Below are 55,056 nucleotides of genomic sequence, written 5' to 3'. Positions count from 1 at the left end.
CCCTACCACTTCCCCGAGAAGCTCATCCCCTTGGTCATCCTCAATGCGCTGGAGGGCCGGCCATTGCCGGTCTACGGGCGCGGTGAGAATGTCCGCGACTGGCTGTACGTCGACGACCATGCCGCAGCGCTGGAAGTGGTGCTGACCCGCGGAGCCGTGGGCGAGAGCTACAACGTCGGGGGCAGGGCCGAACGGACCAACCTGCAGGTGGTGGAGGCGATCTGCGCCCTGCTGGACGAGCGCGTGCCGCTTACGTCGGGACGATCGCGTCGCTCGTTGATCCAGTTCGTGGACGACCGGCCCGGCCATGACCGCCGTTACGCCATCGACCCGGCCAAGATCGAACGGGAGCTGGGCTGGCGCGCCGAGCAGAGCTTCGAGAGCGGGCTCGCCCGGACGGTCGACTGGTACCTGGGGAGCGATTGGTGGTGGAAGCCGATCCGGGACGGCAAGTACGGCGGCGAGCGGCTGGGCACCGCTGGATGAGACTGTTGGTGACCGGCAGCGCGGGCCAGCTTGCGCTGAGTCTAGCGCATCGAGCCGGCGGCAGGGACGACCTTGAAGTCCGGTTTGCCGCGCGTCCTGCAGTCGACCTCACCCAGCCCGGTAGCGTCGCCGCGGCGATCCTTAGCGAACGGCCGGGCGTCGTGATCAACGCCGCGGCTTACACGGCGGTGGATGACGCGGAAAATCAGCCGGGACTTGCGCACCGCCTCAACGCCGAGGCGGCAGGCGAAGCGGCAGGCGCCGCGGCGGAGGTCGATGCGGTGATAGTTCAGATCTCCACCGACTATGTCTTTGGCGGCGGCCGCAATGACAGGCCTTACCGCGAGGACGATCCGGTGCAGCCGCTGGGCATCTATGGGCGCAGCAAGCTCGCGGGCGAGGAACTCGTGCGCGCGGCCAACCCGCGGCATGCGATCTTGCGCACGGCCTGGCTCTACAGCCCGTTTGGGCGAAACTTCGTCAAATCGATGATCGCTGCGGCGCAAGCTCGACCGGTGTTGACGGTTGTCGACGACCAGCACGGCAGCCCGACCTCCGCTCTTGACCTGGCCGATGCGGTGCTGACGCTGGTTGATGCGTGGCGCGGTGGTGCGGAGCCGGCAGGCGGGGCGACCTACCATGTAGCCAGTTCCGGGGTAACCAGCTGGTGCGGACTGGCCGAGGCGGTCATGGCGGAGTGCCGCCAGTTCGGCCTGCCCGCGGCGGAGGTGAGGCCGATCCGATCGGAGGATTGGCCTACCCGGGCCGAGCGGCCGCGCTATTCCGCGCTGGACAGCAGCAAGTTCGCTGCTGAGACCGGCTTCAGGATGCCGGATTGGCGCGCTTCGGTCGGATCGGTCGTCCGGCAGTTGGCTGGTGAAGCCGCGGCGTGAGCAGCGACCAGCGGCCGACGGTCGTGATCGTCGACTCCTCGGTAGCCGTCACCGGAGGTCTGCGCTGCGCCCAGCGCATGGCCAGGCTGCTCGCGCCGTGGCTGCGGTTCGTGCTGGTCCTGCCCTCCATGGCGCAGATCGATGCTAGCGAGTTGCGGCCCTTCGCCGAAGTCGAGCGGCTCCCGTTGGTGCAGCTGCGCAAATCGCCGGGCGCGATAGCGGCGTACGGCCCGGCCTTGCTGGCCAGTGGTGCTGGATTGCTGAGGCTTGTGCGCAAGCACCAGGCGCAAGTGTTGGTGATCAACGACTTCTTCCAGCTGCAGGGCTGGGTCGTTCGCCGCCTCGGCTGGCGCGGGCGCTTGATCACCTGGGTCCGCTTCGATCCCTCGCGCTTTCCCCGGCCGATCGCTAGGCTGTGGCTGGCGGCCGGACGCCAGGCTTCGGACGAGGTAGTCGCGGTGTCGCGTTTCATCCTGCAGCGACTGCCTGCCGATATGAAGGCCGCATGCGTTTACGACTGCGTCGACCCGGAGCTTGGTCCCGGCTCAGACCCGGGCGGGCGTCGGGACGACATCGTTCTTTTGGGCAATTACATCCCCGGCAAGGGTCAGAACGACGCGATCGAGGCCTTTCAGGAGGTTGCGGCGCGTTTCCCGACGGCTCGGCTGATCTTCCATGGCGGCGATATGGGCCTGGCCAAGAACCGCATGTACCGCGCCGGTCTCCAGCGTCGAGCCCACGAACTTGGCCTGGGCGAGCGCGTGCTGTTTCATCCGTTCTCAGACAACGTTCCGGCGGCTCTGTCGACTGCGCGGGTGGCCCTCAATCTATCCCGATCCGAGTCATTCTCGCTGACGTGCCTTGAGGCGCAGCAGCTGGGGGTGCCCGTAATCTCCTATCGCTCGGGCGGCCCCGAGGAGATCATAGTGGATGGCGAGACCGGTCACCTGATCGAGTTGTGCGACATCGCGGGAGTAGCAGCGGCGACCATAAGATTGCTCGAACAGCCGGGCCTGGCCGAGCGGATGGGTGCGGCAGCCGCACAATCGACACGCGAGCGCTTCGGGCCGGAGCAGTTCATCCGGGCGGTGCTCCCGCTGCTGCGCGGCCACGCGGCTTGAACTGGGCACGGCTTTATGCTGGACCGCCGCGGGGCAGACGGAAAGCAGGGCCTTGTCTCGTTATCTGGTAACCGGAGGCGCCGGCTTCATCGGCTCCCACCTTTGCGACCGTCTGGTGCAGGAAGGGCATGACCTCGTCATCCTGGAAGATTTCTCGTCGGGCAAGCAAGCCAACCTTGCCGGGCCGGCTTCGGCGGCGAAGCTGGTGCAGGCCGATGTCCGGAGTGGCCTCAGTGCTCAGGCGATCGGTCCCTGCGACGGCATCATCCACCTGGCGGCGCTGATCAGCGGCTTTGACAGCCTCCGCTCACCAGACGACTACCTCCAAGCCAATCTGCAGGGATTGCTGCGGGTCATCGACTATGCGGCCGAAGCGTCCGTTCCGAGAGTCCTATTCGCCTCCAGCTCAACCGTTTATGGCTCCGCCGCAGCGCCGCGTCTGGCCGAGCAAACGCTGCCTCAGCCGATGAGCGTCTATGCGGCCACCAAGCTGATGGGCGAGCAGCTGCTGGCCATGTACGGGCGCTTGCACGGCTTCACTCATTGCTCGCTCCGCCTGTTCAACGTCTATGGCCCGCGGCAGGCGACCGATCATCCGTACGCCAACGTCACCTGCAAGTTCTCGCATGCCGCCGCCAATGGCCTGCCAATCGATCTCTACGGCGATGGCGCGCAGAGCCGCGACTTCATTTACGTCGAGGATGTGGTGGACGCGTTCTTTGCCGTCTTAGATGCCAGTCCTTCGTCCGTGTACAACATAGGAACCGGACGCGAGACCAGCATCCGGGAGCTCATCGGCACGCTGGAGAGCATCGCAGGGCGTCCTTTCCAGATCAGCCAGCAGCCCGAATGGCCCAACGACATCCGCAGCATCTCTGCGGATTGCAGCCGTGCGACGGCCGAGATCGGCTTCATGCCCCGGGTGAGCGTCGAGCAGGGACTTGCGAACACTGTCGATTTCTTCCGTCCGCGGGGCTGACCGATGGAGGCGGGAGCGCTTGGAAGCACGGTGGTCGCCGTTTCCGCTTTCCGGTCGGACGCGGCGGTCCTGGCATTGCTCGAGCGCATCTTCGCGGAGGGGGGCGTTCAACCTGCCGCGGTGGTCGTGGTGGACTCGCTTGGGAACGGCGAATTGGCACGGGCGATCGCCGACCGCGGATGGCCGGTCCGTTACGAGAACGCGGCGGTGAACCTCGGGTCGGCCGGCAACCTCGCTCGCCGCCTGCAACTCGCGAGTGAGGTGCCCAAAGCCCGGTGGTGCTTCGCCCTTAACCACGATGGCACGTTTGACCGGGCGATGGTCGAGACGCTGGTGCGACGAGGCGAACAGGCGGAGCAGGTCGGTGCAGTGTTTCCTCGCCGGATCATGGTGGACCGCGGGAACTGCGTCCTGCGACCGCACCGTCATGTGTTCGCCACGCCTCGCTTCGATGGAAGTGATCGGCCGCCGCAGGAGGTCGCCTGGGACAGCTCCAACGGCGCGCTTTATGGCCTTTGGCCGATCCGGCAGGGGCTGTTGCCATGGACCGACCTGTGGATGGGGTGGGAAGACCTGGCATTCGGCTGGCTCTTGCAGCGGCACGGGTGGAAGCAGTTGTACAGCCCTGATGCCGACTACCATGACAATTATGAGTATGCCCGCGTAAGGCTATTGGGGCGGCAGCTTTTTATTACCCGCAAGCCAGCCTGGTACGCGTACTACGTCACCCGCAACCTCCTGCTGATCATTCGCCGGACGGGCGGAGGCTTCGCTCCCTGGCGCTTCTTCGCCACGCGGCTGGCACGCGAGTTGCTGTTCACACTGCTGTTCCGATCCGAGAAGCGCCGGCGCTTGCGACTGCTGTGGCGGGGGCTGGCCGACGGTCTGCGCGGGGTCACGGGGCAGGGTAGGAGATTGTAGTGGCCACGCGCGTGCTCATGCTGGTGACCGAGCTGGCGATGGGCGGCGCCGCCAAGGTCGTGCGCGAACTCTCGGCCATGCTCGCGACGCGGTTCGAGGTGCATGAAGCGGTGTTCAACGTTGCGGACGGCGTCGATTTCGACGGCATTGCCACACCGTACAGCCTAAACGTGAGCGGCGGCGGGAGCGTGCTCAACAAGCTCGCGAACCTCCGGCGACGCATTCGCCGGACCCGCGCCCTCAAGCGGAAGTTGCGCATCGATGTCAGCATCAGCCATCTGGAGGGCGCGCACTGGGTCGACGTGCTCAGCCGCCGCGGCGAGAAGGTCGTGCTGTGCGTTCACGGGTCTACCCTCAACAATGGCGAGATCCGTGGGCTGTCGGGCTGGCTGCGCGCCCAGGTGGTGCTGCCCCTCATCTACAACCGGGCCGACCGGATCGTCACCGTTAGCCACGGCATCAGGTCCGAGCTGATCTCCCTCGGCGTGCGGGCGGAACGCATCAGCACCATCCACAACAGCTTCGACCTCCCAGGCATCGCCGAGCGCAGCCGCGAGCCGCTGAGCCGAGCGGAGGACGGACTGTTTGGTAGTGCGCCGGTGCTTGTGACCGTTGGGCGGCTAGCTCCCCCGAAGAACCAGGCGGCGTTGCTGGATATCTTCGCGGAGGTGCTGGCGCAGCGACCCGCCAAGCTGCTCATCCTGGGCGACGGCGAGCTCCGAGCGACGCTGATCGAGCGTGCCGTGACCCTGGGCCTGAGGGTCTGTTCGGGCTGGAACGGGCGCGCTCCCACGCCTGACGCCGACGTCTACTTCCTTGGTGTCCGCAGCAATCCGTTTAACTTGGTCAGCCGCTCAGACCTCTTCCTGATGACGTCGAGCTGGGAAGGTTTCCCCTTGGCATTGTGTGAGGCGATGGCCTGTGGAACGCCCGTCCTGTGCACCGATTGCTTCACCGGCCCGCGTGAGATCCTGAGCCCCGACACGCCGATGCCGGCTGAAGCGATCACGGCAGCGGAGTGGACCAACCGTGGTGTCCTGCTGCCGGTGCTGAACGATCCCGGGAGCTACGTGCAGGCCCGTTCGGTATGGGCGCAGACCATTCTCCGCTTGCTCGCCGAGCCGGCAGCGCGGGAACGGCTAACCATGGGCGCGCAGGCCAGGGTGCAGGATTTCGGCCGCGAGGAGAAGGCTGGCGAATGGGCCGACTTGATCGATCAGCTGGCGACCGGCCGCAGGTGATGCTCTCCAGTGGAAGTCGTAACGGAGGCGAACGCTAGCTCGCCTCAGCCGACCGCGCTAAAGCCGGCCACATGGGACGCAGATTCTTCGGGACGGATGGCATTCGCGGGCTGACCAACAGCGCGCCGATGACGGCCGAGACGGCACTCAAGGTCGGACAGGCAGCCGGGGCGCATTATCTTCGCGGCCAGCACCGGCATCGGGTGGTGATCGGCAAAGACACGCGGTTGTCCGGCTACATGATGGAGTCGGCGCTGGTCGCGGGCTTCTGCAGCGTGGGCATGGACGTTGTGCTGCTCGGCCCGATGCCGACGCCGGCCGTGGCCATGCTGACCCGCTCCATGCGGGCCGACCTCGGCGTGATGATCTCCGCCAGCCACAACCCGTTCGCGGACAATGGAATCAAGCTGTTCGGACCCGATGGATACAAGCTCAGTGACGAAGACGAGCTGGCGATCGAAGCGCGAATTGACGCCGAGCCGGCGCTGGCCAGCCCCGAGCTGATCGGCCGGGCCAAGCGGATCGAGGACGCGCGCGGCCGCTACGTCCACTTCGCCAAGTCGACCTTTCCCGAGCGGCTCAGCCTCGACGGGCTCAAGATCGTGGTCGATTGCGCCAACGGGGCCGCCTACCATGTCGCGCCCGACGCGCTATGGGAGCTTGGCGCCGAAGTTGTTGCGCTGGGCACCTCGCCCAACGGGACCAACATCAACGATGGTTGCGGGTCGACCCACCCTCAACTGCTGCAGGAACGGGTTGTCGCCGAGGGCGCCGACCTCGGCCTGGCGCTGGACGGTGATGCTGACCGGCTGATCGTGGTGGACGAAACCGGCAAGGTGGTGGACGGCGACCAGCTGATGGCGCTGATCGCCTTGGACCAGGCCCGCCAGGGACTGCTCCGCGGCGGCGGTGTGGTCGCCACCGTCATGTCCAACCTCGGGCTTGAGCGGAAGCTGCGGAGCGAGGGCCTGCGGCTCGAGCGGACCAAGGTCGGCGACCGCTACGTGCTTGAAGCCATGCGGGAGAAGGGCTGCAATGTCGGCGGGGAGCAGTCGGGCCATATCATCCTGACCGATCATGCGACCACCGGAGACGGGTTGGTCGCAGGGCTGCAGATTCTCGCGGCACTGGTCGACCAGCGCCGGCCGGCCAGCGAACTGCTACGCCAGTTCGAGCCGGTACCGCAATTGCTCAAGAATGTCCGTTTCGCCGGCGGCGCTCCGCTTGAGAAGGACGGCGTGAAAAGCTGCATCGCCGACGCGGAAGCGGAGTTGAACGGCAAGGGGAGGCTGGTGATCCGCAAGTCCGGCACCGAACCGTTGATCCGGGTGATGGCGGAAGGCGACGACGAGGCGCAGGTCCAGGCCGTGGTTGAGCGCATCTGCGAGGCGGTCGCGCGGGCTTAAGGAAGTTTTGGGCTTTTACCGCCATTGCGGGACGGCGCGGCGTTGTAACTCCGCCGGTACAAGGGCGTCGACAACGGAGATGGCCTCCCGCCTATGCGGGGGAACGAGGGGTGAAAGGCTCGAATGACCGCACTATCCACCCCCCGCATCCTGATCGTCGCTGGCTCTGATAGCGGCGGCGGCGCTGGCATCCAGGCGGACATCCGCACGGTCACCATGCTCGGCGGCCACCCCACCACAGCCATTACCGCGATCACCGCGCAGAACACTTTGGGTGTGACCGCGGTGCACCCGGTTCCGGCCGAGATCGTGCTGGCGCAGATGGACGCGGTGCTCGACGACATCGGCACGGACGTCGTCAAGATCGGGATGATCGGCAGTGCGTTCACCGCGCATGTTGTCGCGGACCGGCTGGAGCAGCTGGACGGAGTGCCGATTGTCTTCGATCCGGTGATGGTCGCGACCAGCGGGGCCGACCTGGCCGACGAGGCGACGATTGCTGCCTTCAGCCGCTTGATGGACGTCGCCACCATCGCCACGCCCAATCTGCCCGAACTGCAGCGGCTGACCGGCAAGGACGATCCGGTTGATGCAGCGCTGAGCCTTGTCGGCGCGCACCGGTGCGCGGTGATGATCAAGGGCGGGCACGACGAGGGCGACGCGCTCGCCGACGCCCTGATCGAAGAAGATAATATGACCAGCTGGCAGGGCCAGCGCATCCACACGCCGCATACCCACGGCACCGGCTGCACCCTGGCGAGCGCGATTGCGGTGGGGCTGGCCGAGGGCAAGAGCCTGGCCGACGCGGTCGCGACTGCGCGGGAGTTCGTCCGCATGGGGCTGCACGAAGCGCCGGGGCTGGGGCAGCAACATGGACCGCTAGGGCATCACCGAGTGCGGTTGGACGTCGGCGGGGGTCCGCGGCTCAATCAGGTCACGATCACCGGCAAGGATTACGGCAAGTCGGTCCAGTTCTACCGGCGGCTCGGTCTCCGACAAATCGTCGACAGCCCCGATAACGGCTACGCGCGGTTCGAGACGTGGGGCGGGGTGACCCTGTCCGTGCAGATCGACCCCGAAGCGGAGATCGCGCCGACGGCCGCCATCTACCTTGAATGCAACGACCTGGACGCGCGGGTCGAGCAGCTGGCCAAGGCCGGACTGCCGTTCGAGCACGGGCCGCGCAACCAGCCCTGGATGTGGCGCGAAGCGCGGCTGCGCGATCCATCAGGCAACATCGTGTTCCTCTACAAGGCCGGGGAGGCGCGGCGCTTCCCGCCATGGCGGCTGGCGGATGCGCTTCCGGCGGAAAGCGACGAGCCGAGCGCGCAAGCGCTCGAACCCTCTTCCGAGGTGCTGCGCGCCGCCTTACCCTAGGGGGCGTGGGACGGCCCTGTTTCAAGCTTGAGCGCAATCATCCGCTGCCGCTGGCCGGCGTCGACGAGGCCGGCTGCGCGCCGCTCGCCGGTCCGGTGGTCGCCGCTGCCGTGGTGCTCGACCGCAACAAGTTCCCGCGCGGGATCGACGACAGCAAGAAGCTGGACCTTGCAATGCGCGAGGCGATCTTCGCCAAGCTGCAGCAGCAGGCGCGCTTCGGCGTCGGCATCTGCACGGTCGAGGAGATCGACACCCTCAATATCTATTGGGCTCGCATGCTCGCGATGATTCGCGCGGTGGAAGCGCTCGGCTTCGAGCCGGCGATGGTGCTGGTCGACGGGAATCGCTGTCCCAAGTGGGAGCGGCCGAGTGTGCCGATCATTGCAGGCGACGCCAAGTGCCGGTCGATTGCCGCCGCGTCCATCGTGGCCAAGGTCACCCGCGACCGGATCATGGCACAGTACGCCGAGGAACATCCCGGTTATGGCTGGGACAGCAACCGCGGTTACCCGACCCCAGATCACCGCCGAGCCTTGCGTGAACTCGGGCCGACGCCGCTGCATCGCCGTAGCTTCGGCTTGGTGCGGGAAGCGCTCGCGGCGGCTGCCCAGCCGATGCTATTCGCCGCGGAATAGGCGAAAGGCGAAAGGCGAGTCCTCCGCGCCACACCACCACGGATCGAGTCTCATGCACGAACTCGGACTCAACATCTTGTGCTCGGATGCGTTCGGACTCGTTCCGTTCATGCAACGGCTTTGTTCCCGTTAACTCTTCTTCTGTTGACCTCCAGCCCGGCCGGATTCAGCATGGGTGGCAACAGGGGACACCATCCATGAACCTCATGACGCCACTCCGGCCGGCGCGCGTCCGTGCGCCGGCGAAGGACGCTTCGTCTCTAATTGCTGACGGCCGGATCATTCAGGGCGACTGCATCGCCGAGATGGCCAAGCTGCCGCCCAAGTCGGTCGACATGATCTTCGCCGACCCTCCCTACAATCTGCAGCTCGGGGGCGACTTGTTCCGGCCGGAAGGCGGCCGGGTCGATGCGGTCGACAACGATTGGGACAAGTTCGACAGCCTGGCCGCCTATGACGCATTCACCCGCGCCTGGCTCCACCAGGCGCGCCGGGTGCTCAAGGACGATGGCACTCTGTGGGTGATCGGCAGCTACCACAACATCTACCGAGTCGGATCGCTGCTGCAGGACGCCGCATACTGGATCCTCAATGACATCGTCTGGCGCAAGGCCAACCCTATGCCGAACTTTCGCGGCACCCGGTTCACCAATGCGCACGAAACACTGATCTGGTGCGCCAAGGACGAGCGGGCCAAGTACAGCTTCAACTACCAGGCGATGAAGGCGCTGAACGATGACCTGCAGATGCGCTCGGACTGGGTGCTGCCGATCTGCTCGGGCGCCGAACGGCTGAAGAACGTGACTGGGCATAAGGCGCACCCCACGCAGAAGCCCGAGGCGCTGCTCTACCGCATCCTCCTCGCCTGCACGGAGCCGGGCGACCTGGTGCTCGATCCATTCTTTGGAACCGGCACCACTGGGGCGGTGGCGCGGCGGCTCGGCCGCCGATGGATCGGGATCGAGCGCGAACCGGATTATGTGTCGGTCGCTCAAGAGCGTATCGCCGCTACCCTGCCGCTCGACGAAAGCGCCATGCAGGTTGTGCCCGACAAGCGCCGCCAGCCGCGAGTGGCCTTCGGGCTGCTGGTGGAAAGCGGATTGGTCTCTCCAGGGACGACGCTGTTTGACGCCAAGCGCAGGTGGCGCGCGGCGGTACGCGCCGACGGTTCGCTCAGATGCGGCCCGCACCAAGGCTCGATCCACAAGGTCGGGGCGGGCCTGCAGAGTGCGCCAAGCTGCAACGGCTGGACCTTCTGGCACGTGGAGCGGAACAAGCGCCTGGTGCCGCTGGACGTGCTACGCCAGGAGCATCTGGCAGGGCTGGAGTGAGCACGCGCACCCTGCTTCGGCCAACCGGGTTCGTCGACTCGCCGTTTGGTCACGACGGCAAGGTCGAGCGGTTGGCGGGGGGTCTCACTTGGTTCAGCATGGTCGAGGTGCTGACGGTCACCGCCGATCGCGTGGGGACGGAGCTGGTTAGCGTCGAGCGGGTCAACGAAACGATCGGCAACCTGCCGGCTGATGCCGAGGAGCAATGGGAGCGGCTGACGATACCCCGCGCTCCGTTGCTGCTGGGCGACCGCACGGTTCGGCTCGACCAGCCGCAAGTGATGGCGATCCTCAATGCCACCCCGGACAGCTTCTCCGACGGTGGGCGGTTCGCCTCGGCGGAGCAGGCGGTCGCAGCGGGGTTCGACGCGGCGGAGAACGGCGCGGCGATCGTCGATGTGGGTGGCGAGAGCACCCGGCCGGGCGCCAAGCCGGTGTGGGAAGGCGACGAGATCGATCGCGTCGAGCCGGTGATAGGCGCGCTGGCGAGAGGCGGGGTGGCGGTCTCGGTCGACACCCGCAAGGCGGTGGTCATGGAGCGCGCCGCCGCCGCCGGAGCGCGGCTGATCAACGACGTGTCGGCGCTGACCTGGGACCATCGCTCGGCTGAAGTGGTCGCGCGCTCGGGTCTTCCAGTCGTGCTGATGCATCATCAGGGGCAGCCCGATACCATGCAGCAGAACCCGAGCTACCGGCGAGGCGCGCTGGTGGAGGTCTATCTCTGGCTCGAACAACGCCTCGCGGAGGTCCAAGCTGCCGGCATCCCGCGCAACAAAATCCTGATCGATCCCGGTATTGGATTCGGCAAGACGGTCGCGCATAATCTTGAGTTGCTCAACGGGCTGGCCCTTCTCCATGGGCTCGGCTGCCCCCTCTTAGTTGGAGCCAGCCGCAAACGCACTATCGGCGCACTCCATAACGAAGCGCTGGCGGACCAGCGGCTCGGCGGCAGCATCGCGCTGGCGATCAAGGCAATGGAGCAGGGCGCCCAGCTCATCCGGGTGCACGACGTCTACGAAACGGTGCAGGCACTCAAGGTCTGGCGGGGGCTGCGCGACCAGGCCCTGACGCCGCGGCTGGCTTAGAGCAGGTAGCCCCCGTCGCTAACGAACACCGAACCGGTCACGTTACCGCATGTTTCGTTCGAAAGCAGAAAGGCGATCTGCCGGGCGATCTCCTCGGGCTTGTTGAAACGCCCCAGCGGTGTGGCGTGCGCGGCGATTTCATTGAACGCCGCGTCGCGGCCGACCTCCGCCACTCGCGCATCGAATTGAGGACTTTCCCACATGGGCGTTTCCACCCCGCCGGGAGCGATGACGTTAACCCGGATGCCGCGGGCAGCGCTCTCCTTGGCGGCGACGCGCGCGAGTTGCAGCAGGCCGGCCTTGGATGCGGCATAGGCGCCGATGCCCTCTTCTGCCTTGAAGCTTGCTGCGGAAGCGACGCAAACGATCGAGCCGCCTTCGCGCATGCCCCGGAGCGCCGCCTGCAGGCTGAGGAACGCGCCGTCGAGATTGGTCGCTATCACCCTTCGCCAATCATCAAACGACAGGTCGGTGAGCCTGCCGACCCCTGCAATCCCCGCGTTGATCACCGCACCTCGGACGCCGGCGAGGTCGACGCCCGCCCAGAAGTCCGGGTCACCAACATCTCCAGTCAGCACGGAGGACGGACGACCGGAATCCGTTTCCGCAAGCGAAGCTGGGTGGCGGTCGACCAGGATCAGCCGAGCCGCGCCAAGCTCCGCCAGGTGATAAGCGGTGGCCAAGCCGATGCCCGACGCCGCGCCCGTAATCAGGATGGAGTCGCTAAAGCCTTGCTGCATTGAATGCCCTCAAAATCGGGAACAGCTCGCGCCCAGTTAGCAAATCCTTATCGATTGCCCGTTAACAAACGGGCGATCGGGTTCGGAGAGCCGGAATGCAACAGCTTGTCTACATCAGCACGTCCCGCAGCGAAGTTCCCAGCTTGACCGAGGTCGAGAGCATCCTCAGCGCATCGCGCCGCAACAATGCGCGCGATGGGCTTACCGGATTGCTGATCGTCGGCGGGCGCCGGTTCCTCCAGGTGCTGGAGGGACCGGACAGCCGTCTCGCCGACGCTTACGCCCGCATCAAGCGCGATCCGCGGCACTTCGCGGTCGTGGAGCTCAGCCGCAAGCCGATCGCCAAGCCGAGCTTCCCAGACTGGCACATGGGGTATGAGGCGGGGCAGGGCGATCTGGCCGAACTGGTCTATCAGCTCACCTCCATGATCGACGAACCGTCGCTTCAAGCCCAGCTCCGCGGCTTCGCCCAGCTGCACTGCAAGGCGGCCTGACCGCCGCCTTTCTCCAGCAACGAGCATCTGCTATCGCTTCTCGGCTCGGCTCTGGGGAGAGCGGCCATGGTTGAAGAGAACAGGACCTACTTCGCGCGCCGCGCCGCTGAGGAGCAGTCGCGCGCCGAGCAGGCAACCGACCCACACGCGGCAGAGGCGCATCGCAAGCTGCAACGCGCTTACGTGGAGCGCGCCAGCGTCGGCAATCGCTGGCCGGAGCCGGAGATCGTGGGCTAGCCCGGCCCGAGCAGCCGTTCCCGCGTGCGTTCGAGCACGCCGCTTCGCGCTTTGAGCCTGGCCTGGCGTAAACGGGGGTAATCGGCGGCCGCTTCTTCCCCCAACGCCTCGGCGAAGACGCCGTCCCTGACCTCCCGCAGAATCGTCCGCATGCGCGCATGAACCGACTCGTCGACGATGCGCGGGCCCCCCAGCAACGCGCCCAGTTCCGCGGTGTTGCTGATCGCCTCGGCCATGCCGGCCATGCCCCGCGCCTCGATCAGTTCGGCGATCAGCTTCAGCTCCGACACGCATTCAAGGTACGCCACTTCCGGCTTGTACCCAGCCCCAACCAGCGTCTCGAAGCCGGCCTGGAGCAAGGCGGGAACGCCGCCCCATACCACCGCCTGCTCGTTGAACAGGTCTGCGACGCATTCCTCCTCGAAGCTCGAGGCGATCACACCGGCCCGGCCACAGCCAATTGCAGAGGCATAGGCGAGGGTGAGCGGCCAGGCGGTCCCGCTGGAGTCGTGCGCTACCGCCGCCAGGGCCACCATGCCGCGGCCGGCCTCGTAGAGCGAGCGCAATGCGCTGCCGGGTCCCTTGGGGGCGACCATGATCACCGCGAGATCGGGCCGTGGCCTGATTAGCCCGAAGTGGATCGCCAGTCCGTGGCTGAACCCGAGCGCGGCGCCCGGCATGAGCGCTGGCTCAACCTGGTCGTACACTGCGGCGAGCTGCTCATCCGGCGCGAGCAGCATGATCAGGTTCGCGCCGGCTGCCGCTTCGGCCGGCGGCATGACGGCAAGGTCATAAGACTGCGCCTCGATCCGGCGGGCGCTGCTTTCCCGCAGCCCAATCCGAACCGAAATTCCGGTATCCCTCAGGTTGAGAGCCTGGGCGCGGCCTTGGTTGCCGAACCCGACGATCGCTACCGTTTGGCCCCGTAATGGCGTGAGGTCGATGTCGGGATCGCGGATCATCGGTTGCAGCGCTAGACCGCGGCACCGAGCAGCGCCAGTGCCCGCTCCGGTGCGTCCTCGGCGTCGAGCGCGTCGGGGAAGCGGGGCCACTCGGACGGCGGCTGGTGCGCAAACCAGGTATATTGTCGTTTGGCGTAGTTGCGGGTCGCTTGGCTGCCTGCGGCAAGCGCTTCCTTGCGGCTGAGTTCGCCTGCGAGCAGCGCCGCGATCTCGCGGATGCCGATCGCGCGCATCGCGGGGAGGGCCGGATCGAGCCCCCGTGCAAGCAGCCGTTGGACTTCGTCGGTGGCACCTTCGTCAAGCATCGCGGCGAAACGCTCGTCGCAGCGGCGGTAGAGCCAGGCGCGAGGCGGCAGCAGGATGAGGGGGCGTAGCGCGACCTGGTCGCCGATACCCCCCATGGGCTCCGCCTGCCAGTGGCGCAGCGAGCGGTCGGTCGACAGCAGAACCTCCAGGGCCCGCGCAACTCGGGTGCTGTCCGACGGCCTGAGGTCCTGGGCGCTCGCCGGGTCTCGCTGCTGAAGCTCGGCCCAGTTCTCTTCCAGCGGGCGAGTCCGCACAGCCGCACGGATCGTGGGATCGATCGGCGGCACCGGCGCGATGCCGTTGAGCAGCGTACGCAGGTAAAGGCCCGTACCGCCCACCACGATCGGCAGCCTGCCGACAGCATGAGCTTGCCGCACCTCGGCCCGCGCGGCCTCGGCCCAATCGGCGGCCGAGAAAGGCAGTGCGGCATCGCGGAAGCCGAACAGGCGGTGCTGGGCGCGCTGCAGTTCGTCATCCCCGGGCCGTGCACTGAGGACCCAAAGGTCTGCATACACTTGGGCGCTGTCGGCGTTGATGATGATGCCGCCCGTGCGTTCCGCCAGCGTCAAGGCAAGTGCCGACTTGCCGCTCGCCGTCGGACCGGCAATGACGGCCACAGGAGGACGCGACTTGATCATTGCGACGCTGATAGCAGCCGGCAAGCTCGACCGGGACCGTATTCACCAGGTTGCCACCATGCTGGAGGACGCGCGCCTGCGCCTGCGCGGCTGGAACTGGCTGGACGAGGGGGATGCGGCGGATATCGAGATCGAAGGCGGGGACGTGAGCGCCATTCGCCGGCTGCTGGAAGGCAAGCTGCCGGGAACCGATGTGGTGGCGCAGGCCGCGGACGGCCGCGAGAAGAAGTTGCTCGTGGCCGACATGGACTCCACGATGATCGGGCAGGAATGCATCGACGAACTGGCCGATTATGCGGGCATGAAGGAGGAGATCGCCGCCGTGACCGACGCGGCGATGCGCGGCGAGATCGAGTTCACCGAGGCGTTGCACCAGCGGGTGGCGGCGCTGAACGGGTTGGGCATGGGTTGCATCGAACGCTGCCGGACCGACCGCATCCGCGCCAACCCGGGCGCGCGGACGCTGGTCCAGACGATGCGGGCGCGGGGCGCGGGCACGTTGCTAGTGACCGGCGGCTTCCACGATTTCGCCGACCCGATGGCAGCCGAGCTTGGCTTCAACGAGGTCCGGGCCAACTGGCTGGAGAGCATTCACGGTCACCTGACCGGGCGGGTGACGGGCGAGATCGTCGACGCCGGCGCCAAACGGCAGGCGTTGGTCGACCTACGCAGCCAGCTCGGTCTGCCGCGTGAGGCGGTGCTTGCCGTCGGCGACGGCGCAAACGATGCCCCAACCATCGAGGAAGCGGGGCTTGGCATCGCTTATCGCGGCAAGCCGAAGCTTAGGGAGGTGGCGGACGCGGTTATCGACCATAACGACCTGACCGCCTTGCTGTGGGCGCAAGGCATCCCCCGCCGCGAGTGGGCGAACGGCTAACGGATCCGAACCGGTACGCAGGCCTGCCGGGCCAGCGAGCGGCACGCCGCCGCCGCTTCTGACAGGGAGGAATAAGGGCCGACCTGTAGCCGCAGCAGCGATCCGCCGGCAACATAGGCCGGCAGCTTGCCCGGCAGCCGCGGCGCAAGCTGCGCGAATAGAGCCTGACCGGCGCCGGGCTGGCGAAAGGCGCCCAACTGGATGCGCCACGGACCCGGCGTTGAGGGTGCGGCCTTCGAGCGCCGCCGGCTTGAACTGCGGGTGCCAGTCGTGCGGACCACGGCAGGCGCGGCCTCTCTCGATGCGGTTTCGCCGACTTCTTCCGAGCCCGAAGCTCGCTCCAACTCTGGCATAACCAATTCCATCTCGGACTGGGTGGCCCGAGCTTCGGAGGAGCCTTGCGCGGCCGCGCGGCGGACCATCGCGTAGCCCCTTCGGCGATGGGGCGCGACGCCGTCACCGTTGAACATGGCGGTGCCATAGATCAGCAGCGCCCGCGGCTCGCCGGCTTCCGCCGCTTGCTTGAGCCAGGGCATGGCGCCCGCCCGATCGCCTTCCTTGAACAGGAGGATGCCCAGCGCCGCCTGGGCCGGAGCGTAGCCTTGGCGTGCCGCCCGTTCGTAGAGCGAGCGAGCCCGCTGGGGTTCGCGGCGCTGAACGCGATCCGCTTGGCTGGTGAGCGCGGCGGCACTAGCCGGCGGCAAGGCCGGCTGAGCCGTCGTGACCAGTAGAAGAGAGAGCACCAATTCGAACACAACTTCCTCAGTTCCGATTTTCCGCGATGCAACAGCCTAGAACAGGGCAGCCGCAACGTTAACCGGATTTTAGCTGCAGATGGAGCATCTCACCAACAACAGAGCCAATCAGGCGAGGGGATGGGAATGCGCGTTCTGGCTATGGCATCGCAGAAGGGGGGCTCGGGCAAGACCACGCTTTCCGGTCACCTGGCGGTGCAAGCGCAATTGGCAGGGCACGGCCCGGTCTGCCTGATCGACATCGACCCGCAGGGCAGCCTTGCCGACTGGTGGAACGAGCGGGAGGCCGATATGCCGGCCTTCGCCCAGACCACCGTGGCTCGGCTGGCTTCCGACCTGGAGGTGCTTCGCCAGCAGGGTTTCCGAATGGCGGTGATCGACACGCCGCCAGCCATCACCATGGCCATTCAGAGCGTCATCGCCGTGGCCGAGCTGATCGTCATCCCGACTCGCCCCAGCCCACACGACCTGCGCGCGGTCGGTGCTACCGTCGACCTGTGCGACCGCGCCGGCAAGCCGCTGATCTTCGTGGTCAACGCCGCGACGCCCAAGGCCAAAATCACCAGCGAGGCCGCGGTCGCCTTGTCGCAGCACGGCACCGTTGCCCCCGTCACCGTGCACCATCGCACCGACTTCGCTGCGTCCATGATCGATGGCCGAACCGTGATGGAGGTCGACCCCAAGGGCCGCTCCGCCCGTGAGGTGGTCGAGCTATGGGACTACATCAGCGAACGGCTGGAGAAGAACTTCCGTCGCACCGTGTTCGCGGCGCCCGCCGCAGCATCAGGTGCCAGCGCGGTCGCCGCTCCACGACCCGTCGGCGGCTTCGGCCGCCGCGTCGTCGGCCAGTAACGGGAGACTGCTCCAGTGACGAGCGAACCCAAGGCTTTCGCCTCCTTGTCGTCCGGGCTGCTTGCCCGCAAGGGCTCGGCCCGGCCAGCCATGCGACCGCAGGGCTTCGGTCAGGGCGGCGGCAACCTCGACGACCTGGGCTGGAACGACATGGGTCACGAGGCGCAGCGGCCGGTGCTGACGGCGGTGGCCCCTACGAACGAGCCCCATCCGGGTGCGAACCACCCTGCACCGCCGCTGTCGCGCACCCCGCTCGCGGGACTGACGCCGATCTCGCCGGTGCATGACCAGCAAGCCGAGATCGAGCAGCGCTTCGGTCAGCCGGACGAGGAAGTGTTCGATCCGTTCGATACGGCGGACGGCGACGCTCATGCCGAGACGAAGGCGTACGAGCAGGACCTTCCGGATGAGCTTGAGGCGTTGGAACTGCTCGACGCGTTGCCCGTCGAGGCAGATTGCCAAGTTGAGAATCCCGTCGTGGCGGTGGCACCGGTCGCACCGGTCGCTGCTTCAGCCAGCCCGCGCCCCGCACCAAAGCGTTCGCGGGAAGCGCGGTCCGAGCAGAACGCCAAGGACAAGGCCGCCTTCACCCTTCGTCTCGACTCCAATCGCCACCTGAAACTGCGTCTCGCCTGCGCGGTCAACGCCAAGTCAGCGCAGCAACTCGTGACGAAGGCGCTCGATGAGCTGCTGTCCTCCATGCCCGAGCTTGAAGCGATGGCCAGCCAGGCGCCCGAGCGGGCCAGCCGAAAGGGACAAGCATGACCAAGCTGCTTCGCGCCTCGACCGCCATATCATCACTGGCGATTGCCGGCTTGATCGCCGGCTGCGCCAGTCCGTTCGGTCGGGGACCGGAGCGTGGCAGTCTGGCGGTGAACGGCAAGGACGCGGCCGTAGGCGTCGCAACCCGCGCGCACCTGGCGCTGGCCACCGGCGACTACGCCGCTGCGGTGAGCTGGGCCGAACAGGCGGTCGGGAACGCACCTCGCAACGCCAGCCTGCGGAGCCTGCTCGGCAACGCCTACCTCGGGGCGGGACGGTTCGCTTCTGCGGCGACGGCGTACAATGATGCGCTAACCTTGGCTCCCGGCGAGCCACAGCTCATGCTGAAGCTGGTGCTGGCCGAGATCGCCGGGGGAAAGCACGCCTCAGCGACCCAGCTGCTTGATCAGCTACGCGGTTCAGTCGACCCTGCAGATATCGGTTTGGCGATGGCGCTGGCGGGGCAGCCCGGCAACGCAATCGCCCTGCTGGACGAAGCCGCGCGGCAACCTGCGGCTGATGGCCGCACCCGGCAGAATCTGGCGCTTGCCCATGCCCTTGCGGGGAACTGGGAGATGGCGCGTACGGTCGCCAGTCAGGACCTTCCGGCCGATCAGGTCGACGCTCGGCTCCAGGGCTGGATGGCGCTCGCCACACCGCAAAGCTCCGGGGCGCAAGTGGCCTCGTTGCTGGGCGTGAGCCCGGCGGCGGCCGACCCGGGTCAGCCCGTGCGCCTGGCCTTGGCCGAAACCCAGGTCCGGCTGGCATCGGCAGCGGCGGTGCCGTCGGCCCCGCCTCCGCCTGTGGCGCTGCCCGTCGCCCAGCCAGAGCTGGCCGCGGCCGAGACTACCGTCATGAACGACCCCGGCTTCGCCGCGGCACCCGTGCCCGCGGAGCCAGTCGCCGTAGCGGCAGCCTCTGTGACCGTGCCGCTGCCGGCCGCAAGCCCCGCACCTGCTCCGGCTCCGATGGAAGTGCCGATGCGGCTGGCGGACATCGCCTCCGAGCTGGACTCGATCCGCCGCGAACCGGTGCGGCCGGGCGGCGCGTTGCCCAAGGTCGCTCAGCTGCGCCGCAGCGCTGCCGTCCGCTTCGCCCGCAGCGGAGTGGTGGTGCAGCTCGGCGCGTACGGCTCGCTCAAGCGTGTCCAGATGGCTTGGAACGGCATCGCCCGGCGTCATGGTGCGCTCAGCCGCTATACTCCGGCCAGCGCTCGCTTTGAGAGCGTGAGCGGAACCGTGTACCGCCTATCGCTTAAGGGTTTCGCAAGCGATGGCGAAGCCAGGGCTCTGTGCCAGCAACTCAAGCGCTCGGGCTCGGCCTGCTTCGTCCGGAACGTCGCGGGCGATACGCCGGTGCGCTTGGCGTCGCGCTAGGCGCTCAGCAACAGATCAAGCACCGCCATTCGCATCGCCACCCCGTTCGCGACCTGGCGGAGAATCAGCGAGCGAGGATGATCCGCGATCTCGTCCGCAATCTCAACCCCGCGGTTCATCGGGCCGGGATGGAGCACCACGGCATGGGGCGCGGCCTGGGCCAGCCGTTCGACGGTTAGCCCGTAGCTCGCCAGATACTCGCCCGGCGAGTCGCCAAGCTCCTCGGCCAACCGCTCTCGCTGGATCCTCAGCATCATCACCGCATCCGCACCTCGAACCGCCTCGTCGATCGCGCCGCCGCCTGGCAGATCGTCGGGCAGGAGTGGGGGCGGGCCCGCCAGCCGGACCGTGGCGCCGAGCCGCTCGAGCAGCTTGCGGTTGGACCGCGCCACCCGGCTGTGGCGAATGTCGCCGCAGATAGCGACGGTCAGACCTTCGATCCGGCCGAAATGCTGGCGCAAGGTCAGGGCATCGAGCAGGGCCTGGGTCGGGTGCTCGTTGGTCCCATCGCCGGCATTGAGCACCGGGCAGTCCATCAGCTGAGCGACCTCGGCGACCGAGCCGTCCTCGCCGTGCCGCATGACCAGGGCGTCGGGTCCCATGGCGTTGAGCGTCCGCGCGGTGTCGGCCAGCGTCTCACCCTTCTTTATGCTGGATTGCTCGACCGGAAGGGTGAGCGGTACGGCGCCGAGCCTGGCTGCGGCGGCGGCGAAGCTCATCAGGGTGCGGGTGCTGTTCTCGTAGAACAAGTTGAAGACGATCCGCCCGGCATACCTGGTGGAACCTCCGCCTCGCCGGGTGAACAGGTCAGCGGTCTCGAGCAAGCCGTCGATCTGCTCATCGGTCAGGGAGTCGATGGAGAGAAGGTCCACGAGCCGCTCCGCTAATCGACTTGCGGCAGGTTAGCCAGCGCGTCGATTGCGCCCTGGAGAATGTGCGCAGCAGCAAGCTTGTCGACCGCCGCCGAGCGCTTGGCCCGGCTGACGTCGGCCGCCACCATGGCGCGCTCGACGGCTTGGGTGGACCAGCGCTCGTCCCACAGGAGGATGGGCAATCCTAGCGGAAGGCAGTTACGGGCAAAGGCCCGAACGGATTGGGTGCGGGGCGAGTCGGTTCCGTCCATGTTGAGCGGCAGGCCGACCACCAGACCTTGCACCCTGTGCGCCTCGATCACTCTCCCGAGAGCCTCGAGGTCCTGGGTGAACTTGGTTCGGCGGATGGTCTCGGCCGGTCCGGCGAAGCTCCAGCCTTCGTCGCACATCGCTACACCAAGGGTCTTGGTACCAACATCCAACCCGGCGAGCTTGCCGCCGGGCACCGCCTTGGCGAACTCAGCCGGGCTCGCGGTGATCAGCGCTGCCGCCATGCCGCCAGCCGCCCCAGCGCGTCGCGGCGGATGTTCGCCCAGAACAGCGCGTAGTCGTAGACGTGGTAGTTGTTGCCCGGCAGCACATAGGGGCCGATCGCCGGCACCTCGCCGTCGACCAGGAGAAAGCCGCCCTCGCAGCGGGCGCCGACCTGACCGATGGCCAGGGTGGCGTTGGTCAGGTCGCCGTTGGGCACCAGCGTGCCGAGATTGGCTGTTGGAGGCGCGGCGCCGTTCCGGGTGCCGGTCAGCGGATTGACGCACAGCAGGTCCTCGCGCCGGCGCTTCTGCCCGGTGGGGCCAACCGAGCCGTCGTAGACGTCGGTGATGAGGTCGGTGTTGGCGGGCTCGCCAAAGGTCTCCCAGCTGAGCACGCAGCGAGGCTGGTCGGCCCGCTCGCAGGCGGGCAGGCCGAAGGTGGGAACGTCCGCCGTCACCGAGATCGGCCAGCCGACGACGTAGGCCGCCGCGACCCGCTGAGCGACCGGCCGGCCGGCAACCCTTTCCCGCAGCAGGCGTGTGAGGTGCAGCGCGCCCTGACTGTGGCCGGCGAGGATGATCGGGCGGTCGCCGGCTTCGAGGAGGAAGCGGTCGAACGCGCGGGCGACGTCGCGGTAGGCGAGGTTGAGGGCCTGGGTCGCATCCTCGCTTTCCAGCAGAAAGGCACCGAACGCGGCCTGGCGGTAGCGCGGCGCCCAGACCTGCCCGGCCGCGGTGAGCGCACTGGACTGGCTGCGAACGAACAGGGCGGCGCGGTCCCGGCTCTCCCCGTCGTCGAGCGGCGCGTTCCAGCGGTCCCGCCGGAGGTAGGTGGTCGGATGGATGTAGAAGACCGCCGCATCGCCGCCGGCTGCCGCCGTTCCGGCACCTTGCGGCACCCAGCTCGACGGGTCGCCGGCGAGGCCGGGGCGGGCGATCCAGTTTTCCTCCTGCCCATAGTCGGGGCCGCTGGTGGGGGGCTGCTCCTCGAAGCTGCCCTGCGGGGTCGCCTGGCGGACCAGCACCTCGCCGCCATATTGGAACAAGGCAAAGGCGCCCGCGACCACCAGCAGGGTCAGGAAGAAGACGATCAGGAGGAAGCGGCGGGCGCACATGGGTCGGCGGACCTAAGGGGTGCGGGGGACGGCGGCAAGGCGGGGAGGAGGGCGTCGCAAACGGCGGTGTCGCGAGAGCCGGCTTGACTCCGGTTGACCGTGAGCAGCGTTCGCCGGGGAAACGCCACCCCTGTTACCTTGGTTGAGGGGGCAGCCGTCACCTTCGGGCCGCCCGAGCTGGATGCGGCGCGCGCCTCTCCGTGACCTTTGTCACCTTCGCGCTCGCCGCCGGCCAGGCCGATCGGAGGCTGCTGCAGCGCCCGCTCCCAACCGGCGGCGAACAAATCGTCCGTTCGCTCGGGCGCGAAAGGCGTAGGCGCTCTTGCGGCTGATGCCCGCAGCCGCAGCGGCGCGGCTAACCGAACGGGTGATGCGGAGCGTCGCCAGGAAAATGGCCTGCCGGTGGGGCGTCCAGCCGTCGTGGCGGGGGCGGGATGAGTGAGGCATGCGGAGGGCACCAAGCACGGCAGAGGGGCTGTAGGACAGGTTTTTGTGCTGGTGGGGCGGTGGACTGCGCGGGCCGCTGCGGATGTTGCACGTTGAGCAGGCATGGTAAGCAGGTTGCGATGGCGGACCAAGAGCAGATCCCCGGCGGGGTCGTCCATGATCTTCCAGCGGACCTGGCCGTGGCGCTGGCGCGTGACGGGCAAGCGCTACTGACCTGGCGGGACATCACGCCGCTCGCCCGAAACGAATGGATCTGCTGGATCGAGTCGGCCAAGAAAGCTGAAACGCGGCAGAAGCGGGTGGAGTGGGGCCGCGAGAACCTGCGCGACGGCAAGCGGCGCCCCTGCTGCTGGCCAGGCTGCCCGCATCGCCAGCGGGGGTGAGTGCTGGGGGCGACTAGGTTTGCTATCGACCCATTGCGGACTTTAGCTCGCTCGGGCAGCCTTGGATACATGACCGACGATTTTGCCGCGCTCATTCCTGAGCTTCCAAGGTGGAACAATGGCGCAGATATCGACCCGGAAAGCTGGATCGAGTGTGTTGGCAACTATGAACTTGCGACTGGCTACAGTCTCATCTTCTGGCCCAAGTTCGTTCAGTTTGACGGCTACGTTCTCCGGCGGTTTTTCCGCGGAATCGCTTCGGGATTTCAAAGACGCGACCGGCTGTGACCGGATGGCAGTGGAGACCGTCATGAACCACCCCCACATCGCCGATATTCATTGCGATGTTGAGCCATCCGAAGGTCAGCTCCGTTATCTTGGTCGGATGCTCAAGGAGATCCACGAGGTGAAGCTGAGCCGAGATTTCCCGCACGTGCGGTTCGCCGTCTCGTTCAATGACGAACCCGGCTTAAACTCAATCGATTACGAACTGACGTTCTGGCAGGCTGCGGATTGACGACCTTCGATGTCCGCTTCCCACCCAATCCGACATCGGCGGCCTAAATCTACTTTCGACCAATTGCAGACATTCGCCTGCAGGAACACTTCTGTTCCACAGAAAGGTCGAGGGCGAACGTCGCGAAGCTTCATCCGGCTGGAATGCGGATCCTGTGCGCACCTGCGCTAGGCTGCTCGCCCGCTGCTGCCCTGCACCCATCATTGCTGCTCCGCCGGAGACGCCCCCGACTGCCGCCGCGGATCGCCTGCAGGACCGCCGGCGGCTCGAACTAGCGGGAGATGCGGAACGCGACCCCCACTTAGCACGACCAACAGGGAGCCCTCGGGTCCCGGTTGACTAGGCCGGACCAATCAGCGACGGCCGCTTAATATAGCGTTGCCTCAGAGCAGCCAACAGGGAGTCAACATGTCCAAATTCATCTTAGCCGGCGCAGCGATCGTCGCCATTAACACCGCGGACACCGCGGCGGCGCAAAGCGCTGACTGGACCGGAGGGTATATCGGGGGTCGTGTGGGCTATGCCGCAGGCCTCGACGACAATGACGAACGCATCCTGTTCGACACCGATCTCGACGGCACCTTTGGCGACACCGTCAACACGGCCGCCGGCGCCGATGCATTTTCTCCTGGCTTCTGCGGTGGCAGTCCCGAGAGCGCGGTTGCCGCCGATGGGTGCGACAAGGACAACAAGGGCATCGATTATGGCATTTTCGCCGGTTACGATTACGATTTTGGGGCGATCGTCGTCGGCGCCCTGGTCGAATATGGCCGGAGCAAGGTCGAGGATGCGGTCACCGCCTTTTCTACCACCCCAGCGAATTACGCGTTCAACCGCGAGCTGAAGGGCACATTTGGCCTACGCGGTCGGCTCGGCATCGATGCCGGCGGGTTCATGCCTTATGTGACAGCGGGCGTGGTGCGCGCCAAGATCAAGGACAGCTTCGTCACCAGCAACGCTGTTAACGCCTTCGCACTCAATCAGCGCTCGCACCGGGAGACTGGATACCGTCTTGGCGGCGGCGTCGAGGCGATGGTCGGGCCGGTAGCGCTCGGCCTCCTCTACCTACGCACCAACGTGAAGGACGAGGATGCGCGCGTTGCGGTGACCCAAGGCACGGCCGGTCCAACCAACCCGTTCATCCTGGTCAATCCGAGCGGCACGGCCTTCCGCCGCTCGGAAGACCGCTTCAAGACGCACGCGTTGAGCCTGACCGCAAGCTATCGCTTCGGTGGTCTTGCCGCGGCGCCGCCGCCGCCGCCGCCGCCGACTCCTCCTCCCGTTCCGGTAGCGCCGGCAACACAAACCTGCCCGGATGGGTCGGTGATCCTGACGACCGACGCCTGCCCAGCGCCTCCGCCGCCTCCGCCGCCACCGATCGCTGCGCCCGAGCGAGGCTGAAGCTAATAAAGGGCCGGGTCAGAGATGGCCCGTCCCCTTCCACGTCTCAGGTCCAATAGAGGATGCGGGCGTAGGGGAGTTGGCGGGCGATCTCTTCTTCGAAGAAGCCGCGGAGCTCGGCCATGGTCGCCTTGTCGTAGACCTGCTTGATCGCGCCGAACTTGGTGCGCTTCTCCGAGCGGTTGGTCTCGCTCATGTCGAGGTCGGAACCGGGATACCAGCTCTGCAGCACCGCCTTGGAGCCGGGGGTGTAGCGGTGAGTGATGAGCTCGATGGTCAGGTCGGGGTCGGGGAGGGCGGACAAGGCCGCGGCGGCCTGGGCGATGAGCTCGGCATAGGCTTCGCGCCAGCCTTCGGCGGCGATGATGGGGGCGACCGTAAGGCCGATCGGGTAGCCCGCGGTGCCCATGTGGGCGAGGGCGGCAAGCCGGGCGGCGACGGGGCTGGTGCCGCCTTCGAAGCGAGCGAACACCGCCGGGTTGACTGACGCGCGCATGCGGGTGCGGCCATTGTGCTCGAGACCGAGGAATGGGTCGACCGAGTCGAACTTGCTGGTGAAGCGCAACTGCGCCGGCGCGTCCCACTCGCCGAACCAGCGGATCAGGGCGGACAGCGAGCCGGTGAGGTGCTCCAGCGCCAGCGGGTCGGTGTAGCAGCTTGCTTCAAAGGTGGTGCCTTCGTGGGCGCGGGTCTTTGAGCGGGAGGTGATGGTACCTTGGCCGAGCTTGGGCGGGAGCTGGGCGAGGATCTCCGGCAGGTTGGCGTAGGCGCGGGTGATCGGCGGGCCGTTGAGCGAGCCGGCAAGATAGCAATAGTTGCAGTGGGCGGGGCAGCCCTCGGCCAGGTCAACGCGCCAGTCGGCCGAGGGGGCGATCGGCTGGAGGCGGAGCTTGGACGGCGGCGCGACGGTGACGGCCAGGGTCTGCTTGGCCAGTGCATAGGCCTTGCGCGGGTCGTCCGGCAGGCCGAGCGACAGGCGGTCGGCGGGGAGGCGCTCGACCGGGATGCCGAGAGATTCGCAGTTGTCGGCAATGGCGCGGCCGTGCTCCCATTCCAGCGAGGAGCGGGTAACCAGCACGCGCTTGGGCCGCCACAGGCGGGAAGCGGTCGGTCGGGAGAGAGCGGGGGCGTTCATGCGGGGACTGATAGGATATGGGGATCGACCTTGCTCCCCGGAACCCCTCTCGCTAGGGCGCGGGCCATGTCCGTCGATACCGCAACCGTGCGGCACATCGCCCGGCTCGCGCGGCTCAAGATGAGCGATGCGGAGGTCGAGGCGATGGTGCCGGAGCTGAACAACATCCTCGGCTGGGTCGAGCAGCTGGGCGAGGTCGATACCGATGGGGTGGAGCCGCTGACCGCCGTGATCGACTTGGGCCTGCGGCTGCGCGACGACCGGGTGACGGATGGGGGCATCCAGGACGAGGTGCTGGCGAACGCGCCTGAGGCGCAGCATGGGTTCTTCGCGGTGCCCAAGGTGATCGAATAGTGACGGAGCTTACCCGCAGGACCATCACCGAACTACGCGACGGCTTCCGCTCGGGCGACTTCTCCGCGCGGGAGATCGCCGAGCAGTTCAACGCGGCGGTGGCGGGTGCGCGGGCGCTGAACGCCTACACGGTGGAGACGCCGAACGACGCGCTGGCCGCGGCGGACACGGCGGATGCGGCGCGGGTCTCGGGCGATCTGCAGCCGCTGTCGGGCATTCCGCTGGGCATCAAGGACCTGTTCGCGACGGCGGGCGTGGATACGACGGCGGGCTCCAACATCTTGGCGGGCTTCAAGCCGCCGTACGAGAGCACCGTTTCGGGCAATCTTCGCCGGGCGGGCGCGGGGATGCTGGGCAAGCTCAACATGGATGAATTCGCCATGGGCTCGTCCAACGAGACCAGCGCCTACGGGCCGGTGCTGTCGCCATGGAAGCGGAACGACGGCGGCAATGCGGCGCTGACGCCGGGCGGGAGCTCGGGCGGGTCGGCGGCGGCGGTGGCGGCGGGGCTCGCGCCGGGGGTGACGGGCACGGACACGGGCGGGTCGATCCGGCAGCCGGCGGCGTTCACCGGCATCTCGGGGATCAAGCCGACCTACGGGCGCTGCTCGCGCTGGGGGATTGTGGCGTTCGCCAGCTCGCTCGACCAGGCCGGGCCGATGGCGCGAACGGTGCGCGACTGCGCGATCCTGCTGGAGGCGATGGCCGGGTTCGATCCGAAGGACTCGACCTCGCTCGACTTGGCCGTGCCGCGATGGGAAGCGGGATTGTCGAGCGATCTCAAGGGCAAGCGGGTCGGTATTCCGACCGAGTATCGCATCAAGGGCGTGCCGGACGAGATCAACGCGCTGTGGGACCAGGGCATCGAGTGGCTGCGCGACGCGGGCGCGGAGCCGGTCGAGATTTCGCTGCCGCATACCAAATATGCGCTGCCGACCTACTACATCATCGCGCCGGCGGAGGCCTCGTCCAACCTCGCGCGCTATGACGGGGTGCGGTATGGTCGGCGCGAGGCCGGCGAGGGCGGGCTCGAGGGCATGTACTCGGCGACCCGTGCGGCTGGCTTCGGGGCGGAGGTCAAGCGCCGGATCATGATCGGCACCTATGTGCTGAGCGCAGGCTTTTACGACGCCTATTTCAACAAGGCGCAACGGGTGCGGGCGCTGATCAAGCAGGATTTCCGAGCGGCGTTTGAGCAGTGCGACCTCATCCTGACCCCCACCGCGCCGAGCGCCGCGTTCGGGCTGGGCGAGAAGCTGGCCGACCCGATCGCCATGTACCTCAACGACGTATTTGCGGTGCCGGCGAGCCTGGCCGGGCTGCCGGCGATGAGCGTGCCGGGCGGGTTGGACGACCTCGGGTTGCCGCTCGGGCTGCAGATCATCGGGCGGGAGCTGGATGAGCAGGGCGTGCTGATTGCGGGTCTGGCGATCGAGGAGCGGGCGGGGTTCAGCGCTCGGCCGGAGAAGTGGTGGTAATGGCTGACGCAACCGCGCCCTATCGCATCCGCGGCGAAACCGGCGAGTGGGAGGTCGTGATCGGCCTTGAGGTCCATGCGCAGGTGACCTCCAACGCCAAGCTGTTCTCTAGGGCCGCGACGGCTTTCGGGGCGGAGCCGAACACGCAGGTGAGCCTGGTCGACGCGGCGATGCCGGGGATGCTGCCAGTACCGAACCGCGAGTGCATCCGGCAGGCGGTGCGGACGGGGATGGCGCTGGCGGCCACCATCAACCGCTGGTCGCGATTCGACCGGAAGAACTATTTCTACGCGGACCTGCCGCAGGGTTATCAGATCAGCCAGCTATACCATCCGCTGGTGGGCGAGGGGACGGTGCACGTCCTCACCGACGAGAAGGACGAGGGCAGCGCCAAGGCGATCGGCATCGAGCGCATCCATGTCGAGCAGGATGCGGGCAAGCTGATGCACGACCAGCACCCAACGATGAGCTACGTCGACCTTAACCGCTGCGGCGTGGCGCTGATGGAGATCGTGTCCAAGCCGGACATGCGTTCGCCCGCCGAAGCAGGGGCTTACCTCAGGAAGTTGCGTGCGATCCTGCGCTACGTCGGCTCGTGCGACGGGAACATGGAGGAAGGCTCCATGCGCGCCGACGTCAATGTGTCGGTGCGGCGGCCGGGTGATCCGTTCGGAACCCGGACCGAGACCAAGAACGTCAACTCGGTCCGCTTCGTGCAGGCGGTGATCGAGCATGAAGCGCGGCGGCAGATCGAGGTGCTGGAGGAGGGCGGCGCGGTTTTGCAGGAAACGCGGCTGTACGATCCGGGCCGGCAGGAGACGCGGTCGTTGCGGTCTAAGGAGGATGCGCACGACTATCGCTACTTCCCCGATCCGGACCTGCTGCCGCTGGAGCTAGACGACGCGTTCCTGGCGGACTGCCGAGCGAGCCTGCCTGAGCTGCCCGACGCCAAGCGGAAGCGGTTCGAGCTGATGGGCATGTCCGCCTACAACGCTTCGGTGCTCACCGCCGAGGTCGAGACGGCGAGCTGGTTCGATGTCCTGCTGAGCCACGGCGTCGACCCCAAGCAGGCGGCGAACTGGGTGGTGGCGGAGCTGTTCGGCGCGCTGAACCGGCTGGGCGTGAGCATCGCCGAGTGCCCGGTCTCGCCGGCGCATGCGGCCGAGCTGCTGAAGCTGGTAGCCGACGGCACCATCAGCGGGTCGATCGCGAAGACGGTGTTCGAGAAGATGCTGGAGAGCGGCGATCCGGCGGGCGCGATCGTCGAGGGCGAGGGGCTCAGGCAGACCAGCGATACCGGCGCCATCGATGCGGAGATCGAGCGGATCCTGGGTGCGAACGCGGACAAGGTCGAGCAGTACCGCGCGGGCAAGCAGCAGCTGTTCGGCTTCTTTGTCGGGCAGACGATGAAGGCGATGGCAGGCAAGGCCAATCCGCAGGTGGTGAATGAACGGCTGCGGGCGAAGTTGGGCTAGTCATAGCGATGCAACCGGGCCGCTGCTATGCGGCCGATCATGCCTAAATTGCTCCTTGTCGCGGCCGCCCTCTTCGCCACTCCCGCCGCCGCCCAGACTGCCGCGCCCAAGCTGATCGTCGCCATTTCGGTCGACCAGCTGTCGTCCGACCTGTGGGAGCAATACCGGCCGCTGTTCACCGGCGGGCTGGCGCGGCTGGCTAACGAGGGGACGCTGTTCGTCAACGGCTACCAAAGCCATGCGGCGAGCGAGACCTGCCCGGGCCATTCGACGCTGCTGACCGGCCGCCATCCAGCCGCAACAGGGATCATCGCCAACAATTGGACCGACCAGGGCGCGGCGCGGGCGGACAAGACCATCTACTGCGCGGAGGACGAGACGGTCCCCGGCACCACGTCGGGCAAGTACAAGGTGAGCCCTGCGCACCTGCGGGTCACCACCTTGGGCGACCGGCTAAAGGCGATCAGCCCGCGGAGCCGCAACGTAACGGTGGCGGGCAAGGACCGGGCGGCGGTGATGATGAGCGGGCGGAGCGCGGACGGGCGCTGGTATTGGGACGGCAAGAGCTGGGCGACCGACCTGACGGGCGCGGCGACTCCGCGGACCATCTCGGCACTGAACCAGGTGTACGCCGCGAGCCTGGCCGCGCCGCGTGGGCCGCTGGAGCTGCCGCCGCAATGCCAGGCGCGTGCGCGGGCCTATACGGTCGCGCCGGGGCTGACCGTCGGGACGGGGCGGCTCGACCGGGTGGCAGGCGATGCGCGCGGGGCGCGGGCGCATCCCGAGTTCGATGGCGCGGTGCTCGCGGCGGGCGCAGGCCTAGTGGGAGAGTTGCAACTCGGGCGCGGGCCGGCGACCGACGTGCTGTCGCTCGGCCTGTCCGCCACCGACTATGTCGGGCACAGCTTCGGCAGCGGCGGAACCGAGATGTGCCTGCAGATGCTGGCGCTCGACCGGTCGCTGGGCGACTTTCTACGGCGGCTCGATGCGACGGGCGTAAACTATGCCGTGGTGCTGTCGTCGGACCATGGGGTGATGGACCTGCCGGAACGGCTGCGGGACGGAGGCGTAGCGCAGGCGCGACGGGCGGAGCCGGCACTGGCGGCGGAGCAGGTGGGCAAGCTGCTGGCGCCGCAATTCGGGCGAACGGAGAGCGTGCTGCGCGGCGAAGGCATCGGCGGCGACATATGGATCGACCGCACCTTGTCGACGGCCATCCGCGCGCGGGTGCTGCGAGCCGCGGTCGAACGCTACCGCGCTCACCCGCAGGTCCATGGCGCCTACACCGCAGACGAGCTGCGCAAGCTGGCGATGCCCAGCGGTTCGCCCGACAAGTGGAGCGTGATGGAGCGGGTCCGCGCCTCGTTCGATCCGGCCCGCTCGGGCGACCTGGTCGTGGTGTTGAAGCAATGGGTGAGCCCGATCGCTGCCCCCACGAAGGGCTATGTCGCGACCCACGGCAGCCCGTGGGATTACGACCGCCGGGTGCCGATCGTGATTTGGCGCAAGGGCGTTTCCGGCAGTGCCCGGAGTGAGGCGGTCGGGACGGTCGACATTCTGCCAACCCTAGGGGCGCTGATCGGCGTGCCAGTGCCTGCCGCTTCAATCGATGGGCGCTGCCTGAACGCCGCCGCGGGAGTGCGTTGCCCAAAGTAGATGCGCGCTTCGTTCATCTTGTAGAAAGCTTCTCCAGAATAGCTCAACTACTTGGTTAAATGATTGAAGTGAACGGCTTTTCGGCTCGGGAAAGCTGGCGCAAGCGGGAGAAGTGCATGCGTCGTCCACTATTGCTCGCGGCCGTGGCCGCTTCGGTCGCGACGACCGGTTGCGTGCAGACGCGGCAGTTCGCCGACCTGCAGTTCTCGCCGCCGCAGGGCGACTACAAGCTGTTGGTGCTGCGGCCGGACGTGCAGGTGAGTTCGGTTACCACGGGCGGCCTGTCCGAGCCGCGGGCCGACTGGACCGAGCAGGCGCGGGGCCACGTCATCACGGCGCTGCGTGAGCAGCAGGCCGGGCGGGGCGGCAAGACGCTGATCATGGAGCGCCGTGACGCAATCTCCGGCGTGACCGCCGAGCAGGTCGCGGACGTGGAGCGGCTCAACGCCGCCGTCAGCCAGTCGGTCGCCTTGCACAAATATTTGGGGGTGACCCTGCCGACCAAGCGCCGCCGGGGCCTCGAATATACGCTGGGGCAGGAGGCGGTGCGCTTCGGCCAGCGGACGGGGTACGACTACGCGCTGTTCATGCATGCGGAGGACAGCTTCGCCAGCACCGGCCGGGTCGCGCTGCAGGTGCTGGGGATCGCCGGCTGCTTTATCGGCTTTTGCGCTCCCAACATCGGCGGGGCAGGGCAGTTCGCCTATGCCAGCCTGGTCGACCTGCGCACCGGCGACGTGGTGTGGTTCAACGTGGTCCAGGCCGGCAGCCAGGTGGCCGGCATCAAGTTCGGCGACATCCGCAGCAAGGAAGGCGCCGCGCAGATGGTCGACCGGCTACTCGGCCGGATGAAGCCGGGCAAGGACATCCGCCGGCAGCAGCGACAGCAGCGGGCGCAACGCTCGCAAGGAGCCGCACAATGAGCGCCGAGCTTTCCCGCCGCGCCCTGCTCGCCGGGGGCGGTGCCGCGACCGCGGCGCTGGCGACCGGCATGGCCGAGGCCCGGATCCCGCCGGCTTCGCTGAACCCGTTGATCGGGCCCGGCTATCGTCCGACCGACCGTGACGAGCTGGGCCTATGGGCGCAGATGCAGCGGGTCGAGGAGGAGGTTGCCGGCTCCAACATCCTGGTCAAGGACGACAAGCTCAACCGCTACCTCCAGCAGCTGATCGGCAAGGTCGGCGGTCCGGCGGCGCGCGACATGCGGATCTATCTCGCCCGCATTCCGGACTTCAACGCGGTCATGTTCCCGACCGGCTTCACCGTGATCTTCACGGGCCTGCTGCTACGGATGCGCGACGAAGCGCAGCTTGCGGGCGTGATCGCGCACGAAGGCTCGCACTTCCTGCTGAAGCACCAGATCCGCCAATACCGCAGCATCCGCGGCAAGACCGACATACTGAGCTTCGCGGCGATGCTCGGCGGGATCGCGGGCGGGGCGGCCGGCTACAATACCGGGGACCTGACGCAGCTGGCGCAGCTCGGGACCATCCTGTCCATTCTGCGCTACAGCCGTGACCTGGAGGCGGAATCGGATGCCTTGGGGCTGAAGCTCATCAGCCAGGCCGGTTATGCGCCCCTGTCGATGTCGGAGACGTGGGAGCAGCTGATCGGCGAAAGCGAGCTCAGTGCGCGAGTGCGCCGCAAGCGGCCCGACCGCGGCTATTCCATCTTCTCGACCCACCCGGCGCCGCGCACCCGGATGAACGACCTCAGGGTATCGGCGACCGAGCTGACCGTGCCGGGGCGGACCTACGACCGTGGGCGCGAGCGCTACCTGGCAGCGATCGGCGACATCCGCCCGACCTTGCTGGACGACCAGGTCAAGCTGAACGACGCGGGCTCGACCCAATTCGTGATCGAGACCTTGGCCAGGGACGGCTGGAACGGGCAGCTGCGCTTCTACCAGGGCGAGTCGCTGCGGCTCCGCAACAGCCCGCAATATCACCAGCGCGCGGCGCAGAGCTATACGGCCGCGATTGCCTATCCCGATGCTCCCGCCGATGCCTGGCGCTGGCATGGCATCTACCTGATGAAGGCCGGGCGCCAAGCCGAGGGCCGTACCGCGCTGCAGCGCTACCTCACGATGGCGCCCAACGCGCCGGACGCGCCGTTCGTTCGGCAGATGCTGGTCAGTTGAGCAGGAGGATTGCTTTGAGGTCGAACCGTCTTCTCCTTGCCGCAGCTGCCGGCGTCACGCTCGGCTTGTCGGCCTGCAGCAGCGGGCTCGGCGGCGTTGGCGGGTTTGGCGTCTACCAACTTGTCCGTCCGGCCAAGGTGATCAGGGTCGGCAACGGCGCCATGGCGGTGGTCGCGCCGCGCGAGTGGAACCGCACCAGGCGCAACGGCTTCACCGACATCCGCTATGTCGAAGACTGGACGCTGAACGGTCCGTACCTCGATGGCGTGACCTTCGTGTCCGGCCTGCCGGACGACCGGCGGATCATCCGCCAGGAGCGCCGGGCCGACCGACAGGTGCCCAAGTTCCGCTCCAACATGACCGCCCCCGAGGTGGCTTCCCTCCTGGAGACGCTCTACCGGGTCGAGGGCGGGACCGTCGACTGGCGAACGCTGGCCCTCGTTCCGCGCCCCTTCATGGGGTATGCCGGTTTCCAGTATGATTTCGAGCACCTCGACGGCGACGAGCTGTGGCGCAAGGGCCGGGCGGTCGGTGCGGTCATCAACGGCCGGCTGTACATGATGCTGTTCGATGCGGCGCGCTCGCACTATTATCCATCGGCGCTGCCCGACTTCGAGGCGATGGTCGCTTCGGCCCAGTTGCGCCGTTGAATCAGGAACTTGTTGGGCGTGGGCCGGGTTTTCGGGGCATGACCAAGCTGGAACTGCCGGAGGTGGTTGCGTCGACCCCGATTGAGGAGGTGGATGCGGCTGTTGCGACCGTGCTTGTGCCTTATGCCGAACGCGGGCTGGTACAGCTGGTGGGCGATGCCAGCGACCTGAGCGACCAAGAGCCGCTGTATGCCGCGGCGGCTGCGGTGATCGGCACCGGGCTGGTGATGCGAGATGTGCGGACGGTGCGGGCGGGAACGCGGATGCTGGCTGCGCACTTGCTGGCGACTGCGCTACGCGGCGTGGTCAAGCAACTGGTTGTCCGTACCCGCCCGGATGCGGCCGCGCGCCGCGGTGAGTATCAGTTCGCCCCGGGCGAGCGGCGCGAGTCGGACTTCAGCAGCTTTCCGTCCGGGCACACTGCGGGTGCCGTGGCGGTGGCACGGGCGCTCGGCCGCCACTATCCGGGCAGTCACCATGGGTGGCTCGGCCTGGCCGGAGCGGCGTCGATCGTACAGGTCCTCCGCTCCAAACATTATGTCACGGACGTCGCCGCGGGTGCAGCGATCGCCTTGGTCGCAGAAATCGCGATCGACCGTCTGATCCGCAGGGCCGAGCGGGTTTAGCGAACGACCGGATCGGGACCGGGCGGCGGCTCGGGCTCGCCGGGCTCCACCGGCGGGATCTCCGGCTCGGGCGGGCAAGTCGCCATCAGCCGACCGGTGAGATGGGGGTGGGCGAGGGATCGTTGCCAGGCGAAGCGGGCGAAGGCACGTCAATCGACGGGGTTGCACCGGGCTCCTCGGCGGGGGCGGGCGTAGGCTGGCCGGGCTGGCTCGGCTGTCCGGGTTCGGACGGCTGGGCGGGCTCGAACCCGGGCGCGTCGTCGGGGAAAGGGGGCAGCTGCTGCATCGGGATCTCCTTTGCCGCATCAACGCTCTGCCCTGGGCTGCGGTTGCTCCGCCCGGCCCGGCTTGCTCCGAAGCCCAGCCTTGCTATAGGCGCGCCACCTCTTGGGTCCGCGCGCGCGTGGCGGAATTGGTAGACGCGGCAGGTTTAGGTCCTGTTGTCGAAAGATGTGGGGGTTCGAGTCCCTCCGCGCGCACCATTTCAGACGATTGGCGAACCCAGGCCAGCAACGGGATAGTGACCAGAAACAATGCAGACCGTCGAGATCGAGAACCAGGGCCTGAAGCGGGCTTACAAGCTGACCATTCCGGCACGGGACATCGACGCCCGCGTGGATCAGGAGGTCAAGCGCATTGCCCCGCAGGTGAAGATGCCCGGCTTCCGTCCCGGCAAGGTGCCTGCGAACCTCATCCGCAAGATGCATGGCGAGTCCCTGCAGGGCCAGGCGCTGGAGAGCGCGGTGCAGCAGGGCGTGCAGCAGCTGCTGGCCGACCAGAAGCTGCGCCCGGCGATGCAGCCGCAGGTCGAGCTGGCCGGCGATTATGCGCCAGGGCAGGACGCCGAAGTAAGCGTCAGCCTGGAAACGCTCCCGGACGTACCGGCGCCGCAGATCGACGGGCTGAAACTCGAGCGGCTGACGCTGGAAGTCGACGAAAGCCAGGTCGACCAGCAATTGCAGCAGCTTGCGGCGGGCCAGAAGAAGTGGAGCCCGGCGGAAGATGGCCGCGCGGCCGAAACCGGCGACCAGCTCCTGATCGACTTCGTCGGTAAGGTCGACGGGGTCGCGTTCGAAGGCGGCACGGGGACCGACATGGCGGTGGAGCTCGGCTCCGGCAGCCTGATCCCGGGCTTCGAGGACCAGCTGGTCGGTGCGAAGGCAGGGGAGAGCCGGACCATTGAGGTGACGTTCCCGGCCGACTATCCGACCGAGAACCTCAAGGGCAAGGCGGCGACCTTCGACATCGAGGTCAAGGGCGTGAACACCGCGGGCGAGCTGTCGCTCGACGACGAGTTCGCCAAGAGCCTGGGCCTGCAGGACCTCGAGCAGCTAAAGGGCCTGCTGCGCGACCAGCAGAGCCAGGAGTTGAACGGGCTGACGCGGACCCACATGAAGCGGCGCCTGCTAGATCAACTGGCCGACACGCACCAGTTCGAGGTGCCGCCATCGATGGTCGAGGCCGAGTACCAGAACATCATGCGCCAGCTGGAGCATGAAGCGAGCCATGAGGCCGATCCCGAGGCCGCCAAGGCGGAGATCGCCGGGGAAGCCGACGACTATCGCCGCATCGCCGAGCGCCGCGTGCGGCTTGGCCTGTTGCTGTCGGACATCGGCCAGGCGAACGGCGTCGACGTCTCCCAACAGGAAATGCAGCGGCTGATCGCGCAGGCGGCGCAGCAGTATCCGCCGGCCGACCGGCAGAAGTTCGTCGAGTTCATCGGGCGCGAGCCGATGGCCGCCGCCCAGCTGCGCGCGCCGTTGTACGAGGACAAGGTCGTCGACTTCCTGTTCGGCAAGGCGGAGATCACGGACCGCGCGGCGAGCCGTGCCGAGATCGAAGCCGACCTGGAGAGCGAAGAAGGCCATGTGCACGGCCCGAACTGCGGTCACGACCACGGGCATGAAGCTGCGCCTGCCGCGGTCGAGACCAAGGCCGCCAAGCCGCGCAAGAGCAAGACCGAGAGCGCCCCTGCCGAAGCAGCGGAGACCGCGGCCGAGGTGAAGCCGGCCAAGGCCGCCAAGCCCAAGAAGGCGGCTGCCGAGGGCGCGGCGCTGGAGGCCGCGGGCGCCGCGGCAGAGGCGAAGGCCGAGGCGGCACCGAAGAAGCCGCGGGCGGCCAAGCCGGTCAAGGGCGCGGTCGAGGAGGAGCCGGCGACGGCGGAGCCTGCCGAACCGGCCAAGGACCATGCTCCGGCCAAGCCGGCGGGGAAGAAGTCGAAGAAGGCGGAAGCTTAGCGTCGCCTCGGGATCTGCCTTTCTTAACCCGGTGCAGACAAAGGAAGGCGGATCCCGGCTCGCCGCGACGCGGCGGTTTATCCTGAGCGACGCCGGCAGGCGGCGTCGAAGGGCCGGGATGACGGGGGCTGAAGCATGACCGATCAGCAACAGCCGCGGATCGCTGTGCTGCTGCCTTGCTACAATGAGGAAGCGGCGATCGCGCAGACGGTGGCCGGCTTCCGCGCCGTCCTGCCGACCGCGACCGTTTACGTGTACGACAACAACAGCCGCGACCGGACGGTCGAGGTCGCTCGGGGCGCCGGCTCGGTGGTCCGGACCGAGCGGCAGCAGGGCAAGGGCCATGTGGTCCGGCGCATGTTCGCCGACATCGACGCCGACGTGTACGTGATGGCGGACGGCGACCTGACCTACGATCCCGCCGCCGCGCCTTTGATGGTCGAACAGCTGCTGACCGAGCAGCTCGACATGGTGGTCGGCACCCGCCAGCACGAAGCCAAGGAAGCCTATCGCGGCGGGCATGTGCTGGGCAACCGGCTGTTCACCGGCATCCTGGCCGGCCTGTTCGGGCGCAGCTTCAGCGACATCTTCTCGGGCTACCGGGTGTTCTCCCGCCGCTTCGTAAAGAGCTTCCCGGTGCTCTCGTCGGGGTTCGAGATCGAGACGGAGATGAGCGTCCATGCGCTGGAACTGCGCATGCCGGTTGGCGAGGTGACCAGCCGCTACCTTGCCCGGCCGGAGGGCTCCGCGTCCAAGCTGTCGACCTTTCGCGACGGCTGGCGCATCCTGTCGACCATCGCCACCCTGTACCGGATCGAGCGGCCGGTGCTGTTCTTCGGCGGGATTGGCGCCGCGCTGCTGGTGGCGGCGCTGGTCCTGTCGGTTCCATTGGTGCTGACCTACATCGATACGGGACTGGTACCGCGCTTTCCAACCGCCATCTTAGTAACCGGCTTAGCGATCATCGCGACCCTGTGCTTCTTCGCCGGCCTGATCCTCGCCACGGTCACCCGCGGCCGGCGCGAGGTGCGGCGGCTGGCCTACCTCGCCTATCCCGCGCCTGGCGGCCTGTAACAGGGAAGTCACACCCGGCGCCCGTTCTGCGGATGGAGGCGTTTACCGCTGGGTTAACCATCCTTTCTCTGCCTAGCCTCTGACTCGCACTCGCTGGGGGCGGGCGCGCAGCAGGGGAAAGCTCATGACGATCACGCAAGCCTCGCTTCGGCTCTCGGGCGCATCGTTCGCCCTCGCCGTGGCGCTCGCCTCGCCGGCCGCGGCGCAGAGCACCCTGCCTCCGGACGACGTCCAGGAAGCGCAAGCCGCGCCCAGCCAGGAGACCGAGGGCGAGGAGATCGTCGTTACCGGCTCCCGCATCCGCCGCGATCCGCTGAGCCAGGACGCGCCGATCGTGTTCGTCGACGAGGAGGACATCGCCAAGACCGGCCTCAACTCGATCAATGATGTGCTCCAGCGGCTGCCGAGCAGCGGCGGCGGGCTCAACACCAGGTTCAATAACTCGGGCAACTTCGGCAACCCGCCGGATGGCGGCGGCGTCGGCGCGGGCTCGGCGGAGATCGACCTGCGTTACCTGGGCTCCCGCCGCACGCTGGTGCTGGTGGACGGGCTGCGCTTCGTCAACGCCGCATCGGCCTCGGGCGTGCCGGGGTCGGTCGATCTCAACGCCATTCCCGAAAGCATGATCGAGCGGGTCGAGGTGCTGCAGGACGGCGCGTCGGCCATCTACGGCTCGGACGCGATCGCCGGGGTGGTCAACATCATCACCAAGCGGCGCCAGCAGGGCTTCGACGCCTCGGCCCAGCTCGGCGTCTACGACGAAGGCGACGGCGCCACGCAGAATTACCAGCTCAGCTGGGGCAATGGCGACGGTCCGACCGAGATCGTGGTCGGCGCGAACTTCGTGAAGCAGGACCCGATCAGTTCGGGCAGTCGCGACATCTCGCTGTTTCCGGAACCCTTCGCCGACGCCTGCACCTCCAGCTGCAGCTCCGGCATTCCAAACGGGCGGTTCATCCTGCTCGGCCAGGATCTGACGCTGGTCGCCCCGGTGATCGGGCGAGCACCGACTCTGGCCGACTTCCGGTCCTTCGTCAGTCCGCAGGACCGGTTCAACTTCGCGCCGTTCAACTTCATCCTCACGCCGCTGAAGCGCTACGGCGCCTTTGCCAACGTCCGGCACGAAGTGACCCCCGACATCAACCTGACGGTGAAGGGCCTGTTCAACCGGCGCGAGTCGAAGAATCAGGCCGCGCCGCTGCCGTTGTTCGTCGGCCCGGATGCGGGCAACGGCAACCTGCTCGACACCATCGTCATTGACGCGAGCAATCCGTTCAACCCGTTCGGAGTCACGCTGGACTCGACGAACTTCGCCTTCATCGGCCGGCGCGTGGTCGAGGGCGGGCCGCGGCGCTACAACCAGACGGTCAACACCGCCTATGGTACGGCGACGCTCGACGGGAAGTTCGGGCTGCTCGGGCGCGACTGGTTCTGGGACATCAACGGCATCGCCGGCCGCAACCGGGCGCGCCAGACCGTGCTCGGCAACCTCAACGCGGCACGGTTGCAGCAGGCGCTCGGACCGGTCGCCAACTGCACCGGGGCATGCGTGCCGTTCAACATCTTCGGTGGGGCTGGCTCGATCACGCCCGAGATGCTCGATTTCGTCAGCTTCACCCAGCGCGATCGCAGCCGGCAGCGGCTGTGGGGCGTCAGCGGCAACCTGACGGGCAGCCTGCTCGAGCTTCCGGGCGGCCCGCTCGGCCTGGCGGTCGGCGTCGAGCACCGGGACCTCAGGGGCAGCTTCGACCCCGACGAGACGGTCGCGGCGGGGCTGGGCGCGGACATCCCGGCGCAGCCGACCAGCGGCGGGTACAACATCGACGAAGCCTATGCCGAGATCAACGCGCCGCTGTTGGCCGACCGGCCGGGCTTTCAGTTGCTCGAGCTGAACGGAGCGGTCCGCTACTCCGATTATTCCACCTCTGGCTCGACCACGACCTTCAAGGGCCAGCTCAACTGGAAGCCGATCCGCGACCTGCGGCTGCGCGCGTCGTTGGCCGAAGGCTTCCGGGCGCCGTCGATCGGCGAGCTGTTCGGCAGCGCCTCGCGCTTCGACCAGGAGATCCTCGATCCCTGCTCGGCCGACCAGAACCCGACGGGCCAGGTGCTCGCCAATTGCCAGGCACAGGGCGTTCCGGCCGGCTACCAGCAGCTCAACTCGCAGATTTCGGTGCTGACGGGCGGCAATCAGGAGCTGGAGCCGGAGACGTCCAAGAGCCTGGTGCTCGGCGCGGTGTTCAGCCCGGGCGCCATCCCGCGGCTGTCGCTGGAAGCCAACTACTACAAGATCAAGGTGGACAACGCGATCCAGGCGATCAACGCCAACACCACCCTGCAGCGGTGCGTGCTGAGCAACGATGCGGCGGCCTGCGCGCTGGTCAACCGCTCGGCCTCCGGGTCGGGGCAGATCTCCAACATCGCCGGCTTTCTGGACAACATCGCCAGCATCAAGACCAAGGGTTTCGACGTGAACCTGGCCTACCGCACGGCGCGGACCAGCCTCGGCACCTTCGGCTTCACCTGGAACAACAACTTTCTGCGCAACTACGACATCCTGGTGCCGACCGCGAACGGCACGCAGAAGATCAGCCGGGAGGGAACGGAGCAGGGCAGCCCCGACCAGGCCTTTCCCAAGTGGAAGTCGATCGGCATCCTCGACTGGGATCTGGCGAACTTCGGGGCGACTCTCACCGGTCGGTACATCAAGAGCGTGCGGGAAACGGAAGCGGACAACAACAAGTTGAACAGCCGGCTCTACACCGACCTGCAGCTGCGCTGGTTTGGCATCGACGAGAACCGCTTCGGCTTCGCGCTGGGCGTCAACAACCTGTTCGACAAGGACCCGCCGGGCTGCATCAGCTGCGGCCTCAACAACTTCGACCCGACCACCTACGACGTGCCGGGGCGCTATCTTTATGCCCGGGCGACGGTGAGAATGTAAGCTCTTCAAGGGCTTGAGATGGTGAAGGGCGGCTCCGGCGCGGGCCGCCCTTTTCCGTTGCAAGGACGCCGCTTGAACAAGCCGACGGACCGCCCGATGTAGGCCCGGCACAACCACAAGGATAAGTTACCCGTCATGGATCATCAGGACATTCTCTCCGGCCTCGTTCCCATCGTTATCGAACAATCCAACCGGGGCGAGCGCAGCTTCGACATCTACTCGCGGCTGCTCAGGGAGCGGATCGTCTTCATCACCGGTCCGATCGAGGACCACATGTCCTCGCTGATCACCGCGCAGCTGCTGTTCCTCGAGTCGGAGAACCCGAAAAAGGACATCTTCATGTACATCAACTCGCCGGGCGGCGTGGTGACGGCTGGCCTCGCGATCCACGACACCATGCAGTACATCCGCCCGCGGGTCGGCACCGTGTGCATCGGCCAGGCGGCGTCCATGGGCAGCTTCCTGCTGGCGGCCGGCGAGCCGGGCATGCGGGTCGCGCTGACCAACAGCCGGATCATGGTCCACCAGCCTTCGGGCGGCGCGCAGGGCATGGCGTCGGACATCGAGATCCAGGCCCGCGAGATCCTGCGCATGCGCACGCGCCTCAACTCGCTTTACGCCAAGTTCACCGGCCAGGACATCGAGGAGATCGAGAAGGCGATGGACCGCGACAAGTTCATGGAAGCCGACGAAGCCAAGACGTTCGGCCTGATCGACGAGGTATTCGAGAAGCGGCCGGATGCCGCCGAAGGCGAGGGCGGGGCCGGCGCCAACAACGGTTCTCCGGCCTAAGGCAGGGCCGGCCGCCGCTCCGCCGGCTCTTGTCGCCCGCCGGCCTTCGCTCCATATTCCACACATATTCTTCGGGTCCGGCAACGCGTTAGAAACCCCGAGAGTTTGATAATGGAAGAAAGCGGGGTAGCATCACCCCGCTAGGGCCGCCTCCGGGTGTCACGAACAAGGACGAACATGACCAAGCTTTCCGGCGGCGACAGCAAGAGCACGCTTTACTGCTCCTTCTGCGGCAAGTCGCAGCATGAGGTCAGGAAGCTGATCGCCGGGCCGACCGTGTTCATCTGCGATGAGTGCGTGGAGCTGTGCAACGACATCATCCGCGAGGAAAGCAAGTCGGCGCTGGTCAAGACCCGCGACGGCGTGCCGACGCCGGCGGAAATCTGCAAGGTTTTGGACGATTATGTGATCGGCCAGAGCCGGGCCAAGCGCGTGCTGTCGGTGGCGGTGCACAACCACTACAAGCGATTGAACCACGGCGCCAAAACCGGCGCGGAGGTGGAGCTCGCCAAGTCCAACATCCTGCTGATCGGCCCGACCGGCTGCGGCAAGACGCTGCTCGCGCAGACGCTGGCGCGCATCCTGGACGTGCCCTTCACCATGGCCGACGCGACCACGCTGACCGAGGCCGGTTATGTCGGCGAGGATGTCGAGAACATCATCCTCAAGCTGCTGCAGGCCTCCGACTACAATGTCGAAAAGGCGCAGCGCGGCATCGTCTACATCGACGAGATCGACAAGATCAGCCGCAAGTCGGACAATCCCTCGATCACCCGCGATGTGTCGGGCGAGGGTGTGCAGCAGGCATTGCTGAAGCTGATGGAAGGCACCACCGCCTCCGTGCCTCCGCAGGGCGGGCGCAAGCATCCGCAGCAGGAGTTCCTGCAGGTCGACACGACCAACATCCTGTTCATCTGCGGCGGTGCCTTTGCGGGCCTCGACAAGATCATCGGCGACCGGCTGCAGGGCAAGTCGATCGGTTTCGGCGCGCATGTCGCGGCGCCCGAGGAGCGGCGCACGGGCGAGGTGCTCAAGAGCTGCGAGCCCGAGGACCTGCTCAAGTTCGGCCTCATTCCCGAGTTCATCGGCCGCCTGCCGGTGATCGCGACGCTCGAGGACCTGGACGAGGAAGCGCTGGTCAAGATCCTGATCGAGCCCAAGAACGCGCTGGTGAAGCAATACCAGAAGCTGTTCGACATGGAGGACGTCGAGCTCGGCTTCTCCGACGACGCCCTCCACGCGGTCGCCCGCAAGGCGATCGACCGCAAGACGGGTGCCCGTGGGCTGCGCTCGATCCTGGAGGGCATCCTGCTCGACACCATGTTCGACCTGCCGAGCATGGACGGGGTCGACGAGGTCCATGTCGACAAGGAGGTCGTCGCCGGCACTAAGGAGCCGGTGCGGGTATATGCCGAAAAAGCCAAGCAGGGCGACGCCGCGTAGCGTCGCCTCCGCGGCCGTTCCTTGAAGAGTAGCTTGTTAAATCAGCCAGGACCGGCCCCTCGCCGAAGGCAGGGGCCGCGCGTCAGCGCTGCCGGAGGGGAAGGACGTCACCGGTGGTAGATCGGTGACGTTGATCGACACACCTCCGGTGGTCGTCCGGCGGCAGCGTCAGCTCTTCGCGCTACAACGCCGACGCTGTCGCGCCGGCGTTGTAGCGCTCGCTTAGCGCTTGCTGAATTGGAAGCTGCGGCGGGCCTTGGCGCGGCCGTACTTCTTGCGCTCGACCACCCGCGGATCGCGCGTCAGGAAGCCCGCGCGCTTCACCGCCGTGCGCAAGGCCGGCTCGTAACGCGTAAGCGCCTGCGCGATGCCGTGCAGCACGGCACCGGCCTGACCGGACAGTCCGCCGCCCTTGACGGTGCAAATCACGTCATATTGGCCATCGCGCTCGGTCATGCCGAACGGCTGATTGATGACCAGCCGCAGCGTCGGCCGGGCGAAGTAGACCTGCTGGTCGCGGCCGTTGACCTCGATCTTGCCCGAGCCGGGCTTGAGCCAGACCCGCGCCACTGCATCCTTGCGGCGACCGGTCGCGTAGGCGCGGCCGAATTTGTCGAGCTGCTGTTCGCGTAGCGGAGCCTCGGGCTGCGTCAGAACGGGGCCGGCATCGGCCTGCGACTCTTCGGCGGGAGCCTCGGCCGGAGTTGGTGCGGGCGCCGGCTCGGCAGCGGTCTGGCTGGTCAGTTCGCCGAGATCGGACAGAGACTTCTTGTCGGCCATGTTATGCGCCCACCTTGTTCTTGCGGTTCATCGACGCGACGTCGAGTGGTTCGGGAGCCTGACCGGCGTGCGGGTGCTCGGTGCCATTATAAAGGTGCAGCGCACGCATCTGGTCGCGGCCGAGCGGCCCGCGCGGGATCATGCGCTCCACTGCCTTCTCGAGCACGCGCTCCGGGAAGCGGCCGTCCAGCACCTTGTCAGCGCGGACTTCCTTAAGGCCGCCTGGATAGCCGGTGTGCTTGTAGTACAGCTTCTGCTGCAGCTTGCGGCCGGTGAAGCGCACCTTGTCGGCGTTGATCACCACTACATGGTCCCCGCAGTCGACATGCGGGGTGAAGATCGGCTTGTGCTTGCCGCGCAGGATATTGGCGATGATCGTCGCCACCCGGCCGACCACCAGCCCGTCGGCATCAATCAGATGCCACTTCTTCTCGACCTCCGCCGGCTTGGCCGACTTGGTGGTCTTCATCAGCGCCTTCATGGGGCTTGGGACCTCTTGCTAAACGAAAGAGCGCCGCCCCCATACCCAGCGAAGTTGCACTTCGATGGAGACAACGCGGGCAGCGCCTGTGGCCGCGCTTTTGCCGGTGAGTGCAGGAAAGTCAAGGGAAAGCGGCACTTTGCCGACGGGTACTATGTTACCTCGTACTCTCCTCGACCCATTGCGCATAGCCCGCCAACAGCTTGTCGATCGGCCATACGGTGATCGCCGGGACCTGGTAGCTGTGCAAGGAGGCGATGCGGGCGATGAGGCCGTCGACTTGGCGCGCGGCAGTCTTGAGGATGGCGGGGACCTCCTCGGCGGTCTCGATCGCGCCCTGCCAGCAGTAGATGCTGCGACAGGGGCCTAAAATGTTGATGCAGGCGGCGAGGCGCTCCTCGACGACGATGCGGCCGATGCGCTCGGCTTCCGCGGCGTTGGCGAAGATGCAGTAGACCGACACGACGGCCATGAAGCGAGACCTAGCCGGCGGCTGCCGCTGCGCGCGGCCGAGCGTCGCGGAGGAGCTGCGACTTATGCGCGGCCATCAGGGTCGTCGCCAGCAGCAGCACGCCCATACCCTGGTGGGCCACCGCAATGGTGATGTCGACGCCGCTCAGCAGAGTCCAGATGCCGAGCAGGATCTGCGTGCCAACAGCCGAGTGAATCAGCGCGGACTCGCGCCGTCCACCGGCCGCCTTCACGCGCCGGGCGAGAACGGCCACGAAGGCGAGTACTACGAACGCCCACCAGCGATGCACGAACTGCACGGTGATCGGATTGTCGACGAAGTTGCGAAGCATCGGTTCGAGCCAGGGCGCGGCGGCCGGGTAGAGCTCGTCGCCCATCAGCGGCCAGCTGTTGAACGCGTAACCCGCATCCAGACCGGCGACGAACGCGCCCAGCATCAGCTGAAGTCCGAGCGCAGAAAGCGTCCAGATGCCGAGCGTCGGCATACGCCTTCGCGTGGCTCCGGGCGAGAGGAGGTCGAGCGCGGTCCAGACGATCACGCCGAAGATGAGCAAGGCCATCAACAGGTGAACGGCCAGCCGCACATGGCTGACGTCCGTACGCTGGGCGAGGCCGCTCACCACCATCCACCAGCCGATCGCACCCTGCAGGCCCCCGAGCACCAGCAGCAGGAGAAGGCGGGGGCCGTAGCCGCGTGGAATCGCGCGCTTCACCGCGAACCACAGCAGCGGCAGCGCGAAGGCCAGGCCGATCACCCGCCCGAGCAGCCGGTGCAGATACTCCCAGAAGAAGATGTTCTTGAACTCAGGCAAACTCATTCCGCGGTTGACCTGTTGGTACTCCTGGGTTTGCTGGTACAGCGCGAAGGCATGCTCCCACTGCGCCTGCGTCAGTGGAGGGATCGCTCCGGTCACCGGCCGCCATTCGGTGATGGACAGCCCGCTTTCCGTCAGCCGGGTGATTCCCCCGACGATTACCATGAGGAAGATCAGCCCGGCGACCAGGAGCAGCCAATGGGCGACGGCGCGGGGGCGGGCGCTCGCCGATTGGGCAAAGGGGGTCAGCGGCAGAACGGTGGTGGTCATCCGGGCGCGATATGGCGCTGTGGCCAAGGAGGCACAAGCGGCCTTTCGGAGCCCCGCAACGACCGATGTGATGTTGTAACTAGAAGCGGGCGCTACTATAACATCGCGCAATGCTGCAGCACACATATTCGACTCACCGGCTCGACCGGTTGGCGATCGGTCTTTCGGGCCTGTGCCTGGTGCATTGCATCGCCACTACCGTTTTGCTGGCGGTGCTGTCGGCGGCGGGCGGGATCCTGGGCGCTCACTGGATCCATGAGGTCGGACTGAGCCTGGCGATGATCCTTGGGACCTTCGCTCTGGGACGCGGCATCGTCGAGCATGGCTTCATGATGCCGAGTGCGGTTGGAGGTCTTGGACTCGGGGTCATGGCGGGCGCGCTGTCTATGCCGCACAACGGGTCGGAGGCAGCCTTAACGGTTGTGGGCGTGCTGATCCTCGCGCTCGGCCACGACCTGAACCGGCGCGGGACGGTAAACCCCTTTTAGCTCTCGCCCTCCACGATCGGAGCTTCCGTGTGGTAGCGCGGCGTCCGGGGCGGCAGCACCAGCGAGAAGGTCAGCAGCAGCGACAGGGCCAGCCCGCTCGGCCAATGCAGGAACACGAGCGCGATCGCCGCCGTGTTGAGCAGCACGAACCACCAATAGCGGCGATTGAGCGCGGCGACATAGTCGGTCTCCAGCCGGCTATCGACTTGGCCGCGTTTCCAGCCCACCGTCCATTTCAGCAGCCACGTCCAGGCGAGCACGGTTGCCGAGATCACCCAGAACACGGCCCCCGCCTCCCGCGCGGCGGCGTCGGCGAGGTGCTCCGCCAGCACTCGGCTCGGAAAGGCGATGAAGCCGATGGCTCCAAGGAAGATCACGGTCGCGACCAGGAACCAGTGTCCGGTGGTCCGATAGATCGCTCCGGAGAAATGGTGATGGACCCAGTAGAGTCCGATCACCGCGCTCGCCAGGAGATAGCCGAGGTAGGACGGCCACAAGTGGATTAGGTCCGCGGCCAGCGTCGCGCCCGGGCGCTCGACCTCCGGCAGGACGATCTCGACCACTGGAAGGGTGAAGGCGATGGCGAACACGCCGTCCGCAAATGCTTCCATCCGGCTGGTGCCCCGGGTCGCGCCTTCGCCCTTGTGGTCGTCGCGGCGGGCGGGGGCATTGGGATCGTCGCGAACTTCATCTCGGGTTTCAGGCATGGACTACCTAACGTTGGGAATAGGTAGTGGTTCGAAACGAACCGGAGCCGCAACGCTTGTTCCGCCTCAAGCGGTGCTCTATCTCATGGGAATGGGCAGCCACCAACATCATCTCCATGCCGGCGAGGACCTCAAGGAGGCCGCCAAGGTCCAGCTCACCGAGGCCGGCGAGCAGTGGACCGGCATGCGCGAAGCGGTGTTCGAAGCGCTGTCCGGTTTCGACCGGCCAGCCAGCGCTTACGATATCGCCGAGGCCGTTTCGGAAGCGCAGGGCCGGAGGGTGGCGGCGAACAGCGTGTACCGGATCCTCGACCTGTTCGTGGCCTCGAACCTGGCGATGCGGGTGGAAAGCGCCAACGCCTACGTGGCGAACGAGCATCCTGGATGCCTGCACGACTGCATCTTCCTGATCTGCGACAGCTGCGGGCACACCACCCACATCGACGACGACCAGGTGACCGGCGGCGTCCGCCAGGCGGCCAGCAGCACGGGCTTCGCGCCCAAGCGCCCGGTGATCGAGGTTCGCGGCACCTGCGGAGATTGCAGCTAGCTCTACCCGAGCGTCGGCCTGGGTTCGACATGGCGGCTCTGTGCGTTTACAGGCATCGTCATGTCCGACCGCCCGCATACGCCGCTGCTCGACACCATCCAGTCGCCTGCCGACATCCGGGCACTGCCGAAGGACCAGCTTTCGCAGCTATGCGATGAGCTTCGCCAGGAGGTGATCTCGGCGGTGTCCGTGACCGGCGGGCACTTGGGCGCGGGGCTGGGGGTGGTCGAGCTGACGGTCGCCATCCACTATGTGTTCGACACTCCGCATGACCGGCTGGTGTGGGACGTCGGCCATCAATGCTACCCCCACAAGATCGTAACGGGCCGGCGCGACCGCATTCGCACCCTGCGCATGGGCGCGGGCCTCAGCGGCTTCACCAAGCGGAGCGAAAGCGAGTACGACCCGTTCGGCGCGGCGCACAGCTCCACCTCCATCAGCGCGGCTCTGGGCTTCGCGGTTGCAAACAAGCTCGCGGGCAATCGCGGCCGGGCGATCGCGGTGATCGGGGACGGCGCGATGACTGCCGGCATGGCCTATGAGGCGATGAACAACGCGCATGCCGCCGGCAACCGGCTGATCGTTGTCCTCAACGACAACGACATGTCGATCGCGCCGCCGGTCGGCAGCCTACGCAACTCGCTGGCGCGGCTGGTGTCGTCGGGCAAGTACCTCACGCCTCGGCGGCTCGCGGCGAAGCTTGCGGCCAAGATGCCGGAGTCGCTCCACCGCGCGGCCGAGCGGCTGGAAGAATATGCCCGCGGGATGGTGACCGGGGGCACCTTGTTCGAGGAGCTCGGCTTCTACTACGTCGGCCCGGTCGACGGCCATGACGTGGTCAGCCTGGTCGAGATCCTGGAGAATGTCCGCGACGCGCCCGAAGGCCCGATGCTGATCCACGCGGTAACGCAGAAGGGGAAGGGCTATGCTCCGGCCGAGAGCAGCGCCGACAAATACCATGGCGTGGTCAAGTTCGACGTTATCTCGGGCAAGCAGGACAAGGGGCCGTCCGGCGGTCCGCCAAGCTACACGCAGGTGTTCGCCGATGCCCTGGCGAATGAAGCCGAGCGCGACGACAAGATCGTCGCCATCACCGCGGCCATGCCCTCCGGCACGGGCCTCGACCGGTTCGAGCAGCGCTTCCCCGAGCGCACCTTCGACGTCGGCATCGCCGAACAGCACGCCGTGACTTTTGCTGCGGGGCTGGCGGCACAAGGCTATCGCCCGTTCTGCGCGATCTACTCGACCTTTCTGCAGCGCGCCTACGACCAGGTGGTCCATGACGTCGCGATCCAGAACCTGCCGGTGCGCTTTGGCATGGACCGGGCGGGGCTGGTGGGTGCGGACGGAGCGACCCATGCCGGGGCGTTCGACCTCGCTTATCTTTGCACCCTGCCGAACTTCGTGGTGATGGCTGCGGCCGACGAGGTCGAGCTGACGCACATGGTCCATACCATGGCGCTCCACGACAGCGGGCCGATCGCCGTCCGCTACCCGCGCGGCAACGGCCTCGGCCTCATCATGCCCGCCGAGCCCGAACGGCTCGAAATCGGCCGCGGGCGGGTGGTCCGCGAAGGCAAGACGGTGGCAATCCTCTCGCTCGGCACCCGGTTGGAGGAAGCGCTCAAGGCGGCGGATCAGCTCGAAGGCATGGGTCTCAGCACCACGGTCGCCGACCTGCGCTTTGCCAAGCCGCTCGATGAAGCACTGATCCGCCGCCTGCTGACCACGCACGAGGTGGCGGTCACGGTGGAAGAAGCCGCGGTCGGCGGCTTCGGCGCCCATGTGCTGACGCTGGCGAGCGACCAAGGCCTTATCGACGCCGGGCTGAAGCTGCGCACCATGCGCCTGCCCGATCGCTTCCAGGACCAGGACAAGCCGGACAAGCAGTATGACGATGCGGGCCTCAACGCCCCGCATATCGTCGACACGGTGCTGAAAGCGCTGCGGCGGAACAGCGTGGGTGTGGAGCTGGAAGAGAGCGCTCGGGCCTGATTGCCATGAAGCAGCGGGTCGACCAGCTGCTTGTCTCCCGTAGCCTCGCCGAAAGTCGCACCCGCGCTCAAGCGCTCATCATGGCCGGCGCGGTGTTCAGCGGCGAGCGGAAGGTCGCCAAAGCCGGCGAACTGCTGGCCGAGGACGCTCCACTGGAAGTGCGCGGCAAGGACCATCCCTGGGTATCGCGCGGCGGGATCAAGCTCGACCATGGCCTTACCCACTTCGGCTTCGACGTGACCGGCGCGATCGCACTGGACGTGGGCAGCTCAACTGGCGGCTTCACCGACGTGCTGCTCACGCGCGGGGCGGCCAAGGTCTATGCGGTGGACGTCGGCACCAACCAGCTCGCCTGGAAGCTGCGGCAGGACCCGCGGGTGGTCGTACACGAACAGACCAACGCCCGCCAGCTGACCCGCGAGCAGGTCCCCGAAGCGGTCGATGTGGTCGTCTGCGATGCGAGCTTCATCAGCCTGGCCAAGGTGCTCGACGCCGCCCTCGGTCTCGCGGAGCCGGGCGGCAAGCTGGTCGCGCTGGTCAAACCGCAGTTCGAAGCGGGACGTGGGGAGGTCGGCAAGGGCGGCGTGGTGCGCGACCCGCAAGTGCATCGCCGCGTGTGCGACGAGGCGGCAGCATGGATCGCATCACGCGGCTGGCGGGTTCTTGGGGTAACGGAAAGCCCGATCACCGGACCCGAGGGCAACGTCGAGTTCCTGGCGGGGGCGATTAAGGAGGACGCTGGTGGCGACGGCAGCTGAAGGAAACCGCCCGCGACGGCGGCGGCGGTGGCTGAAGGTAGCGCTGGTCACGGTGCCCGCGATCGTGCTGGCGGGCTCCTTGTCTGGATACCTGTCGAACAGCGGCTATTCGAACGAATGGTTCGCGGCGCTGCGCAAGCCCGGCATCATGCCGCCGGGCTGGGCCTTTCCTGTCGCCTGGACAACCCTGTACGCGCTGATGGGCGTCGCAGTGGCGCGGGTGATCACGGCGACGCCATCTCGCCCGCGAACGATCGGCCTCGCCCTGTTCGCCGCACAGCTTGCGCTCAACTTCAGCTGGTCGCCCGTGTTCTTCGGCGCGGGCATGATCGATTGGGGCTTCCTGATCATCATGGCAATGAACGTGGCCGTCACGGCGACGATCATCGCCTTCTCCCGCGTTAATGGGGTGGCGGGGCTGCTGCTGCTGCCCTATCTGGCCTGGCTGTGCCTGGCGACGGCTCTCAACTGGGAGATCGGCAGGCTGAACCCGGGCGCCGACCGCGCCCCGCTGGGCATAATGGGAGCTTGAGTCCGATGCAGTCGCAGAACCGCCTGTTCGAAGACTTCGTGAAGATGATGAACGGGGCGGCAGGAACCTTCGCCGGGATGACTCGTGAGGGCCAGGAGTCGATGCGCCAGCGAATGCGCGAGTGGATCGGCGGCATGGATTTCGTGTCCCGCGACGAGTTCGAGGCAGTGAAGGCGATGGCCGCCACCGCGCGCGAGGAAGTGGAAGCCATGCGCAACCGGCTCGCGGCGCTCGAGGCCGCGACAGGCCGCGGGGGAGCGGCGGGGGCGCAAGCTTCCTCGGCCGCCAAGCCCGGCGCCACCAGCGAGATTGAGACGCCCGAGGAGTGAGCAGCCTGGCAAGCGAGGATGAGGGCCAGGACGAACGGGACGATGGCGCCCCGATCGAAGTGCTCGAGGCCTATTTCGAAGCGCGTGGCTGGGCCTGCGAACGCTCGGGCGAGGGGGAGATCGTCGCTTCCGCGCCCGGCAGCTGGGCGCAGTATGAGCTCCGCGGCGTGTGGCGGCCGGAAGACGGCGTGCTGCAGTTCCTGGCTTTTCCGGACATCAAGGTCGGCGCGGACAAGCGGGCTGCCATTTACGAGACGCTGGGGCTGGTCAACGAGCAGCTGTGGCTCGGTCACTTTGAGCTGTGGTCCGGTTCCGGGCTGGTGGTGTTCCGCTACTCCACCTTGCTCGACACGAGCGATGACGAAGGCCTGAGCTTCGAACAAGCCGAAGCGATCGCCGAAGCTGCGCTCGAGGAGTGCGAGCGCTTCTATCCGGTATTCCAGTTCGTGTTGTGGGGCGGGAAATCGCCGGCCGAGGCGATCACGGCGGCCTTGATCGACACTGCGGGCGAGGCCTGACGCGCATGGATGTGGTGAATGTAACCGGCGCCGTGCCGGCGAAGCAGCAGCGAACCGACGCCTTGTGGCTGGTCGGGTGCGGCAACATGGCCGGCGCGATGGTTGAAGGCTGGCGCTCGGCCGCTACCGATCTGTCGGGAGCCGTCGCGATCCGCCCGAGCGGCACTGCGGTCCCGGGTGTGCGTACCGTCCGCACGGTCGCCGAAGCGGGCCCACCTCCCGGCATCGCGCTGCTCGGGTTCAAGCCGCAGAAGCTGTCGGAAGTCGCGCCGGAGCTGGCGGGTGCGATCGGCGGAAGAACGGTCGTTCTGTCCATGCTTGCGGGCGTCGAGGTCGAGACGCTCCGCCAACGCTTCCCCACCGCAGCCGCGGTGGTCCGGGTGATGCCCAACACGCCCGTCGCCATCCGGCGCGGGGTCATCGCGGTGTACGGTGAAGGGCTGGACCAGGCTCAGCGGACGCAGGTAGGCTCGCTGCTCGCCCCGCTCGGCTACGTCGCCTGGTGTGGGAGCGAGGCGGAGCTTGGCACCATCGGCCATGTTGCGGGTTCGGGGCCGGCGTACGTCGCGCGGTTCATCGCCGCGCTTGCGGCGGCCGGTGAGGGGAAGGGGCTCGATCCGGGTCTGGCGCTGACGATCGCCCGGGAGACGGTGCTCGGAACCGGCTGGCTTGCGGCCGCCGTGAGCGACCCGATGGACGAGATCGCCCGGCGGGTCACCAGTCCGAACGGCACCACCCAGGCCGGGCTGGCTGTGCTCGACGCGGAGCTGCCGGGCCTGATCGAGCGCGTGGTCGCGGCTGCGGCACGCCGGTCGGCGGAACTGGCGGCGGACGCGCGTGCCATTGATTCCTCACCCGCCCGCACGTAAGCGGCGGCATCCATAAATGAGGATTTAATGGCCGAGCAGCGCAGCTTCGACGACCGTGACGGTTTCATCTGGTTCGACGGTAAGTTGGTGCCGTGGCGCGAGGCCAACGTCCACATCCTGACCCATGCGATGCATTATGCGTCCAGCGTGTTCGAAGGGCAGCGCGCCTATGGCGGGCGCATCTTCAAGCTGCGCGAGCATAGCAAGCGGCTGCGGCGCAGCGCGGAGCTGCTCGGCTTCGACATACCCTGGTCGACCGAGGAGATCGATGCGGCTTGCGGGGAGGTGCTGGAGGCGAACGGCCTAACCGAAGCCTACCTGCGCCCGGTATCGTGGCGCGGGTCGGAATCGATGGGGGTCAGCCCCAAGGGCACTAAGCCGCATCTCGCCATTGCCGCCTGGAATTGGGGCAAATACTACCCGCCCGAAAAGGCCGCCGCCGGAATCCGCCTGGACATCGCGCCCTGGCGGCGGCCGGCGCCCTACACCGCTCCCGTGCACAGCAAGGCGGCCGGCCTCTACATGATCGCCAGCCTGTCCAAGCAGCAAGCGGACGCACGCGGCTTCGACGATGCACTGATGTTCGACTGGCGCGGGCAGGTGGCCGAGGCGACCGGCGCCAATGCCTTTTTCGTTCGCGACGGCGTGCTGCACACGCCGACCCCCGACTGCTTTCTCGACGGGATCACTCGCCGCACCGTGATCGATCTCGCCCGCAAGCGGGGGATCCCGGTTGAGGAGCGCGCGATCTGGCCGGAGGAGTTGGAGAGCTTCGAGCAGTTCTTCATCACCGGCTCGGCCGCCGAAGTCACTCCGGTCCAGTCCGCAGGACCCTGGCGGTTCGAGGTGGGCGAACTCTCGCGGCAGCTGGCCCGGGATTACGACGACCTGGTGAACGGCCGCCAAGCCTGACCCTTGCTCCCCGCCGGCGGGCGGCTAAGCTCCGGTTCGGGGAGAGGGCATGAGCACAGCGGCGGCGGAGCTGGACGGGCAGGGCGCGATCGATCCCAAGCGTGACCGGCTGGTAATCGTAGCGTCTGCACTCGGCACCGTGTTCGAATGGTACGACTTCTTCCTTTACGGCATCCTGGCGGCGCTGCTGGGCAAGCTGTTCTTTCCGGCGGACAATCCCACTGCCGCGACCCTTGCGAGCTTGGCCGCGTTCGGCGCGGGGTTCGGCGTGCGCCCGCTGGGGGCGCTGCTGTTCGGCTGGTTCGGCGACCGGATCGGTCGCAAATACACCTTTCTCGTCACCATCACGCTGATGGGCGGAGCCACCGCCGCCATCGGCTTCCTCCCGACCTTCGCCACCGCCGGCCTGTGGGCGCCCGCGCTGCTGGTGCTGCTCCGGCTGCTACAGGGTCTGGCGCTCGGCGGCGAATATGGCGGCGCCGCCATCTACGTCGCGGAGCATGCGCCGCCGGACAAGCGCGGGCAGTATACCAGCTGGATCCAGGTCTCGGTGGTCGGCGGCTTTCTGCTGTGCCTGCTGATGGTGCTCGCGACGCGCCGCGCGCTTACCCCCGAGGACTTCGAGACCTGGGGCTGGCGCATCCCGTTCGTCGCCAGCCTGCTGATGTTGGCGATCTCCCTCTACATCCGCCTGAAGCTCAAGGAGAGCCCGGTCTTCCAGGCAATGAAGGAATCGGGGGAGGTCAGCCGCAATCCGTTCCGCGACAGCTTGACGTTCCCCGGCAACGTCAAGCGGGTGCTGGTCGCGCTGTTCGGCGTCGCGGCCGGCCTGACCGTCATCTTCTACACTTCGCAGTTCGGCACCCTCTACTTCCTCCAGGGCACCGCCCGCGTCGGCGAGGAAGAAGCGCTGCTGTACATGGCGGCCGGAGCCCTGCTGGCCGCACCGCTCTATGTGGCGTTCGGAGCGTTGTCCGACCGGATCGGGCGCAAGCAGCTGCTGCTGGCGGGTTACGCTCTGACGCTGGTGCTGCTGTTCCCGCTGTTCAGGATGATGGCCGACGGCGCGAACCCGGCTCTCGAGCGGGCGCGAGCGACGTCGCCCGTCACGCTGGAGCTGCCGGCCGATTGCGACTTCGACGTGTTCCGGCCGCGCCAGGACCAGCCTTGCGCCCAGGCGCTCAACTATCTGTCCAAGCGAGGCGTCAGCTACCGCAAGGCGGATGCGGAGCAGGTCGTACTCACCGTCGGACAACAGCGTGTCGCCGGCTTCGATCAGGCCGCCTACACCGCCGCGCTTGAGACGGCCGGTTACCCCGACAAGGCGGACCCGGCGCAGAAGCGACCATGGAAGATCATATTGGCGGTGGCCATCATGGTAGCGCTGTCGGCCATGACCTTCGGCCAAGTGGCCGCCATCCTGGTCGAGCTGTTCCCCGCGCGGATCCGCTATACCTCCATGTCGCTGCCCTACCATATCGGCACCGGCTACTTCGGCGGCTTCCTGCCCTTCATCTCGCAACTGATCGTGGTCCGCACCGGCGATGCCTACGCCGGTCTGTGGTACACGATTGGGGTCGTCGCCATGGCGTTGGTGGTAAGTGCGATCTGGCTGCCCGAGACCTACCGCAAGCCGCTCGACTAGCCTCTTCCCCCGCCGCCCGCGCACGCTATAAGCCGCGCGGGCTGGTGGGGCGTCGCCAAGTGGTAAGGCACCGGTTTTTGGTACCGGCATTCGCAGGTTCGAATCCTGCCGCCCCAGCCAAGCTCAGATCGAGCGGGCAACCAGCTCCTTCATGATTTCGCTGGTGCCGCCGTAGATGCGGGTGACCCGCGCGTCGCGCCACAGCCGGGCGATCGGATATTCGTTCATGTAGCCAGCGCCGCCGTGGAGC

Annotated in this window: 59 protein-coding genes and 2 tRNA genes (1 of these 61 only partly in view); 46 read left to right on the top strand and 15 right to left on the bottom strand. The window is 67.2% G+C overall.

Annotated elements, in window-relative coordinates:
• From rfbB to folP, 11 genes are all read left to right on the top strand, one after another.
• Positions 1-486 carry the end of a dTDP-glucose 4,6-dehydratase gene (gene rfbB, locus QZX62_RS10965; protein WP_294174415.1) on the top strand. It extends 573 nt beyond the left edge of the window, so 486 of the gene's 1,059 nt are visible here — the last part of the coding sequence; its start codon lies off the left edge, out of view; its stop codon occupies positions 484-486.
• Positions 487-494: 8 nt separating this feature from the next.
• Entirely contained in the window at positions 495-1,379 is an 885-nt protein-coding gene (rfbD, locus tag QZX62_RS10960) for a dTDP-4-dehydrorhamnose reductase (RefSeq protein ID WP_294174413.1), read from the top strand.
• A complete protein-coding gene (locus tag QZX62_RS10955; RefSeq protein WP_294174411.1) occupies positions 1,376-2,500 on the top strand; it encodes a glycosyltransferase family 4 protein in 1,125 nt (374 codons plus the stop codon). Before rfbD ends, QZX62_RS10955 begins: the two co-directional genes overlap by 4 nt.
• Before the next feature lie 52 nt (positions 2,501-2,552).
• Positions 2,553-3,479: an NAD-dependent epimerase/dehydratase family protein gene (locus QZX62_RS10950; protein ID WP_294174410.1), complete on the top strand. Its 927-nt coding sequence runs from the start codon at positions 2,553-2,555 to the stop codon at positions 3,477-3,479.
• A 30-nt stretch (positions 3,480-3,509) separates the two neighbouring features.
• A complete protein-coding gene (locus tag QZX62_RS10945; RefSeq protein WP_294174408.1) occupies positions 3,510-4,400 on the top strand; it encodes a hypothetical protein in 891 nt (296 codons plus the stop codon).
• Positions 4,400-5,641: a glycosyltransferase gene (locus QZX62_RS10940; RefSeq protein ID WP_294174406.1), complete on the top strand. Its 1,242-nt coding sequence runs from the start codon at positions 4,400-4,402 to the stop codon at positions 5,639-5,641. The genes QZX62_RS10945 and QZX62_RS10940 overlap by 1 nt, the downstream gene beginning before the upstream one ends.
• Positions 5,642-5,712: 71 nt before the next feature.
• Positions 5,713-7,047, top strand: coding sequence for a phosphoglucosamine mutase (gene glmM / locus QZX62_RS10935; protein WP_294174404.1), 1,335 nt, complete (start codon positions 5,713-5,715; stop codon positions 7,045-7,047).
• A 123-nt stretch (positions 7,048-7,170) separates the two neighbouring features.
• Complete coding sequence (thiD, locus tag QZX62_RS10930; RefSeq protein ID WP_294174403.1) at positions 7,171-8,424, top strand: bifunctional hydroxymethylpyrimidine kinase/phosphomethylpyrimidine kinase; 1,254 nt, start codon at positions 7,171-7,173, stop codon at positions 8,422-8,424.
• 5 nt (positions 8,425-8,429) lie between these two features.
• Entirely contained in the window at positions 8,430-9,059 is a 630-nt protein-coding gene (locus QZX62_RS10925; protein WP_294174402.1) for a ribonuclease HII, read from the top strand.
• 197 nt (positions 9,060-9,256) lie between these two features.
• Positions 9,257-10,390 carry a site-specific DNA-methyltransferase gene (locus tag QZX62_RS10920; protein ID WP_294174400.1) on the top strand — a complete coding sequence of 378 codons (1,134 nt, stop codon included), beginning with the start codon at positions 9,257-9,259 and terminating at the stop codon, positions 10,388-10,390.
• Entirely contained in the window at positions 10,387-11,475 is a 1,089-nt protein-coding gene (gene folP, locus QZX62_RS10915; RefSeq protein WP_294174399.1) for a dihydropteroate synthase, read from the top strand. The genes QZX62_RS10920 and folP overlap by 4 nt, the downstream gene beginning before the upstream one ends.
• On the opposite strand, the gene QZX62_RS10910 is transcribed toward folP, so the two are convergent.
• Positions 11,472-12,215 carry an SDR family oxidoreductase gene (locus QZX62_RS10910; protein WP_294174398.1) on the bottom strand — a complete coding sequence of 248 codons (744 nt, stop codon included), beginning with the start codon at positions 12,213-12,215 and terminating at the stop codon, positions 11,472-11,474. The two genes, folP and QZX62_RS10910, sit on opposite strands and share 4 nt — an antisense overlap.
• Before the next feature lie 95 nt (positions 12,216-12,310).
• Here QZX62_RS10910 and QZX62_RS10905 point away from each other — a divergent pair, with 95 nt between their 5' ends.
• Positions 12,311-12,709, top strand: a complete 399-nt coding sequence (locus QZX62_RS10905; RefSeq protein ID WP_294174395.1) for a BLUF domain-containing protein — start codon at positions 12,311-12,313, stop codon at positions 12,707-12,709.
• A 66-nt stretch (positions 12,710-12,775) separates the two neighbouring features.
• Positions 12,776-12,946 carry a hypothetical protein gene (locus QZX62_RS10900; RefSeq protein WP_294174394.1) on the top strand — a complete coding sequence of 57 codons (171 nt, stop codon included), beginning with the start codon at positions 12,776-12,778 and terminating at the stop codon, positions 12,944-12,946.
• On the opposite strand, the gene ilvC is transcribed toward QZX62_RS10900, so the two are convergent.
• The gene (gene ilvC, locus QZX62_RS10895; RefSeq protein WP_294174392.1) at positions 12,943-13,908 is read right to left on the bottom strand and encodes a ketol-acid reductoisomerase; all 966 of its coding nucleotides are present in this window, start codon (positions 13,906-13,908) and stop codon (positions 12,943-12,945) included. The genes QZX62_RS10900 and ilvC overlap by 4 nt on opposite strands.
• An 11-nt stretch (positions 13,909-13,919) precedes the next feature.
• Positions 13,920-14,852 (bottom strand): tRNA (adenosine(37)-N6)-dimethylallyltransferase MiaA, encoded by a 933-nt coding sequence (miaA, locus tag QZX62_RS10890; protein ID WP_294174390.1) that lies wholly within the window; start codon positions 14,850-14,852, stop codon positions 13,920-13,922.
• Between miaA and serB the strand changes: the two genes are divergently transcribed.
• A complete protein-coding gene (gene serB / locus QZX62_RS10885) occupies positions 14,845-15,729 on the top strand; it encodes a phosphoserine phosphatase SerB (protein WP_294174388.1) in 885 nt (294 codons plus the stop codon). The genes miaA and serB overlap by 8 nt on opposite strands.
• Here the strand turns inward: serB and QZX62_RS10880 are convergent.
• Positions 15,726-16,433 (bottom strand): SPOR domain-containing protein, encoded by a 708-nt coding sequence (locus QZX62_RS10880; protein ID WP_294174386.1) that lies wholly within the window; start codon positions 16,431-16,433, stop codon positions 15,726-15,728. The genes serB and QZX62_RS10880 overlap by 4 nt on opposite strands.
• Before the next feature lie 177 nt (positions 16,434-16,610).
• Here QZX62_RS10880 and QZX62_RS10875 point away from each other — a divergent pair, with 177 nt between their 5' ends.
• The 3 genes from QZX62_RS10875 to QZX62_RS10865 are packed head-to-tail and all read left to right on the top strand — an operon-like array spanning position 16,611 to position 19,474.
• Entirely contained in the window at positions 16,611-17,336 is a 726-nt protein-coding gene (locus QZX62_RS10875) for a ParA family protein (RefSeq protein WP_294174385.1), read from the top strand.
• Between the two features lie 15 nt (positions 17,337-17,351).
• Positions 17,352-18,101, top strand: coding sequence for a hypothetical protein (locus QZX62_RS10870; protein ID WP_294174384.1), 750 nt, complete (start codon positions 17,352-17,354; stop codon positions 18,099-18,101).
• Positions 18,098-19,474 carry an SPOR domain-containing protein gene (locus tag QZX62_RS10865; protein WP_294174383.1) on the top strand — a complete coding sequence of 459 codons (1,377 nt, stop codon included), beginning with the start codon at positions 18,098-18,100 and terminating at the stop codon, positions 19,472-19,474. The genes QZX62_RS10870 and QZX62_RS10865 overlap by 4 nt, the downstream gene beginning before the upstream one ends.
• Here QZX62_RS10865 and QZX62_RS10860 read toward each other — a convergent pair.
• The 3 genes from QZX62_RS10860 to QZX62_RS10850 are packed head-to-tail and all read right to left on the bottom strand — an operon-like array spanning position 19,471 to position 21,934.
• Positions 19,471-20,346 (bottom strand): aspartate carbamoyltransferase catalytic subunit, encoded by an 876-nt coding sequence (locus QZX62_RS10860; protein ID WP_294174382.1) that lies wholly within the window; start codon positions 20,344-20,346, stop codon positions 19,471-19,473. The genes QZX62_RS10865 and QZX62_RS10860 overlap by 4 nt on opposite strands.
• Before the next feature lie 11 nt (positions 20,347-20,357).
• Positions 20,358-20,828 carry a Holliday junction resolvase RuvX gene (ruvX, locus tag QZX62_RS10855; protein WP_294174448.1) on the bottom strand — a complete coding sequence of 157 codons (471 nt, stop codon included), beginning with the start codon at positions 20,826-20,828 and terminating at the stop codon, positions 20,358-20,360.
• Positions 20,825-21,934 carry a DUF3089 domain-containing protein gene (locus QZX62_RS10850; protein WP_294174381.1) on the bottom strand — a complete coding sequence of 370 codons (1,110 nt, stop codon included), beginning with the start codon at positions 21,932-21,934 and terminating at the stop codon, positions 20,825-20,827. The genes ruvX and QZX62_RS10850 overlap by 4 nt, the downstream gene beginning before the upstream one ends.
• A 566-nt stretch (positions 21,935-22,500) precedes the next feature.
• Between QZX62_RS10850 and QZX62_RS10845 the strand changes: the two genes are divergently transcribed.
• The 4 genes from QZX62_RS10845 (at position 22,501) to QZX62_RS10830 (ending at position 24,682) form a co-directional block, all read left to right on the top strand.
• The gene (locus QZX62_RS10845) at positions 22,501-22,764 is read left to right on the top strand and encodes a YdeI/OmpD-associated family protein (RefSeq protein WP_294174379.1); all 264 of its coding nucleotides are present in this window, start codon (positions 22,501-22,503) and stop codon (positions 22,762-22,764) included.
• A gap of 69 nt (positions 22,765-22,833) precedes the next feature.
• Positions 22,834-23,052 (top strand): hypothetical protein, encoded by a 219-nt coding sequence (locus tag QZX62_RS10840; RefSeq protein WP_294174378.1) that lies wholly within the window; start codon positions 22,834-22,836, stop codon positions 23,050-23,052.
• A gap of 22 nt (positions 23,053-23,074) precedes the next feature.
• Positions 23,075-23,281 carry a hypothetical protein gene (locus QZX62_RS10835; protein WP_294174376.1) on the top strand — a complete coding sequence of 69 codons (207 nt, stop codon included), beginning with the start codon at positions 23,075-23,077 and terminating at the stop codon, positions 23,279-23,281.
• A 408-nt stretch (positions 23,282-23,689) separates the two neighbouring features.
• Positions 23,690-24,682, top strand: coding sequence for an outer membrane beta-barrel protein (locus QZX62_RS10830; protein WP_294174375.1), 993 nt, complete (start codon positions 23,690-23,692; stop codon positions 24,680-24,682).
• A 46-nt stretch (positions 24,683-24,728) separates the two neighbouring features.
• On the opposite strand, the gene QZX62_RS10825 is transcribed toward QZX62_RS10830, so the two are convergent.
• Positions 24,729-25,817 carry a spore photoproduct lyase family protein gene (locus tag QZX62_RS10825; RefSeq protein ID WP_294174374.1) on the bottom strand — a complete coding sequence of 363 codons (1,089 nt, stop codon included), beginning with the start codon at positions 25,815-25,817 and terminating at the stop codon, positions 24,729-24,731.
• A gap of 66 nt (positions 25,818-25,883) precedes the next feature.
• Between QZX62_RS10825 and gatC the strand changes: the two genes are divergently transcribed.
• The 8 genes from gatC (at position 25,884) to QZX62_RS10785 (ending at position 34,196) form a co-directional block, all read left to right on the top strand.
• On the top strand, positions 25,884-26,171 hold the full coding sequence (gene gatC / locus QZX62_RS10820) for an Asp-tRNA(Asn)/Glu-tRNA(Gln) amidotransferase subunit GatC (protein ID WP_294174372.1): 288 nt from the start codon (positions 25,884-25,886) through the stop codon (positions 26,169-26,171).
• Positions 26,171-27,649: an Asp-tRNA(Asn)/Glu-tRNA(Gln) amidotransferase subunit GatA gene (gene gatA, locus QZX62_RS10815; RefSeq protein WP_294174371.1), complete on the top strand. Its 1,479-nt coding sequence runs from the start codon at positions 26,171-26,173 to the stop codon at positions 27,647-27,649. Before gatC ends, gatA begins: the two co-directional genes overlap by 1 nt.
• Complete coding sequence (gene gatB / locus QZX62_RS10810) at positions 27,649-29,124, top strand: Asp-tRNA(Asn)/Glu-tRNA(Gln) amidotransferase subunit GatB (protein ID WP_294174369.1); 1,476 nt, start codon at positions 27,649-27,651, stop codon at positions 29,122-29,124. Before gatA ends, gatB begins: the two co-directional genes overlap by 1 nt.
• Before the next feature lie 39 nt (positions 29,125-29,163).
• Positions 29,164-30,780 carry an alkaline phosphatase family protein gene (locus QZX62_RS10805; RefSeq protein ID WP_294174368.1) on the top strand — a complete coding sequence of 539 codons (1,617 nt, stop codon included), beginning with the start codon at positions 29,164-29,166 and terminating at the stop codon, positions 30,778-30,780.
• Positions 30,781-30,896: 116 nt separating this feature from the next.
• Complete coding sequence (locus tag QZX62_RS10800; RefSeq protein WP_294174367.1) at positions 30,897-31,703, top strand: hypothetical protein; 807 nt, start codon at positions 30,897-30,899, stop codon at positions 31,701-31,703.
• Positions 31,700-32,920 (top strand): M48 family metallopeptidase, encoded by a 1,221-nt coding sequence (locus QZX62_RS10795; protein WP_294174366.1) that lies wholly within the window; start codon positions 31,700-31,702, stop codon positions 32,918-32,920. Before QZX62_RS10800 ends, QZX62_RS10795 begins: the two co-directional genes overlap by 4 nt.
• 14 nt (positions 32,921-32,934) lie before the next feature.
• Complete coding sequence (locus QZX62_RS10790) at positions 32,935-33,570, top strand: hypothetical protein (RefSeq protein WP_294174365.1); 636 nt, start codon at positions 32,935-32,937, stop codon at positions 33,568-33,570.
• Positions 33,571-33,608: 38 nt separating this feature from the next.
• Positions 33,609-34,196 (top strand): phosphatase PAP2 family protein, encoded by a 588-nt coding sequence (locus QZX62_RS10785; RefSeq protein WP_294174363.1) that lies wholly within the window; start codon positions 33,609-33,611, stop codon positions 34,194-34,196.
• Between the two features lie 85 nt (positions 34,197-34,281).
• Here QZX62_RS10785 and QZX62_RS10780 read toward each other — a convergent pair whose 3' ends face one another.
• Positions 34,282-34,482: a hypothetical protein gene (locus QZX62_RS10780; RefSeq protein WP_294174361.1), complete on the bottom strand. Its 201-nt coding sequence runs from the start codon at positions 34,480-34,482 to the stop codon at positions 34,282-34,284.
• A 111-nt stretch (positions 34,483-34,593) separates the two neighbouring features.
• Here QZX62_RS10780 and QZX62_RS10775 point away from each other — a divergent pair.
• The 6 genes from QZX62_RS10775 to clpX all read left to right on the top strand — a co-directional run bounded on the left by QZX62_RS10775 (position 34,594) and on the right by clpX (position 42,686).
• Positions 34,594-34,678: transfer RNA gene (locus QZX62_RS10775), tRNA-Leu, on the top strand.
• A gap of 51 nt (positions 34,679-34,729) precedes the next feature.
• The gene (gene tig / locus QZX62_RS10770) at positions 34,730-36,433 is read left to right on the top strand and encodes a trigger factor (RefSeq protein ID WP_294174359.1); all 1,704 of its coding nucleotides are present in this window, start codon (positions 34,730-34,732) and stop codon (positions 36,431-36,433) included.
• 135 nt (positions 36,434-36,568) lie between these two features.
• Positions 36,569-37,507 (top strand): glycosyltransferase family 2 protein, encoded by a 939-nt coding sequence (locus QZX62_RS10765; RefSeq protein ID WP_294174357.1) that lies wholly within the window; start codon positions 36,569-36,571, stop codon positions 37,505-37,507.
• A gap of 124 nt (positions 37,508-37,631) precedes the next feature.
• Complete coding sequence (locus tag QZX62_RS10760) at positions 37,632-40,451, top strand: TonB-dependent receptor (protein ID WP_294174356.1); 2,820 nt, start codon at positions 37,632-37,634, stop codon at positions 40,449-40,451.
• 135 nt (positions 40,452-40,586) lie between these two features.
• Positions 40,587-41,243 carry an ATP-dependent Clp endopeptidase proteolytic subunit ClpP gene (gene clpP / locus QZX62_RS10755; protein ID WP_294174354.1) on the top strand — a complete coding sequence of 219 codons (657 nt, stop codon included), beginning with the start codon at positions 40,587-40,589 and terminating at the stop codon, positions 41,241-41,243.
• 177 nt (positions 41,244-41,420) lie between these two features.
• Complete coding sequence (clpX, locus tag QZX62_RS10750) at positions 41,421-42,686, top strand: ATP-dependent Clp protease ATP-binding subunit ClpX (RefSeq protein ID WP_294174352.1); 1,266 nt, start codon at positions 41,421-41,423, stop codon at positions 42,684-42,686.
• A gap of 222 nt (positions 42,687-42,908) precedes the next feature.
• Here the strand turns inward: clpX and rpsI are convergent, their stop codons facing one another.
• From rpsI to QZX62_RS10730, 4 genes are all read right to left on the bottom strand, one after another.
• Positions 42,909-43,466, bottom strand: coding sequence for a 30S ribosomal protein S9 (gene rpsI, locus QZX62_RS10745; RefSeq protein WP_294174351.1), 558 nt, complete (start codon positions 43,464-43,466; stop codon positions 42,909-42,911).
• A gap of 1 nt (position 43,467) precedes the next feature.
• Positions 43,468-43,947 carry a 50S ribosomal protein L13 gene (gene rplM / locus QZX62_RS10740; RefSeq protein WP_294171056.1) on the bottom strand — a complete coding sequence of 160 codons (480 nt, stop codon included), beginning with the start codon at positions 43,945-43,947 and terminating at the stop codon, positions 43,468-43,470.
• A 157-nt stretch (positions 43,948-44,104) separates the two neighbouring features.
• Positions 44,105-44,419: a divalent-cation tolerance protein CutA gene (gene cutA / locus QZX62_RS10735; RefSeq protein ID WP_294174349.1), complete on the bottom strand. Its 315-nt coding sequence runs from the start codon at positions 44,417-44,419 to the stop codon at positions 44,105-44,107.
• 10 nt (positions 44,420-44,429) lie between these two features.
• Complete coding sequence (locus QZX62_RS10730) at positions 44,430-45,503, bottom strand: COX15/CtaA family protein (RefSeq protein WP_294174348.1); 1,074 nt, start codon at positions 45,501-45,503, stop codon at positions 44,430-44,432.
• A 110-nt stretch (positions 45,504-45,613) separates the two neighbouring features.
• Between QZX62_RS10730 and QZX62_RS10725 the strand changes: the two genes are divergently transcribed.
• A complete protein-coding gene (locus QZX62_RS10725; protein WP_294174347.1) occupies positions 45,614-45,991 on the top strand; it encodes a MerC domain-containing protein in 378 nt (125 codons plus the stop codon).
• On the opposite strand, the gene QZX62_RS10720 is transcribed toward QZX62_RS10725, so the two are convergent.
• Positions 45,988-46,698: a TMEM175 family protein gene (locus QZX62_RS10720; protein ID WP_294174346.1), complete on the bottom strand. Its 711-nt coding sequence runs from the start codon at positions 46,696-46,698 to the stop codon at positions 45,988-45,990. The two genes, QZX62_RS10725 and QZX62_RS10720, sit on opposite strands and share 4 nt — an antisense overlap.
• A 91-nt stretch (positions 46,699-46,789) precedes the next feature.
• Here QZX62_RS10720 and QZX62_RS10715 point away from each other — a divergent pair, with 91 nt between their 5' ends.
• From QZX62_RS10715 to QZX62_RS10670, 10 genes are all read left to right on the top strand, one after another.
• On the top strand, positions 46,790-47,248 hold the full coding sequence (locus tag QZX62_RS10715) for a transcriptional repressor (protein WP_294174345.1): 459 nt from the start codon (positions 46,790-46,792) through the stop codon (positions 47,246-47,248).
• Between the two features lie 60 nt (positions 47,249-47,308).
• Complete coding sequence (gene dxs / locus QZX62_RS10710) at positions 47,309-49,243, top strand: 1-deoxy-D-xylulose-5-phosphate synthase (protein ID WP_294174344.1); 1,935 nt, start codon at positions 47,309-47,311, stop codon at positions 49,241-49,243.
• Positions 49,244-49,248: 5 nt separating this feature from the next.
• Complete coding sequence (locus tag QZX62_RS10705; RefSeq protein WP_294174343.1) at positions 49,249-50,001, top strand: TlyA family RNA methyltransferase; 753 nt, start codon at positions 49,249-49,251, stop codon at positions 49,999-50,001.
• Entirely contained in the window at positions 49,982-50,533 is a 552-nt protein-coding gene (locus tag QZX62_RS10700; RefSeq protein WP_294174447.1) for a TspO/MBR family protein, read from the top strand. Before QZX62_RS10705 ends, QZX62_RS10700 begins: the two co-directional genes overlap by 20 nt.
• A gap of 5 nt (positions 50,534-50,538) precedes the next feature.
• Complete coding sequence (locus QZX62_RS10695; protein WP_294174342.1) at positions 50,539-50,862, top strand: accessory factor UbiK family protein; 324 nt, start codon at positions 50,539-50,541, stop codon at positions 50,860-50,862.
• Positions 50,863-50,867: 5 nt separating this feature from the next.
• On the top strand, positions 50,868-51,380 hold the full coding sequence (locus QZX62_RS10690; RefSeq protein ID WP_294174446.1) for a YbjN domain-containing protein: 513 nt from the start codon (positions 50,868-50,870) through the stop codon (positions 51,378-51,380).
• A 5-nt stretch (positions 51,381-51,385) separates the two neighbouring features.
• A complete protein-coding gene (locus QZX62_RS10685) occupies positions 51,386-52,249 on the top strand; it encodes a pyrroline-5-carboxylate reductase dimerization domain-containing protein (RefSeq protein WP_294174341.1) in 864 nt (287 codons plus the stop codon).
• A 27-nt stretch (positions 52,250-52,276) separates the two neighbouring features.
• Positions 52,277-53,161, top strand: coding sequence for a branched-chain amino acid aminotransferase (locus tag QZX62_RS10680; protein WP_294174339.1), 885 nt, complete (start codon positions 52,277-52,279; stop codon positions 53,159-53,161).
• 49 nt (positions 53,162-53,210) lie between these two features.
• Entirely contained in the window at positions 53,211-54,806 is a 1,596-nt protein-coding gene (locus tag QZX62_RS10675; RefSeq protein ID WP_294174337.1) for an MFS transporter, read from the top strand.
• Between the two features lie 45 nt (positions 54,807-54,851).
• Positions 54,852-54,926, top strand: a tRNA-Gln gene (locus tag QZX62_RS10670).
• A gap of 3 nt (positions 54,927-54,929) precedes the next feature.
• Here the strand turns inward: QZX62_RS10670 and QZX62_RS10665 are convergent.
• Positions 54,930-55,056 (bottom strand): acyl-CoA dehydrogenase family protein (locus QZX62_RS10665; RefSeq protein WP_294174444.1); only part of this gene is annotated, 127 nt, incomplete at its 5' end.

Origin of the sequence: uncultured Sphingomonas sp., assembly GCF_902806265.1 — a bacterium.
Taxonomy (GTDB): Bacteria; Pseudomonadota; Alphaproteobacteria; order Sphingomonadales; family Sphingomonadaceae; genus Sphingomicrobium.
The sequence above is the reverse complement of the archived record's forward strand: the minus strand, read 5'-3'. Positions and strand labels throughout refer to the sequence as shown.

What these genes read in the sequence shown, in the direction of transcription:
- clpP (WP_294174354.1), top strand. Translation starts at nt 40,587, where the DNA reads ATGGATCATCAGGACATTCTCTCCGGCCTCGTTCCCATCGTTATCGAA.
- QZX62_RS10830 (WP_294174375.1), top strand. Translation starts at nt 23,690, where the DNA reads ATGTCCAAATTCATCTTAGCCGGCGCAGCGATCGTCGCCATTAACACC.
- tig (WP_294174359.1), top strand. Translation starts at nt 34,730, where the DNA reads ATGCAGACCGTCGAGATCGAGAACCAGGGCCTGAAGCGGGCTTACAAG.
- QZX62_RS10840 (WP_294174378.1), top strand. Translation starts at nt 22,834, where the DNA reads ATGACCGACGATTTTGCCGCGCTCATTCCTGAGCTTCCAAGGTGGAAC.
- QZX62_RS10865 (WP_294174383.1), top strand. Translation starts at nt 18,098, where the DNA reads ATGACCAAGCTGCTTCGCGCCTCGACCGCCATATCATCACTGGCGATT.
- QZX62_RS10850 (WP_294174381.1), bottom strand. Translation starts at nt 21,934, where the DNA reads ATGTGCGCCCGCCGCTTCCTCCTGATCGTCTTCTTCCTGACCCTGCTG.
- QZX62_RS10725 (WP_294174347.1), top strand. Translation starts at nt 45,614, where the DNA reads ATGCTGCAGCACACATATTCGACTCACCGGCTCGACCGGTTGGCGATC.
- QZX62_RS10730 (WP_294174348.1), bottom strand. Translation starts at nt 45,503, where the DNA reads ATGACCACCACCGTTCTGCCGCTGACCCCCTTTGCCCAATCGGCGAGC.
- QZX62_RS10910 (WP_294174398.1), bottom strand. Translation starts at nt 12,215, where the DNA reads ATGCAGCAAGGCTTTAGCGACTCCATCCTGATTACGGGCGCGGCGTCG.
- QZX62_RS10805 (WP_294174368.1), top strand. Translation starts at nt 29,164, where the DNA reads ATGCCTAAATTGCTCCTTGTCGCGGCCGCCCTCTTCGCCACTCCCGCC.
- QZX62_RS10680 (WP_294174339.1), top strand. Translation starts at nt 52,277, where the DNA reads ATGGCCGAGCAGCGCAGCTTCGACGACCGTGACGGTTTCATCTGGTTC.
- QZX62_RS10800 (WP_294174367.1), top strand. Translation starts at nt 30,897, where the DNA reads ATGCGTCGTCCACTATTGCTCGCGGCCGTGGCCGCTTCGGTCGCGACG.
- QZX62_RS10845 (WP_294174379.1), top strand. Translation starts at nt 22,501, where the DNA reads ATGGCGGACCAAGAGCAGATCCCCGGCGGGGTCGTCCATGATCTTCCA.
- miaA (WP_294174390.1), bottom strand. Translation starts at nt 14,852, where the DNA reads ATGATCAAGTCGCGTCCTCCTGTGGCCGTCATTGCCGGTCCGACGGCG.
- rpsI (WP_294174351.1), bottom strand. Translation starts at nt 43,466, where the DNA reads ATGGCCGACAAGAAGTCTCTGTCCGATCTCGGCGAACTGACCAGCCAG.
- QZX62_RS10905 (WP_294174395.1), top strand. Translation starts at nt 12,311, where the DNA reads ATGCAACAGCTTGTCTACATCAGCACGTCCCGCAGCGAAGTTCCCAGC.
- glmM (WP_294174404.1), top strand. Translation starts at nt 5,713, where the DNA reads ATGGGACGCAGATTCTTCGGGACGGATGGCATTCGCGGGCTGACCAAC.
- QZX62_RS10765 (WP_294174357.1), top strand. Translation starts at nt 36,569, where the DNA reads ATGACCGATCAGCAACAGCCGCGGATCGCTGTGCTGCTGCCTTGCTAC.
- QZX62_RS10760 (WP_294174356.1), top strand. Translation starts at nt 37,632, where the DNA reads ATGACGATCACGCAAGCCTCGCTTCGGCTCTCGGGCGCATCGTTCGCC.
- QZX62_RS10920 (WP_294174400.1), top strand. Translation starts at nt 9,257, where the DNA reads ATGAACCTCATGACGCCACTCCGGCCGGCGCGCGTCCGTGCGCCGGCG.
- QZX62_RS10695 (WP_294174342.1), top strand. Translation starts at nt 50,539, where the DNA reads ATGCAGTCGCAGAACCGCCTGTTCGAAGACTTCGTGAAGATGATGAAC.
- dxs (WP_294174344.1), top strand. Translation starts at nt 47,309, where the DNA reads ATGTCCGACCGCCCGCATACGCCGCTGCTCGACACCATCCAGTCGCCT.
- QZX62_RS10900 (WP_294174394.1), top strand. Translation starts at nt 12,776, where the DNA reads ATGGTTGAAGAGAACAGGACCTACTTCGCGCGCCGCGCCGCTGAGGAG.
- QZX62_RS10685 (WP_294174341.1), top strand. Translation starts at nt 51,386, where the DNA reads ATGGATGTGGTGAATGTAACCGGCGCCGTGCCGGCGAAGCAGCAGCGA.
- QZX62_RS10835 (WP_294174376.1), top strand. Translation starts at nt 23,075, where the DNA reads ATGAACCACCCCCACATCGCCGATATTCATTGCGATGTTGAGCCATCC.
- QZX62_RS10705 (WP_294174343.1), top strand. Translation starts at nt 49,249, where the DNA reads ATGAAGCAGCGGGTCGACCAGCTGCTTGTCTCCCGTAGCCTCGCCGAA.
- rplM (WP_294171056.1), bottom strand. Translation starts at nt 43,947, where the DNA reads ATGAAGGCGCTGATGAAGACCACCAAGTCGGCCAAGCCGGCGGAGGTC.
- cutA (WP_294174349.1), bottom strand. Translation starts at nt 44,419, where the DNA reads ATGGCCGTCGTGTCGGTCTACTGCATCTTCGCCAACGCCGCGGAAGCC.
- QZX62_RS10785 (WP_294174363.1), top strand. Translation starts at nt 33,609, where the DNA reads ATGACCAAGCTGGAACTGCCGGAGGTGGTTGCGTCGACCCCGATTGAG.
- QZX62_RS10825 (WP_294174374.1), bottom strand. Translation starts at nt 25,817, where the DNA reads ATGAACGCCCCCGCTCTCTCCCGACCGACCGCTTCCCGCCTGTGGCGG.
- clpX (WP_294174352.1), top strand. Translation starts at nt 41,421, where the DNA reads ATGACCAAGCTTTCCGGCGGCGACAGCAAGAGCACGCTTTACTGCTCC.
- QZX62_RS10715 (WP_294174345.1), top strand. Translation starts at nt 46,790, where the DNA reads ATGGGCAGCCACCAACATCATCTCCATGCCGGCGAGGACCTCAAGGAG.
- gatB (WP_294174369.1), top strand. Translation starts at nt 27,649, where the DNA reads ATGGCTGACGCAACCGCGCCCTATCGCATCCGCGGCGAAACCGGCGAG.
- QZX62_RS10780 (WP_294174361.1), bottom strand. Translation starts at nt 34,482, where the DNA reads ATGCAGCAGCTGCCCCCTTTCCCCGACGACGCGCCCGGGTTCGAGCCC.
- QZX62_RS10875 (WP_294174385.1), top strand. Translation starts at nt 16,611, where the DNA reads ATGCGCGTTCTGGCTATGGCATCGCAGAAGGGGGGCTCGGGCAAGACC.
- ilvC (WP_294174392.1), bottom strand. Translation starts at nt 13,908, where the DNA reads ATGATCCGCGATCCCGACATCGACCTCACGCCATTACGGGGCCAAACG.
- QZX62_RS10795 (WP_294174366.1), top strand. Translation starts at nt 31,700, where the DNA reads ATGAGCGCCGAGCTTTCCCGCCGCGCCCTGCTCGCCGGGGGCGGTGCC.
- thiD (WP_294174403.1), top strand. Translation starts at nt 7,171, where the DNA reads ATGACCGCACTATCCACCCCCCGCATCCTGATCGTCGCTGGCTCTGAT.
- QZX62_RS10675 (WP_294174337.1), top strand. Translation starts at nt 53,211, where the DNA reads ATGAGCACAGCGGCGGCGGAGCTGGACGGGCAGGGCGCGATCGATCCC.
- QZX62_RS10720 (WP_294174346.1), bottom strand. Translation starts at nt 46,698, where the DNA reads ATGCCTGAAACCCGAGATGAAGTTCGCGACGATCCCAATGCCCCCGCC.
- gatC (WP_294174372.1), top strand. Translation starts at nt 25,884, where the DNA reads ATGTCCGTCGATACCGCAACCGTGCGGCACATCGCCCGGCTCGCGCGG.